The sequence below is a fragment of the Streptomyces sp. SKN60 genome (assembly GCF_026236535.1).
Classification (GTDB): domain Bacteria; phylum Actinomycetota; class Actinomycetes; order Streptomycetales; family Streptomycetaceae; genus Streptomyces.
This window is the reverse complement of the sequence record NZ_JAHTMW010000032.1, coordinates 1-57406: the sequence shown is the minus strand read 5'-3', so window position 1 is coordinate 57406 and position 57406 is coordinate 1. Positions and strand designations below refer to the sequence as shown.

51 protein-coding genes and 1 pseudogene (1 of these 52 cut by a window edge) are annotated in these 57406 nt (G+C 70.8%); 30 read left to right on the top strand and 22 right to left on the bottom strand.

The window, feature by feature from the left end:
* A protein-coding gene (locus KV205_RS33960; protein ID WP_265868817.1) for an OmpA family protein crosses the window boundary here: on the top strand, positions 1-225 show its 3' end. Its footprint begins 399 nt before the window's first position; 225 of the gene's 624 nt are visible here — the last part of the coding sequence; its start codon lies beyond the left edge, outside the window; the stop codon is at positions 223-225.
* A 786-nt stretch (positions 226-1011) separates the two neighbouring features.
* Here the strand turns inward: KV205_RS33960 and KV205_RS33955 are convergent.
* Positions 1012-1452 (bottom strand): VOC family protein, encoded by a 441-nt coding sequence (locus KV205_RS33955; RefSeq protein ID WP_265868815.1) that lies wholly within the window; start codon positions 1450-1452, stop codon positions 1012-1014.
* Between the two features lie 66 nt (positions 1453-1518).
* On the opposite strand from KV205_RS33955, the gene KV205_RS33950 reads away from it, so the two are divergent.
* A complete protein-coding gene (locus KV205_RS33950; RefSeq protein ID WP_265868813.1) occupies positions 1519-1746 on the top strand; it encodes a hypothetical protein in 228 nt (75 codons plus the stop codon).
* A 428-nt stretch (positions 1747-2174) separates the two neighbouring features.
* Here KV205_RS33950 and KV205_RS33945 read toward each other — a convergent pair whose 3' ends face one another.
* Positions 2175-3083 carry a hypothetical protein gene (locus KV205_RS33945; protein WP_265868812.1) on the bottom strand — a complete coding sequence of 303 codons (909 nt, stop codon included), beginning with the start codon at positions 3081-3083 and terminating at the stop codon, positions 2175-2177.
* Between the two features lie 202 nt (positions 3084-3285).
* On the opposite strand from KV205_RS33945, the gene KV205_RS33940 reads away from it, so the two are divergent.
* Positions 3286-3666, top strand: a complete 381-nt coding sequence (locus KV205_RS33940; protein ID WP_265868810.1) for a hypothetical protein — start codon at positions 3286-3288, stop codon at positions 3664-3666.
* An 11-nt stretch (positions 3667-3677) separates the two neighbouring features.
* Positions 3678-4814: a hypothetical protein gene (locus KV205_RS33935; protein WP_265868808.1), complete on the top strand. Its 1137-nt coding sequence runs from the start codon at positions 3678-3680 to the stop codon at positions 4812-4814.
* Here the strand turns inward: KV205_RS33935 and KV205_RS33930 are convergent.
* Entirely contained in the window at positions 4786-5178 is a 393-nt protein-coding gene (locus KV205_RS33930) for a DUF192 domain-containing protein (RefSeq protein WP_265868806.1), read from the bottom strand. The two genes, KV205_RS33935 and KV205_RS33930, sit on opposite strands and share 29 nt — an antisense overlap.
* 38 nt (positions 5179-5216) lie before the next feature.
* Here KV205_RS33930 and KV205_RS33925 point away from each other — a divergent pair, with 38 nt between their 5' ends.
* Complete coding sequence (locus KV205_RS33925; RefSeq protein ID WP_265868839.1) at positions 5217-5954, top strand: A24 family peptidase; 738 nt, start codon at positions 5217-5219, stop codon at positions 5952-5954.
* A gap of 31 nt (positions 5955-5985) precedes the next feature.
* A complete protein-coding gene (locus KV205_RS33920; protein WP_374214766.1) occupies positions 5986-7536 on the top strand; it encodes a DUF2079 domain-containing protein in 1551 nt (516 codons plus the stop codon).
* A gap of 280 nt (positions 7537-7816) precedes the next feature.
* Here the strand turns inward: KV205_RS33920 and mgrA are convergent, their stop codons facing one another.
* A complete protein-coding gene (gene mgrA, locus KV205_RS33915) occupies positions 7817-8854 on the bottom strand; it encodes an L-glyceraldehyde 3-phosphate reductase (RefSeq protein WP_265868804.1) in 1038 nt (345 codons plus the stop codon).
* Positions 8855-8965: 111 nt separating this feature from the next.
* Here mgrA and KV205_RS33910 point away from each other — a divergent pair, with 111 nt between their 5' ends.
* The 5 genes from KV205_RS33910 (at position 8966) to KV205_RS33890 (ending at position 14740) form a co-directional block, all read left to right on the top strand.
* On the top strand, positions 8966-9727 hold the full coding sequence (locus KV205_RS33910) for an isoprenyl transferase (protein ID WP_308404126.1): 762 nt from the start codon (positions 8966-8968) through the stop codon (positions 9725-9727).
* A 347-nt stretch (positions 9728-10074) separates the two neighbouring features.
* On the top strand, positions 10075-11397 hold the full coding sequence (locus KV205_RS33905) for a PhoH family protein (RefSeq protein WP_265868802.1): 1323 nt from the start codon (positions 10075-10077) through the stop codon (positions 11395-11397).
* 379 nt (positions 11398-11776) lie between these two features.
* The gene (locus tag KV205_RS33900; RefSeq protein WP_265868800.1) at positions 11777-12475 is read left to right on the top strand and encodes a transglycosylase SLT domain-containing protein; all 699 of its coding nucleotides are present in this window, start codon (positions 11777-11779) and stop codon (positions 12473-12475) included.
* A 124-nt stretch (positions 12476-12599) separates the two neighbouring features.
* Positions 12600-14027: an AI-2E family transporter gene (locus tag KV205_RS33895; RefSeq protein ID WP_265868798.1), complete on the top strand. Its 1428-nt coding sequence runs from the start codon at positions 12600-12602 to the stop codon at positions 14025-14027.
* Complete coding sequence (locus tag KV205_RS33890; protein ID WP_265868797.1) at positions 14024-14740, top strand: hypothetical protein; 717 nt, start codon at positions 14024-14026, stop codon at positions 14738-14740. The genes KV205_RS33895 and KV205_RS33890 overlap by 4 nt, the downstream gene beginning before the upstream one ends.
* 80 nt (positions 14741-14820) lie before the next feature.
* Here KV205_RS33890 and KV205_RS33885 read toward each other — a convergent pair whose 3' ends face one another.
* On the bottom strand, positions 14821-15354 hold the full coding sequence (locus KV205_RS33885; protein ID WP_265868796.1) for an alkyl hydroperoxide reductase: 534 nt from the start codon (positions 15352-15354) through the stop codon (positions 14821-14823).
* Positions 15355-15356: 2 nt separating this feature from the next.
* The gene (locus KV205_RS33880; RefSeq protein ID WP_265868794.1) at positions 15357-15911 is read right to left on the bottom strand and encodes a peroxiredoxin; all 555 of its coding nucleotides are present in this window, start codon (positions 15909-15911) and stop codon (positions 15357-15359) included.
* 134 nt (positions 15912-16045) lie between these two features.
* Here KV205_RS33880 and KV205_RS33875 point away from each other — a divergent pair, with 134 nt between their 5' ends.
* Complete coding sequence (locus tag KV205_RS33875) at positions 16046-16999, top strand: hydrogen peroxide-inducible genes activator (RefSeq protein WP_265868793.1); 954 nt, start codon at positions 16046-16048, stop codon at positions 16997-16999.
* On the opposite strand, the gene KV205_RS33870 is transcribed toward KV205_RS33875, so the two are convergent.
* The 4 genes from KV205_RS33870 to KV205_RS33855 all read right to left on the bottom strand — a co-directional run bounded on the left by KV205_RS33870 (position 16996) and on the right by KV205_RS33855 (position 22840).
* Complete coding sequence (locus KV205_RS33870) at positions 16996-19002, bottom strand: FAD-dependent oxidoreductase (protein ID WP_265868792.1); 2007 nt, start codon at positions 19000-19002, stop codon at positions 16996-16998. The two genes, KV205_RS33875 and KV205_RS33870, sit on opposite strands and share 4 nt — an antisense overlap.
* Positions 19003-19140: 138 nt before the next feature.
* Positions 19141-21630 (bottom strand): FtsX-like permease family protein, encoded by a 2490-nt coding sequence (locus KV205_RS33865; protein WP_265868790.1) that lies wholly within the window; start codon positions 21628-21630, stop codon positions 19141-19143.
* On the bottom strand, positions 21627-22319 hold the full coding sequence (locus tag KV205_RS33860) for an ABC transporter ATP-binding protein (RefSeq protein ID WP_265868788.1): 693 nt from the start codon (positions 22317-22319) through the stop codon (positions 21627-21629). Before KV205_RS33860 ends, KV205_RS33865 begins: the two co-directional genes overlap by 4 nt.
* Positions 22316-22840, bottom strand: a complete 525-nt coding sequence (locus KV205_RS33855) for a PadR family transcriptional regulator (protein ID WP_265868787.1) — start codon at positions 22838-22840, stop codon at positions 22316-22318. Before KV205_RS33855 ends, KV205_RS33860 begins: the two co-directional genes overlap by 4 nt.
* A 292-nt stretch (positions 22841-23132) precedes the next feature.
* On the opposite strand from KV205_RS33855, the gene KV205_RS33850 reads away from it, so the two are divergent.
* Positions 23133-25334 (top strand): transglycosylase domain-containing protein, encoded by a 2202-nt coding sequence (locus KV205_RS33850; protein ID WP_265868786.1) that lies wholly within the window; start codon positions 23133-23135, stop codon positions 25332-25334.
* Positions 25335-25425: 91 nt separating this feature from the next.
* On the opposite strand, the gene KV205_RS33845 is transcribed toward KV205_RS33850, so the two are convergent.
* The 3 genes from KV205_RS33845 to KV205_RS33835 all read right to left on the bottom strand — a co-directional run bounded on the left by KV205_RS33845 (position 25426) and on the right by KV205_RS33835 (position 29810).
* Positions 25426-27279, bottom strand: a complete 1854-nt coding sequence (locus KV205_RS33845; RefSeq protein ID WP_265868784.1) for a SpoIIE family protein phosphatase — start codon at positions 27277-27279, stop codon at positions 25426-25428.
* Between the two features lie 334 nt (positions 27280-27613).
* Positions 27614-28282, bottom strand: coding sequence for a DUF402 domain-containing protein (locus tag KV205_RS33840; protein WP_265868783.1), 669 nt, complete (start codon positions 28280-28282; stop codon positions 27614-27616).
* Between the two features lie 121 nt (positions 28283-28403).
* Positions 28404-29810, bottom strand: coding sequence for an aspartate ammonia-lyase (locus KV205_RS33835; RefSeq protein ID WP_265868782.1), 1407 nt, complete (start codon positions 29808-29810; stop codon positions 28404-28406).
* A 145-nt stretch (positions 29811-29955) separates the two neighbouring features.
* Here KV205_RS33835 and KV205_RS33830 point away from each other — a divergent pair, with 145 nt between their 5' ends.
* Positions 29956-31485 carry a ricin-type beta-trefoil lectin domain protein gene (locus KV205_RS33830; protein ID WP_265868780.1) on the top strand — a complete coding sequence of 510 codons (1530 nt, stop codon included), beginning with the start codon at positions 29956-29958 and terminating at the stop codon, positions 31483-31485.
* Positions 31486-31653: 168 nt separating this feature from the next.
* Positions 31654-32166: a hypothetical protein gene (locus tag KV205_RS33825; protein WP_265868778.1), complete on the top strand. Its 513-nt coding sequence runs from the start codon at positions 31654-31656 to the stop codon at positions 32164-32166.
* Between the two features lie 31 nt (positions 32167-32197).
* On the opposite strand, the gene KV205_RS33820 is transcribed toward KV205_RS33825, so the two are convergent.
* Positions 32198-32827, bottom strand: a complete 630-nt coding sequence (locus KV205_RS33820) for an HAD family acid phosphatase (RefSeq protein ID WP_265868776.1) — start codon at positions 32825-32827, stop codon at positions 32198-32200.
* Between the two features lie 189 nt (positions 32828-33016).
* The gene (locus KV205_RS33815) at positions 33017-34690 is read right to left on the bottom strand and encodes a fumarate hydratase (RefSeq protein WP_265868774.1); all 1674 of its coding nucleotides are present in this window, start codon (positions 34688-34690) and stop codon (positions 33017-33019) included.
* A 291-nt stretch (positions 34691-34981) separates the two neighbouring features.
* Between KV205_RS33815 and KV205_RS33810 the strand changes: the two genes are divergently transcribed.
* Positions 34982-35716, top strand: a complete 735-nt coding sequence (locus KV205_RS33810) for a DUF1707 domain-containing protein (RefSeq protein ID WP_265868772.1) — start codon at positions 34982-34984, stop codon at positions 35714-35716.
* A gap of 171 nt (positions 35717-35887) precedes the next feature.
* Positions 35888-36271 (top strand): WhiB family transcriptional regulator, encoded by a 384-nt coding sequence (locus KV205_RS33805; RefSeq protein ID WP_265868770.1) that lies wholly within the window; start codon positions 35888-35890, stop codon positions 36269-36271.
* A gap of 151 nt (positions 36272-36422) precedes the next feature.
* On the opposite strand, the gene glpX is transcribed toward KV205_RS33805, so the two are convergent.
* Complete coding sequence (gene glpX, locus KV205_RS33800; RefSeq protein ID WP_265868768.1) at positions 36423-37457, bottom strand: class II fructose-bisphosphatase; 1035 nt, start codon at positions 37455-37457, stop codon at positions 36423-36425.
* Between the two features lie 128 nt (positions 37458-37585).
* Between glpX and KV205_RS33795 the strand changes: the two genes are divergently transcribed.
* Positions 37586-38110, top strand: coding sequence for a DUF4245 domain-containing protein (locus tag KV205_RS33795; protein WP_265868766.1), 525 nt, complete (start codon positions 37586-37588; stop codon positions 38108-38110).
* Positions 38111-38203: 93 nt separating this feature from the next.
* On the opposite strand, the gene KV205_RS33790 is transcribed toward KV205_RS33795, so the two are convergent.
* The 4 genes from KV205_RS33790 to KV205_RS33775 all read right to left on the bottom strand — a co-directional run bounded on the left by KV205_RS33790 (position 38204) and on the right by KV205_RS33775 (position 42141).
* Complete coding sequence (locus KV205_RS33790) at positions 38204-38794, bottom strand: malonic semialdehyde reductase (RefSeq protein ID WP_265868765.1); 591 nt, start codon at positions 38792-38794, stop codon at positions 38204-38206.
* Between the two features lie 281 nt (positions 38795-39075).
* The gene (locus tag KV205_RS33785; protein ID WP_265868763.1) at positions 39076-39339 is read right to left on the bottom strand and encodes an exodeoxyribonuclease VII small subunit; all 264 of its coding nucleotides are present in this window, start codon (positions 39337-39339) and stop codon (positions 39076-39078) included.
* Between the two features lie 129 nt (positions 39340-39468).
* Positions 39469-40722, bottom strand: coding sequence for an exodeoxyribonuclease VII large subunit (xseA, locus tag KV205_RS33780; RefSeq protein WP_265868762.1), 1254 nt, complete (start codon positions 40720-40722; stop codon positions 39469-39471).
* A 60-nt stretch (positions 40723-40782) separates the two neighbouring features.
* Positions 40783-42141 carry an APC family permease gene (locus KV205_RS33775; RefSeq protein WP_265868761.1) on the bottom strand — a complete coding sequence of 453 codons (1359 nt, stop codon included), beginning with the start codon at positions 42139-42141 and terminating at the stop codon, positions 40783-40785.
* An 89-nt stretch (positions 42142-42230) separates the two neighbouring features.
* Here KV205_RS33775 and KV205_RS33770 point away from each other — a divergent pair, with 89 nt between their 5' ends.
* Both KV205_RS33770 and ppgK read left to right on the top strand, forming a co-directional pair.
* The gene (locus KV205_RS33770; RefSeq protein WP_265868760.1) at positions 42231-43238 is read left to right on the top strand and encodes a 4-hydroxy-3-methylbut-2-enyl diphosphate reductase; all 1008 of its coding nucleotides are present in this window, start codon (positions 42231-42233) and stop codon (positions 43236-43238) included.
* A gap of 30 nt (positions 43239-43268) precedes the next feature.
* Positions 43269-44009, top strand: a complete 741-nt coding sequence (gene ppgK / locus KV205_RS33765; protein WP_265868759.1) for a polyphosphate--glucose phosphotransferase — start codon at positions 43269-43271, stop codon at positions 44007-44009.
* A 32-nt stretch (positions 44010-44041) separates the two neighbouring features.
* On the opposite strand, the gene KV205_RS33760 is transcribed toward ppgK, so the two are convergent.
* A complete protein-coding gene (locus tag KV205_RS33760) occupies positions 44042-44668 on the bottom strand; it encodes a DUF6542 domain-containing protein (RefSeq protein ID WP_265868757.1) in 627 nt (208 codons plus the stop codon).
* A gap of 196 nt (positions 44669-44864) precedes the next feature.
* Between KV205_RS33760 and ychF the strand changes: the two genes are divergently transcribed.
* Together ychF and KV205_RS33750 are read left to right on the top strand one after the other, a co-directional pair.
* Positions 44865-45953, top strand: coding sequence for a redox-regulated ATPase YchF (ychF, locus tag KV205_RS33755; protein WP_265868755.1), 1089 nt, complete (start codon positions 44865-44867; stop codon positions 45951-45953).
* 259 nt (positions 45954-46212) lie between these two features.
* Positions 46213-46839: a helix-turn-helix transcriptional regulator gene (locus KV205_RS33750; protein WP_265868754.1), complete on the top strand. Its 627-nt coding sequence runs from the start codon at positions 46213-46215 to the stop codon at positions 46837-46839.
* A 53-nt stretch (positions 46840-46892) separates the two neighbouring features.
* Here KV205_RS33750 and KV205_RS33745 read toward each other — a convergent pair whose 3' ends face one another.
* Complete coding sequence (locus tag KV205_RS33745) at positions 46893-47717, bottom strand: UbiA family prenyltransferase (protein WP_265868753.1); 825 nt, start codon at positions 47715-47717, stop codon at positions 46893-46895.
* Positions 47718-48281: 564 nt separating this feature from the next.
* On the opposite strand from KV205_RS33745, the gene KV205_RS33740 reads away from it, so the two are divergent.
* The 8 genes and pseudogenes from KV205_RS33740 to ilvN form a co-directional block, all read left to right on the top strand.
* Complete coding sequence (locus KV205_RS33740; RefSeq protein WP_265868750.1) at positions 48282-49118, top strand: sugar phosphate isomerase/epimerase; 837 nt, start codon at positions 48282-48284, stop codon at positions 49116-49118.
* Positions 49102-49770 (top strand): cupin domain-containing protein, encoded by a 669-nt coding sequence (locus KV205_RS33735; protein WP_265868749.1) that lies wholly within the window; start codon positions 49102-49104, stop codon positions 49768-49770. Before KV205_RS33740 ends, KV205_RS33735 begins: the two co-directional genes overlap by 17 nt.
* 4 nt (positions 49771-49774) lie before the next feature.
* Positions 49775-50941 carry an FAD-dependent monooxygenase gene (locus tag KV205_RS33730; protein ID WP_265868748.1) on the top strand — a complete coding sequence of 389 codons (1167 nt, stop codon included), beginning with the start codon at positions 49775-49777 and terminating at the stop codon, positions 50939-50941.
* Positions 50920-52704: an FAD-dependent monooxygenase gene (locus KV205_RS33725; protein WP_308404125.1), complete on the top strand. Its 1785-nt coding sequence runs from the start codon at positions 50920-50922 to the stop codon at positions 52702-52704. The genes KV205_RS33730 and KV205_RS33725 overlap by 22 nt, the downstream gene beginning before the upstream one ends.
* Positions 52701-53768: a methyltransferase gene (locus tag KV205_RS33720; RefSeq protein ID WP_265868747.1), complete on the top strand. Its 1068-nt coding sequence runs from the start codon at positions 52701-52703 to the stop codon at positions 53766-53768. The genes KV205_RS33725 and KV205_RS33720 overlap by 4 nt, the downstream gene beginning before the upstream one ends.
* A 30-nt stretch (positions 53769-53798) precedes the next feature.
* Complete coding sequence (locus KV205_RS33715; RefSeq protein WP_265868746.1) at positions 53799-55028, top strand: MFS transporter; 1230 nt, start codon at positions 53799-53801, stop codon at positions 55026-55028.
* Positions 55029-55198: 170 nt separating this feature from the next.
* Entirely contained in the window at positions 55199-56989 is a 1791-nt protein-coding gene (locus KV205_RS33710) for an acetolactate synthase large subunit (protein ID WP_374214765.1), read from the top strand.
* Positions 56986-57216, top strand: a pseudogene (ilvN, locus tag KV205_RS33705) (acetolactate synthase small subunit); the annotation flags it as partial. The gene KV205_RS33710 and the pseudogene ilvN, both read left to right, overlap by 4 nt.
* Between the last annotated feature and the right edge of the window lie 190 nt (positions 57217-57406).

Below are 57406 nucleotides of genomic sequence, written 5' to 3'. Positions count from 1 at the left end.
TTCGGGTTCACCGACGACCTCGGGTCGTACGAGCACGGTCTGAAGCTGTCCAAGGAACGCGCCGACGCCGTACAGCTCGAACTCGCCAAGAACCTCGACCCCGGCACCACCTTCGACATCCGCGGCTACAGCGAGGACTACCCCATCGCCGACAACGCCACCGAGGAGGGCCGGAAGAAGAACCGCCGCGTCGAGGTCTCCTTCCCGCGCACCTCCGGCGGGTAGCGGCGCGAGGCGCGCGCCCGCCTCGCCTGGTCAGAGCAGGCGATCCGCCTTGCTGGCCTTGATGTCCAGGATCAGTTGCCGGAGGGCGTCACGGCTGTCGGTGAGGTAGTGGTCCTCCCTGGTGAGGTGCTGGTCCTGACGGCCCTTGGGGCGGGAGCCCTGCGCTTGCTTCTGGTGCGGCCGCCCTCTCTCCGAGTGTGGCCCCCTCCACCACCGCGTCAAGGGCGCCTACGGCGTCGCTGCGCGATGGGCTGCGCCCACCCTTGACCCGGTGCCTCCGGGGGCCTTTTCACACTCGGAGGGCGGCCGGGGGCCCGGCCACGCGGAAGGGTCCGGGTAGTGCCCGGGCGCCGTGGGCGGGTGGCGGGTGCGTGGGTGTTGGGGCCGGGTATCGCTCCGCGCCGGGGGCGTTCTGCTGCCCGGTGGGTGGGGGCTCGTTCCCGGTCGAGGCCGGTGGGACGGTGTCCGCCTTCGGGGCGTGGAATGGGGCGGCGGCCGTCGTTGGGCTGGGGCGCATGCCCCGCTGGTTACGGCCGGAGGGTGCAAACCCCGCTCGCGCGAGGCCCTGGACGCCGCCGGCCACCACTGGAGTCACAGGAGTCCCGCATGTCTCGTCCCGGGGTGGGGATTGCGGAGTTTGCACCGCTCCGCAGTGCTCGGCGCGTGCGATGGGCGGGCAAAGTCTGCTGGCGCGAGGCCCGGGCCGCTAGGGAACGCCTCTGGAATCACAGGAGTTCACACCCGCCCCATTTCGTCTGCGGATAGCGGACTTTGCACGCCCGACGGTCAGCTGAGTTCTTCGGCCAGGGCGAGGATGATTCCGCTCGGGCCCCGGAGGTAGCAGAGCAGGTAGCTGTCCTCGAAGCGCGTCACTTCCCCGACGAGTTCGGCGCCGTGCGGGCGGAGGCGGGCGAGGGTGGCGTGGATGTCGTCGACGGCGAACATGACGCGGTGCAGGCCCAGCGTGTTCGCCGGGGTGATCGCGGGCTCGGGCGTGATCGCCTTCGGGGAGTGGTACGTCGCCAGTTCGAGTCGGCCCGGGGCGCCGGGGACCCGCATCATCGCGATCTCGCTGCGCATGCCTTCGAGACCGACGACCTTCCCCGCCCAGCTTCCCTCGATCGGCATCCTCCCTTCCAGTTCCATGCCGAGCGCGGTGAAGAAGGCGACGGCGGCGTCGAGGTCGTCGACGACGATGCCGACGTTGTCCATGCGCTGAATCGTCATGCTCGCGAGGATAGGGGCCGGGTCCGACGCCACCGGCCAGGCACGGCCGGGCCTACGATCGGGCCCGTGAGCGACATCCCGACGCATTGGACCATCCGCCACTTCTCACAGGCCAACCCCGCCGGCCCCGGCTGCGACAGCGTGCCCGCCCTCCTGCGGCGGCTGGCCGATTCCATCGAGGCGCTCGGCCTTGCTGAGATCCAGGACGTGGTCATCACATCCGAGATGACCGAGCACGGCCCCTGGCGGTCGGGAACCGTCTACTTCCACCTCCCGGAGGGCGAGGACGAATGACCAGCGGGGCATGCAGCCCGGCCTGACGACGGCCGTCGGCCGCTGAGCCGGGATTGGGCGCCCCATTCCGCTTCCGCGCACCCCCACCGAGGGATCGGGGCCACCCGCCCTCGCCACGGTCCGAGCCCCCACCCACCGGCCCGCGAGGGGACATACATCGCGGAGCGATATCCGGGCTCACCCTCCACCGGCCCGCCATCCGCCTACGGCGCCCGGGCACTACCCGGGGCTTTCCGCGTGGCCCCGCCCCCGGCCGCCCTCCGAGTTGTTAAAGGCCCCCGGAGGCACCGGGTCAAGGGGGGCCGTAGGCCATCGCTTGCGACGCGACCGAAGGGAGCGCCCTTGACGCGGTGGTGGAGGGGGCCACTCTCGGAGAGAGGGCGGCCGCACCAGAAGCCCGCAAGGGCCCCCGCCCACGGGACCCTCCCTCACCGCTCCAGCGCCCTCCTGACTGTCGCGATTATCCGGTCCGGGTGGGTGAAGACCTCGCGGGCCGTGAAGCGGAGGACGCGGCGGACGGCCGGGCAGCTCTGGAGGTCGTTGAAGCGGTGGACGTCGCGTTCGTGGGCGGCGGGGGTGCCGTGGAAGGCGAAGCCCTCGATCTCGACGGCCAGTCCGGCGGCGCGGAAGAGGAAGTCCGGGCGCAGGGGGCGGCCCGTGTCCGTGTGGAGGGTCGGCTGGGTCTCGGGGTGCAGGCCTGCGTCGTGCATCCGGAGCCGGGCGACCGTCTCGGCGGGGGAGCCGGATCCCGCGACGGCGAGTGGGAGCCAGCGGCGGGCCGAGGGGGCGCCGGGGCGGCGGGGCGAGGCGAGTTCGGCGGTCAGGTCCGCCGTACCGACGAGGGGCTGGCGGCGCAGGCCGGCGACGAAGCGGGAGGACAGCGCCGAGTCCGCGACGACCACGGCCGCCTCGCGGGAGGCGGCGGCCCGTATGAGGTCGCCGACCGTGCGCGCCGCCGTCGTCACGCGCAGGCCGCGCCGGGTCGCGCAGTCCGCGTCGGTGAGCTGGGACGTGGCGTGCACCCGTATCCGGTCGTGGGCCCCCGAACTTCGGCGCGCGGTGAACTCCAGGAGATCCGCGTCCGCCCCGGGCCCCGTGAGGAGTTCGATGCGGTGCAGCGCGGCGGCCGTGCGGTGGCTGCACACCAGCTCGGGCCGCAGCAACTGGGCGGCCCGGGCCCGCAGCCGCCAGTCCACCTCCTTGTCCGGGACGGCCCACGCGCCCCTGCAGATCCGCTGCCAGCCGTCCACCCGCAGCCGCCGGGCGAGCCGGCCGCGCGGCCAGCCCGCCGTGAGCGCCCACACCGTGAGCAGCACCCCGCCCCTGGCGAGTCTCATCAACTCGTACATACGAGCAACGATCCACGGAAGAGCGACACTTCGCACCCCCTGTGGAAAACTCCGCGAAAGGGTCCGTCAGGAAACTGCAAAAGTACTGGTAAGTGGCGAGATCGGACATCCCGGAACGGGCATGCTGAGGACTGAGTGAGAGCTCGCAGGGCTTCTCAGTGCTTCTCAGTGCTTCCGAAACGGGCAGCCGATGACAACTCCCGCCCTCGCCCCGACCACCAGCGGCGTCCAGCTCGTCAGCGACCTCGTCGCCCACGTCCCCGGGTTCCGCGGCGTCTACGACGCTCACGTCTTCAGCCAGGGGCGCGTCCAGCCCCATGTCTTCTTCTGGGACGTCGTCCAGAACACCGTCCGCTCCTACCTGGGCGACGAGGGCCACCCCGTCGACTGGCGGCGCACCCTCGACTTCCTGGAGGAGCAGAGTCGGCGCGGCGAGGCCGGAGTGGACGACGTCATCGTCACGTCCTTCCTCGGGGACCTGCCGCACTCGTACGAGCCGGGGTACGGGATCGTGGGCGAGCTGGGGCCGGTCATGGCGGCCAGATTCCTGAGGCTCCGACCCGGCGGTTGATAATCGAGCGCATGTCCCGCGCCGCCCCACCGTTCCCATCCACCCCACCCACCCCACCCACCACACCCTCCCCACGGACCCTCGCCCTCGGCGGGTACGTCGCCACCCGCCTCCTCGGGCTCGCCGCGCTCGCGATCGTCGCCGCGGCCATGGGCAAGGACGGGATGCACCGGCTGACGGGCCGGTGGGACGCGGTCTGGTACACGCGGATCGCCGAGCACGGCTACGGCCACCAGGTCACCCTCCCCAACGGCGCCGTCCACGCCGACCTCGCGTTCTTCCCCCTCTTCCCCGCACTGGAACGAGGCCTCTCCACCGTCCTCCCGGTCGACGCCGCGACCGCCGGACTCCTCGTCTCCTGGACGGCTTCGCTCGCCGCCGCCTGGGGCATCTACGCGGTCGGCGCGCACGTCGCCGGCCCGCGCACCGGAGTCGTACTCGCCGTCCTGTGGGGGGTGTACCCGACGGCGTTCGTGCAGTCGATGGCGTACACGGAGACGCTGTTCACGGCCCTCGCCGCCTGGTCGATCCTCGCCCTGCTGCGCGACCGCTGGGTCCTCGCCGGCGCCCTGTGCGTGTTCGCGGGGCTGACCCGGCCGACGGCGGCCGCGCTGATCGCCGCGATCGGGATCACCGCCGTCGTCACCGTCGTACGGGAGCGGCGGCTGCGCGCCCGGGTCGCGGCGGGCACGCTGCTCGCGCCGCTCGGCTGGCTCGGGTACGTCGTGTATGTCGGGGTCCGGCAGGGCAGCGCCACCGCCTACTTCGACGTGCAGGCGGCCTGGGGCAACTCCATCGACGGCGGCGTCGCGCTCGCCCGCTTCATCGCCGGGCTGCCCTGGCCCGCGGCCCTCGGGCTGTGCCTCGCGCTCGCCCTGCTCGGCTGGCTGGTGGCGCTGTGCGTCCGGCAGCGGCAGCCGCTCCCCCTGCTCGTCTACACGGTCGCCGTCGTCGTCATCTCGCTGGTCGGCGCCGCGTACTTCGGGTCCCGCCCCCGCCTGATGATGCCCGCGTTCGGCCTGCTCCTGCCGCCCGCCGCGGCCCTGGCCCGGCTCCGGGGCCGTACCGCCGTGCCCGTCCTCGCCGGGCTCGCGCTCGCCTCCGCCGTGTACGGGGCGTTCACGCTCCTCGGCGCCGGTCCACCGTGACCACCGCACCCGGCCGAAGCCCCCACCCCGCCATCGTGCCGCCCTCCGCCTCCAGGACGTGCCGGCCGCGCAGCCGCGGCATCCCCAGCCGGCCCGGCCGCATGGTGACGACGTCGAGGACGGTGAACGAGCGGTCGAGGTAGGCGATGTCGAGGGTGAAGCGCATGCCGAAGGTGTGAATGCTGTTGGTCGGGGTGATGAGCAGGGCGCCGTCGATCCCGTCGCGGCCGAGCAGGCCCCGGCGCCGCGCTTTATAGGTAGCGGCGATCTCTACCGGCACCCGCCCGCCGTCCGGCGTGCCCAGCCAGCCCGTCCCGTCCCGCCAGGTCCTGCCGCCCCATGCCCTTTCCCAAGTCCTCCCCATGTGCCCGACCCTAGCCCTAGGGTCGGCCCGTGGACGCCCTGTCGATCGCCTTCGTCGCGGCCGCCGCCCTGTGGGGCGCCGCGGCCGGGCTGCTCGTGCCCCGCGCCGCGTACCGGCTGTCCGTCGCCCCCGACGAGCCCTGGCGCGCGTCCTGTCCGGCCGGGCACCCCTTCGCGGGGCCCGCGCGCGGCTGGCTCGGCGGCCCCGGGCGAGCCGGCTGCGCGACCACGCCCGCGCCGCTCGTGGCGCCGCTGCTCACCGCGCTCGCGTGCGCCGCGCTCGCCGCGGCCACCGGCGCGCCCCGCCCCGAACTGCTCGTCTGGCTCCTGGCCGCGCCCTTCGGCACGCTCCTCGCCGTCGTCGACGCCCGCGTCCACCGCCTCCCCGACCCGCTGACGCTGCCGCTCGCCGCCGCGCTGCCGCTGCTCCTCGCGCCCGCCGCGCTCCTCCCGTACGCGGCGGGGTCCTGGCTCCACGCCCTCCTCGGCGCGCTGGCGTTGGGCGGCGGCTACCTCGGCCTGTTCCTCCTCCATCCCGACGGCATGGGCTTCGGCGACGTGAAACTGGCGGTCCCGCTGGGCGCCGCGCTCGGCTGGTACGGGTGGGGCGTGCTGTTCGTCGGAGCGTTCGCGGGGTTCGCCCTCGGGGCGCTGTACGGACTCGGGCTCGTCGTCGCCCGCCGGGCCGGGCGCGGCTCGGCGATCCCCTTCGGCCCGTTCATGATCGTGGGCGCGTTCCTCGGGCTGCTGCTCGGCGCGTTCACCGCCCTGCCCTGAACGGCCCGCCCTAGCATCACCCCATATGCGGATGATGCGGACCATCGATACGGAATCGACCCCAAATGCGCGCCCGGCAGGGGCAGATACCGGCCCGCGGCGGGAGCGCGCCCCGGGCCTCCGGCTCCCCTGGACCTGGAGCGGGGCCTGGAGCGGGGCCTGGATCTGGGCCGCCGGCCTCTGTCTCCTCTACGCCACCGTCGCCGTGCGCCGCCACCAGCTCATGCGCACCACCGGCTACGACCTCGGCATCTTCGAGCAGGCCGTCCGCGCCTACGCCGAGTTCCGCGCCCCCGTCGTCCCGCTGCGCGGCGAGGACTTCAACCTCCTCGGCGACCACTTCCACCCGCTCCTCGCCGTCCTCGCCCCGCTCTACCGGCTCTTCCCGTCCCCGCTCACCCTGCTCGTCGCCCAGTCCGCGCTGCTCGCCCTCGCCGTCGTCCCGCTCTTCCGCTGGGCGGTGCGCGCGGTCGGCCCGCGCGGCGCGCACGCCGTCGCCGCCGGGTACGGGCTGAGCTGGGGCGTCGCGTCCGCCGCCGCGTTCGACTTCCACGAGGTCGCGCTCGCCGTACCCCTGCTCGCGTGCTCCCTCGAAGCCCTGGGCCGGCGCCGCTGGACGGCCGCCGTCGCCTGGGCCGCGCCGCTGCTCCTGATCAAGGAGGATCTGGGGCTCACCCTCGCCGCCATCGGCGCGTACATCGCCCTGAAGGGCCGTGAGGACAGACGTGTCCGCCGTTTCGGCCTCGCCACCGCCGCCGCCGGACTCATCGGCTCCGCCCTGGAGATCAAGGTGCTCCTGCCGGCCCTCGACGCCACCGGCGGCTACGCGCACGGCGGGCAACTCGCCGCCGCCCACGGCTCCCTGCTGTCCGCGCTCGCGCACGCCCCGCTCGACCTGCTGCGCCCCGACATCAAGGGCACCACCCTCATCCTGGTGTTCGCCCCGTCCGCGCTGCTCGCGCTGCGCTCCCCGCTCGCGCTGATCGCCCTGCCCACCCTCGCCTGGCGGATGGCGTCGGAGAACGTCTTCCACTGGGGCACGGCCTTCCACTACAGCGCGGTGCTCATGCCCGTCGTGTTCGCCGGACTCCTCGACGTCCTCGGCCGAGAGACGAATCGGCGCACCGTCCGCGCCGCGCTCGCCACCGTCCTCGCCGTCACCGCCGTGCTCGTCCCGTCCTTCCCGCTGGCCCAGCTCGCCCAGCGGGCCACCTGGCACAGCACACCCCACCTCCAGACCGCCCGGGAACTGCTCGCGAGGATCCCCGACGGCGCGACCGTCGCCGCCTCCAACCGGCTCGCCCCGCAGCTCACCTCCCGCTGCACCGTGGTCCTCTTCCCGACCTTCCCGGTCGGCGGGCGGCTCTACGAGTACCGGCGCGGCCCCCTGCCCGCGCCCACCGCCGAATGGATCGTCCACGACCCGGAGGCCCCCGAGGCCTGGCCGTACCGCCGCGGCCACTGGCCCTACCCCCTGGAACAGCAGCGCGAGGAGCTCGCCGCGGCCCAGCGCACCCACGGCTACGAGGTCGTCGCCCGCCGTGACGGGATCACCCTGCTCCACCGCCGAGGCACCGCCTGACCTGCGCCTGATCCGCGCCGCCGGGTCAACCGGGCGACTCTTTGACCGGGTCCCCCGTGGGAGGTACGGATTACGCCGCCACGCCCGGGCATAAACCCGCCACGCACCCCTGGAGCCCTTGTGCCGCTTGGCCTCCGGCGAAATCCCCATGCTTCGGTCGGCGCAGTCGGCACACAGCACGACTAATGAAGGGTTATGGTGGAAACCCCCCCTCGGGCCGGTCCGTATCCCCCCCACGGACCGGCCCGTTTTTCTTTCCCTCAGGTTTCCTCGGGCAGGCTCAGCCCCGCCCGGCCCAGATGTTCGTGCCGGCGGTGTCGACGGCGAACGAGTCGATCTCCTTCAGCTCCTCCGCCGACAGCGGCGCGCCCGCCAGGGCCGCCACGTTCTCCTCCAGCTGGCCGACGCTGGACGCGCCGATCAGCGCCGAGGTCATCCGCGGGTCCCGCAGCACCCAGTTCAGCGCCAGCTGGGCCAGCGACTGCCCGCGCCGCTCCGCGATGTCCGCGAGACCGCGCAGCCGCCGCAGCACCTCGTCCGACAGCAGGTTCGGGTCGAGCGACTTGCCCTGGGTGGCCCGCGAGCCCTCCGGGACGCCCTTCAGGTACTTGTTGGTCAGCAGACCCTGCGCCAGCGGCACGAAGGAGATGCAGCCCATGCCGGCCGCCTCCAGCGTGTCGAGGAGGCCGTCCTCCTCCGTCCACCGGTTGATCATCGAGTACGACGGCTGGTGGATCAGGGCCGGGACGCCCATCTCCTTCAGGAGCCGCGCCGCCTCGGCGGTCTGCTCGCTGGTGTACGAGGAGACGCCCACGTACAGCGCCTTGCCCTGCTGCACCGCGGACGCGAGCGCGCCCATGGTCTCCTCGAGCGGGGTGTCTGGATCGAAGCGGTGCGAGTAGAAGATGTCGACGTAGTCGAGGCCCATCCGCTTCAGGGACGCGTCGAGCGACGACATCAGGTACTTGCGGGAGCCCCACTCGCCGTACGGCCCGGGGTGCATCTCGTAGCCCGCCTTCGTCGAGACGATCAGCTCGTCCCGGTACCGGGCGAAGTCCTGCGCGAAGATCTTGCCGAAGTTCAGCTCGGCCGAGCCGGGCGGCGGCCCGTAATTGTTGGCCAGGTCGAAGTGGGTGACACCCAGGTCGAAGGCGCGGCGCAGGATCGCGCGCTGCGAGTCGAGGGTGCGGTCGTCGCCGAAGTTGTGCCACAGGCCGAGCGAGATCGCCGGGAGCTTGAGCCCGCTGCGGCCGGTACGGCGGTACTCCATGGAGTCGTAACGGTCCGCGGCGGCGCGGTACAGGGGGGAATCAGTCACGTATCTCTGCTTATCACGGACTTGTGACAGTCCCGGGCTGGGAGCCGGTTACCCGTCCGCAGTAATGTGGCGGTCTTCGGGGGCCGACACTGCATGGAGGGGTTAAGAACAGTGAACCTGCGCGACCTGGTGTACGGGCTCTACGCACGCCGGGTGGAAGGCCGTCTCGACCACGCCCAGGTGCCCAAGCACATCGGTGTCATCCTCGACGGCAACCGGCGCTGGGCCAAGGCCTCCGGCGGCACCCCCGAGCAGGGCCACAAGGCCGGTGCGGACAAGATCCAGGAGCTGCTCGGCTGGTGCGCCGAGACCGACGTCGAGGTCGTCACGCTCTGGATGCTCTCCACCGACAACCTGAACCGCCCCGAGGAGCAGCTCCTTCCGCTGCTCGGCATCATCGAGGACGCCGTGCGGGCGCTCGCCGCCGACGGCCGCTGGCGGGTCCACCACGTCGGCACCATGGACCTGCTGCCGGCGCGCACCCAGTCCGTACTGAAGGAGGCCGAGCAGGCCACCCTCGACAACACGGGCATACTCGTGAACGTCGCCGTGGGCTACGGCGGCCGCCAGGAGATCGCCGACGCGGTCCGCTCCCTCCTCCTGGACCACGCCGAGCGCGGCACCAGCTTCGAGGAGCTCGCCGAGGTCGTCGACATCGACCTGATCTCCGAGCACCTCTACACCCGAGGCCAGCCCGACCCGGACCTCGTCATCCGCACCAGCGGCGAACAGCGCCTGTCCGGCTTCATGCTGTGGCAGAGCGCGCACTCCGAGTACTACTTCTGCGAAGTGCACTGGCCGGCCTTCCGCAAGGTCGACTTCCTGCGCGCGCTGCGCGACTACGCGGCCCGGCACCGCCGCTTCGGCAACTGACACCTTCTGAGCGGCACCCGCGGCCCGTCCGCACCCGGACCCCCTCACGGACCCCCGGCCCCGCGCGTCACCCCCTGTTCATGAACACGCCGTCATATGCCATGGCATGACGGCACGTGTTGGAGGGCATATCCCCTGTGAAGTGAGCGGCACGGAGACCGCCACCCGGGAGGCCCTTTGCACCAGGACGACCGTGCGGGACACGCACGGACGAAGCGGAGGGCCGGTGCTCGGCCCGCGCATCGCGGCCTGAGCCCGGTCCCATTCCGCCGCGACATCGGCTTCCCCACCCGCGGAGCCGTCGCACCAGGGCCTCGCAGGGGCCCTCGAAGGGGGTCTGTCCTTCCGTGGTGACCAGCACTAAGCGCCGCTTGTCCGACAGGCGCACCTATGTTCTCGACACCAGCGTCCTGCTGGCCGACCCCAACGCGATGTCCCGGTTCGAGGAGCACGAGGTCGTGCTCCCGATCGTCGTCGTGACCGAGCTGGAGGCCAAGCGCCACCACCCCGAGCTCGGCTACTTCGCACGGCAGGCGCTGCGCCTGCTCGACGACTTCCGGGTGCGGTACGGCCGGCTGGACTCCCCGCTCCCGATCGGGGAGCTGGGCGGCACGCTGCGGGTCGAGCTCAACCACTCGGACCCCGGTGTCCTGCCCGCCGGTTACCGGCTGGGCGACAACGACTCGCGGATCCTCGCGGTCGCGCGCAACCTCCAGGCCGAGGGGTACGACGTCACGGTCGTCTCCAAGGACCTGCCGCTGCGGATCAAGGCGTCCTCGGTCGGTCTCCTCGCCGAGGAGTACCGGGCGGAACTCGCCATCACGGACTCCGGCTGGACCGGAATGTCCGAACTCGCCCTGTCCGCGGACCAGGTCGACCTGCTCTACGAGCAGGAGACGCTGTACGTGCCGGAGGCGGCCGAGCTGCCGGTGCACACCGGCCTCGTGCTGCAGTCCGAGCGTGGCCGGGCGCTGGGCCGGATCGGGGCCGACGGGTCGGTGCGCCTGGTGCGCGGCGACCGGGAGGTCTTCGGCATCCGCGGCCGCAGCGCCGAGCAGCGGATCGCGCTCGACCTGCTGCTCGACCAGGAGGTCGGCATCGTGTCGATGGGCGGCCGGGCCGGCACCGGCAAGTCGGCGCTCGCGCTCTGCGCGGGCCTTGAGGCGGTCCTGGAGCGCCGCCAGCACCAGAAGGTGATGGTCTTCCGTCCGCTGTACGCGGTGGGCGGGCAGGAGCTCGGTTATCTGCCGGGCACCGAGGCCGAGAAGATGAGCCCGTGGGCGCAGGCGGTGTTCGACACCCTCTCCTCCGTGGCGGGCCGTGAGGTCATCGAGGAGGTGCTGAGCCGCGGCATGCTGGAGGTGCTGCCGCTCACCCACATCCGGGGCCGTTCGCTGCATGACGCGTTCGTCATCGTCGACGAGGCCCAGTCCCTGGAGCGGAACGTGCTGTTGACCGTTCTGTCCCGGATCGGGGCGAATTCCCGGGTGGTGCTGACCCATGACGTCGCCCAGCGCGACAACCTGAGGGTCGGTCGGTACGACGGAGTCGTCGCCGTGGTCGAGAAGCTGAAGGGTCATCCGCTCTTCGCCCATGTCACGCTCACCCGCTCCGAGCGCTCGCAGATCGCCGCGCTCGTGACCGAAATGCTGGAGGACGGTCAGATCTGACCCGTTTCATCCCGTGCGTGCCCGTGCCGCACGGGAGTTGGCGCCGCCCGGCAAAGCGCGAGAGCTTAGCCGGGCGGCGCCGCGCTGTCCGCCGTATCGGCCAAATCCCGTGCGTCCACCCAGGTGTGAGCTTTCACACGCAACGTGGAATTGCCTTGCGGCGTTGCCGTCCGGCAAAGTCTTGCTTCCGTCAGGCCCCGCATACGGCACACGTGCACCCCCAGTGGTGCTGCACCACACAACTCAACACTCGTTCGCCGTATGCCGCCCACAGCACCACGGGCCCGTGTCTTCTGTGACCCAGCAGTACGGAGACCAGCGTCAGGGGCAAGATTTCGCCCACTCGGTCACCCTGTGGGCGATTGTGGAAGGAAACCGTGTGAGCCGGATCTCGGTCCGGGGATTCGCAGTGGCCTCGGCCACCGCGGTCACCACCGTCGGCGCCGTCGTGGGTGTTGCCTCGGGCAACGCCGCCCAGGCCTCGGACGACAACTTCGAGGCCACCGCGGCCGACGCCACGCTGCTCGCGGACATCCCCGCGGGCGAGCAGGCCCAGGTACAGGTCACCTCGCTCGCCGAGCAGGCCGACGTCCAGGCCGCCGCCGCCGACTCCCTCGCGCGCAAGTCCGCCGAGGAAGCCGCCCGCATCCAGGCCGCCAAGGACGCCGAGGCCAAGAAGAAGGCCGCCGACAAGGCCGAGCAGGAGCGCAAGGAGAAGGAAGAGGCCGAGCGCGCCAGCCGGTCCGCCGTCCGCGACGCCACCAGCTTCGCCGCGCAGAGCTCGTACAGCATCTCCGAGGTCAAGGCGATCGCCCGCCAGATGATCCCGGCGGACCAGTTCCAGTGCTTCAGCAACATCGTGGACCACGAGTCCGGCTGGAACTACCGCGCCACCAACGCCTCCTCGGGTGCCTACGGCCTCGTCCAGGCGCTGCCCGGCTCGAAGATGTCGTCCGCCGGCGCCGACTGGCAGACCAACCCGGCCACCCAGATCAAGTGGGGCCTCAGCTACATGGACGGCCGATACGGCAGCCCCTGCGGCGCCTGGTCGTTCTGGCAGGCCAACCGCTGGTACTAGGGCAGCCGCCGGATCCGCACCGGCCCCCGCTCAACCCCGTGCAGCCCCTCGCCGTCCTTTCGGTGAGGGGCTGCACGCGTGCGGGGGTGTAGGTTCGGGTGCCCGAAGGGGGAGAGGGAAGAGCATGTCGAGACTGCCAGGATGGCTGAACCGCGCCGGTGCGGGCCTCAGCCGCATGGGCGAGCGCCTGGACGAACGCCGGGCGCGCGCCGACCGGGACACCCTGGGAGCGCCGGACCCCGCCGCCCCGGCCGCGGAGCCGGCCCCCGAGCCGCTCGCCGAGCCGGTCCCGAGCCCTGAGCCGGTACCGGTGTCGGCCGCGGCCCCGGCCCCCGAACCCGCTGCTTCCGCCACCGGCTCCGTACCCGCCCCGCCGTCGTACGCCCCCGCCGTCGCCGCCCGCCCCGACCCCGTCGCCGCCATCCCCTGGGGCATGCGCGTCGCCGCCGAGGCGAGCTGGCGCCTCCTCGTCTTCGCCGGCACCGTCTGGGTCCTGATGAAGGTGATCAGCTCCGTCCAGCTGGTCGTCCTCGCCTTCGTCGCCGCCCTCCTCATCACCGCCCTCCTCCAGCCCACCGTCGCTCTGCTGCGCCGCAAGGGCCTGCCCCGCGGCCTCGCCACCGCCGTCACGGCCGTCTCCGGCTTCGTGATCATGGGCCTGGTCGGCTGGTTCGTGGTCTGGCAGGTGATGGACAACATCGACAGCCTGTCCGACCGCGTCAAGGACGGCATCGAGGAGCTCAAGCGCTGGCTCCTCGACAGCCCCTTCCACGTCACCGAGCAGCAGATCAACGAGATTGCCAAGAACCTCAGCGACACCATCGGATCCAACGCCGAACAGATCACCTCCGCCGGACTCCAGGGCGTCACCGTGGTCGTCGAGGCGATGACCGGCATCCTGCTCGCCATGTTCTCCACCCTCTTCCTCCTCTACGACGGGAAGAAGGTCTGGGACTGGACGCTGAAGCTGGTCCCGGCCCAGGCCCGGCCCGGAGTCGCCGGCGCCGGCCCGCGCGCCTGGCGCACCCTGACCGCCTACGTCCGCGGCACCGTCCTCGTCGCCCTCATCGACGCCGTCTTCATCGGTCTCGGACTGTGGTTCCTCGAAGTGCCGATGGCCGTGCCGCTCGCCGTCTTCATCTTTCTCTTCGCCTTCATCCCGCTCGTCGGAGCGGTCGTCTCCGGCGCCCTCGCCTGCGTCGTCGCCCTCGTCACCAACGGCGTGTTCACCGCCCTGATGGTGCTCGTCGTCGTCCTCGCCGTGCAGCAGATCGAAGGCCACGTGCTCCAGCCCTTCATTCTCGGCCGGGCCGTCCGCGTCCACCCGCTCGCCGTGGTCCTCGCGGTCGCCGCCGGCGGACTCACCGCCGGCATCGGCGGCGCCGTCGTCGCCGTCCCGCTGGTCGCCGTCGCCAACACGGTCGTCGGCTACCTCCGCGCGTACACGAGCGAGCAGACCCTGCGCGCCGCGCCCGAACCGCACGGCGCCACCGCCTACGAAGTCGCCCCGGTCGCCGCCCCCGGCGCCGTGGCCACGAGGAACGACACGTGATCTCCGAACCCGAACTCGTCGGCGGCCCGGCCTTCCCCGAGCCGGGCGCCGTCGCCCTCACGCCCCCGCCGCCGCCCCCGCCGGTCCGGGAGGAGTCGGCGTCCCGGACCCGCCGCCCGTGGCTGTGGGCGCTCGGCGGCGCGGTGGCCGCGTCGGCGGTGTGGGCCGGCGGGCTCGTCGCGTACGACCGCTACGCGGGGGAGGAGGGGCCGGACCTGCGCGGCTACCGGATCGGCGCCGACCCCTGCAGGGCGGGCACCTTCCACGGCCTGGCGGCCGCGATCGGGCCCAAGACCGAGACCTCCGACCCGACCCGGCTCGACGAGCCCGCCCTCTACCGTGCCAACTGCACCGTGGTCCTGCAGGCCAAGCCCGTCATGTACCAGATCGACGTGACCTACACGCTGCACCGGGTCACCGACCCCCGCCCCGAGTTCGAGGCCCTGATGCGCGACCCCTTCTACGACGGCGGCGGCCGGATCGGCGGCATCGGCGACACGGCCTTCGTCAAGGACGGCGCCGATGCGGGCGACGGCATGGTGATCAACGTGATCGACGGACCGGCCGATGTCCGCGTCAGCCTCTCCCCGGCCATGGAGTGGGACGAGAACGGCAACCCGCGCGCCGAGCCCCCGAAACTCGACCCGGCCGCCCTGCGTACGTATCTCGTCGAGGACACCAAGCAGATGATGACGGCGCTCAGGAAGAAGTGAGCGGCGGTACGCGAAAGGGCCCCGGGGTTCGTCCGAACCCCGGGGCCCTTCTTCGTACGTACCAGAGGTACCGCCCGGCCCTACTCGGCCAGGACCGCCTCGGCGTCGAGCGTCACGCCGACCGCCTGGACGACCGCGGCGATCTTCACGGCCTCCTGGATCGTCTCGCGGTCGACACCGGCCTTGCGCAGGACCTGCTCGTGCGAGTCCAGGCACTGGCCGCAGCCGTTGATCGCGGACACGGCCAGCGACCACAGCTCGAAGTCGACCTTCTCGACACCCGGGTTGCCGATGACGTTCATCCGCAGACCGGCGCGCATCGTCCCGTACTCCGGGTCCGACAGCAGGTGCCGGGTCCGGTAGAAGACGTTGTTCATCGCCATGATCGCGGCGGCCGACTTGGCGGCCTGGTACGCCTCGGGCTTCAGGTTCGCCTTGGCCTCCGGCTCCAGCTCGGCCAGCACCTTCGGCGACCGCGAGGCGATCGCGCAGGCCAGGACCGTGCCCCACAGCTGCTGCTGCGGCAGGTCGCTGTTGCCGATCACCGAACCGAGGTTCAGCTTCAGGTCCTTGGCGAAGTCCGGTATGGCGGCCTTCAGCTCATCGAGGGCCATGCTCACTCACCGGCCAGCAGCGCGACCGGGTCGAGGGTGTCCTCGCCCTTGCTCCAGTTGCACGGGCACAGCTCGTCGGTCTGCAGGGCGTCCAGGACCCGCAGGACCTCCTTCGGGTTCCGGCCGACGGAACCGGCGGTCACCATGACGAACTGGATCTCGTTGTTCGGGTCGATCACGAACACGGCACGCTGCGCGAAGCCGTCCGCACCCTCGACGCCGCAGTCGCGCATGAGCTCGTGCTTCGAGTCGGCGAGCATCGGGAAGGGCAGGTCACGCAGGTCGGCGTGGTCCTTGCGCCAGGCGTGGTGCACGAACTCGGAGTCGCCGGAGACACCGAGGATCTGCGCGTCACGGTCGGCGAACTCGTCGTTCAGCTTGCCGAACGCGGCGATCTCGGTCGGGCAGACGAAGGTGAAGTCCTTCGGCCAGAAGAACACCACACGCCACTTGCCCTCGTACGCCTTGTGGTCGATCTGCGCGAACTCCTTGCCGCTCTCCAGCGACACGCAGGCGGTCAGGTCGTAGGTGGGGAACTTGTCACCGACAGTGAGCACGCGCTCTCCTTGCAGTGTGGAAGGGATCCCTTTTGGGGGCTTCCATGAGGGGTTGGACGTCTCACATCCTGGCACGGGGTGCATTGATCAGTGAAATAGCTAGAGTGGGTCGTGTTGATCGAAGGTGGTTATCAGTGACTCCAGGCCGGCGGGCGAAGCAGCCCAGCCTTTCCCAGCTCAGAGCGTTCGCGGCGGTCGCCGAGCAGTTGCACTTCCGGGATGCCGCGGCGGCGATCGGGATGAGCCAGCCGGCGCTTTCGGGCGCGGTTTCGGCTCTCGAAGAGGCACTCGGTGTCCAGCTCCTCGAGCGTACGACGCGGAAGGTGCTGCTCTCGCCGGCGGGGGAGCGGCTCGCGGTGCGGGCACAGGCCGTGCTCGACGCGGTGGGGGAGCTGATGGAGGAGGCGGAGGCGGCGCAGGCGCCGTTCACCGGGGTGCTGCGGCTCGGGGTGATTCCGACGGTGGCGCCGTATCTGCTGCCGACGGTGCTGCGGCTGGTGCACGGGCGGTATCCGGAGCTGGATCTGCAGGTGCACGAGGAGCAGACGTCCTCGCTGCTCGACGGGCTGGCGGCCGGGCGGCTCGATCTGCTGCTGCTCGCGGTGCCGCTGGGGGTGCCGGGGGTGACGGAACTGCCGCTGTTCGACGAGGACTTCGTGCTCGTGACGCCCGAGGGGCATCCGCTGGCCGGGCGGGTGGACATTCCGCGGGAGGCGCTGAAGGAGCTGAAGCTGCTGCTCCTGGACGAGGGGCACTGTCTGCGGGACCAGGCGCTCGACATCTGCCGGGAGGCGGGGCGGACCGAGGGGGCGCCGGTGACGACGACCGCGGCGGGGCTGTCGACGCTGGTGCAGCTGGTGGCCGGCGGGCTCGGCGTGACGCTGCTGCCGCGCACCGCGGTGAAGGTGGAGACGGCGCGGAACGCGGCGCTGTTCACGGGGGTGTTCGCCGATCCGGCGCCGTCGCGGCGGATCGCGCTCGCGATGCGGACGGGTGCGGCCCGCCAGTCCGAGTTCGCGGAGCTGGCGGGCTCGCTGCGGGAGGCGATGCGCCGCCTCCCGGTCAGGATGGTCGTCCCCGGCGGTTAGCCGGTGTGGACCTGCAGGGCGACGCGTACGGCGGACTCCAGGGCGCCCTCGATCCAGGCGGGCTTGATCGAGGTGTGGTCGCCGGCGAAGTGCAGCGGGCCCTCCGAGCCGGGGATGTCCGGGAAGAGTTCGGTGTGCTGGCCGGGCAGGAGCACGGACGCCTCCCCGTACGCGTAGTGGTCGCGCATCCACGACTGGGTCTTGCCCTTGCCGGTGAAGAAGACCTCGCAGCGGCGCCCGAAGACCGCCTGCACCCCGGCGAGCGCCCGCAGACAGCGCTCCTCGTCAGCGTAGGCGTCCCACTTGAGGGCGTCGTCGGCCCAGCTGTACGAGGCGAGGACGACGCCGCCGTCGCTGCCCTCCATGGGGTGGGCGTGCTCGAAGTACGTGAAGCGGTTGGGCCCGTCGGTGACGGAGCCGCCGCCGCGGACATGCGCGGCCTCCGGGTCGCGTCGGCGCGTCGGCCGGAAGGCGGAGAAGCAGTGCTTCAGCTCGTGCGGCAGACGCACACCGAGGGCCTTCACGGACGGGTGGGCGCCGAGGTGCCGGGCGTCGTGGACCTTGCCGTCGCGGTACTTCGCGTACAGGCCCGGCTCGATCGCGTCGAGCGCCTCCTGCCACTGCTCCTCGGTCAACTCCCACCAGCGGCGGGAGAATTCGAGCAGCACCTTGGTGGCGGCGTCGTAGTGCAGCTCGGTGATCGCCCGGCGCTTGCCGTAGGACAGCGGCGGGTCGAAGGCGATGTGCCGAAGGCCGGAGAACGGCACGGTGACGACCGCCTCGTCGCCCTCGAAGACCTCGGTGACCCCGCCCTTGCCGGTCTGGCAGTCCTCGGACACGGTGTGCACCCGGACGCCGCCGCCGGGGTGCCGCTCGATGCGCACGGCCCGCCGGTCGAGCCGCACCTTGCCCTTGACCGGTGCGTACAGCGCGTCGACGAACGTCGCCGTGCCGCCCTTGATCTCCCAGAACGTCGTCTTCGGGTCGATGAGCGCGGCGGACAGGAAGCTGTGGATGAAGGACAGATGCATGCGTGAGGTGAGGTTCTGGACGGTGCCGACCAGGTCGAGGGTGCGGGTGTCCAGGCCGGCGGCCTCGGTGAGATAGCGGTACATCGACCAGTGACCGTAGCGCCGCAGCACCTCCGCCCAGCCCTCGACGAGCGCGCTGCCCTCCTTGCCGCGCACGAGCAGGTGCACCGGTTCCAGGGCGTCGGCGAGGATCGCGGCGGCGGTCTTGTGCCGGTACGCGGCGGGGACGCCGAAGGTGTCGTTGACCCGGGCGGGGTTCTTCTCGTAGTCGGCGCGCCGCTCGTGGATGCCGTTGACGTGGATCCAGGTGCGGTTGGCGCGCTTCGTCGGGTTCTCGACCTCGACGTCGACGAGCAGGAACTCCTGTCGGGGCAGGTCGAACTTCTCCAGGAGGGCCATCAGCAGCGGATGGCTGCCGGGCAGCCGCATGGCGCCGGCCTCGGCGTACTGGATCGGGTCGGCGAAGGGCTGGGCGCCGTTCTCGTGGCCGCCCTTGCGGAAGGTCTTGATCCGGCCGCCGACCCGGTTGCCGTTGGCCTCGATCACCACCACCTGGTGGCCGGCGCGGTTGAGGAGGTCGGCGGCGAGCAGTCCGGCCGGTCCGGCGCCGATGACGAGGATCCGCTTGGTGGGGCGGCCGGGGCGGGTCGGCAGGCCGTTGCGGAGGACGTCCAGATAGCCGGGGACGAGCGGCCGGTCGTGTGCGTCGTGGACGGTGATCGCCCGGGCGACGGTGGTGTACGCGGCGGGGTCGGTGCCCGGCGGGGCCGCGGCCGGCGCGGTGCCGGGCGCGAGCGCGGTGGCTCCGGTCGCGGCTTCGGCGGTGGTGGCGGTGGTGCCGGTGGTGGCGAGTCCGGCGGCGAGCGCCGTCGCGCCGGTCGCACGGACCACGGCGCGCCGCGAGGGCGGCACGCCGTGGGACCGAGTGTCGGGAGTGGTCAGATCCTGTGTGCTGCGGTCATGAGTAGTCATCGCCGATCACCCTGGGTGACGACGGCACCTCGCCACCAGCCGGTTCACACGGTAGGGAGATCAAACCACTCGTACGGTGATCATCAGACCCGACGGTGCTGACACGCCCCCTCCGCGGCGCGCCGGCCCGTACGTGGCTCATTCCGTACGCAGCCCGTCCGCCCGCATCAGCCGCCACAGCAGCGGCAGGCTGAGCAGCGTCACGAGCAGGATCAGCGCACCGCCGACCCCGGCGACCGGCAGGAACACCCACCAGTCCTCGACCTGCTTGCCGATCATCCGCAGCAGCACCACGCCGAGGGCGAGTCCGCCGGCCACCGACAGGGCGAGGCCGAGGACGATCGGCACGGCGGTCTGCCACAGCACGGACCAGCCGAGCGTGGAGCGGCGGGTGCCGAACGCGACCAGCGAGGAGAGCAGCCGCTTGCGCTCGCGCAGCTGCTCCAGGGTGGTCACCAGGAGGGACACCGAGACGAGCAGCATGGTGAGGGTGGCGCCGACCAGGATGCCGGTGCGGACGCTGGAGTACTGGGCGTCGCGCTCCATGTTCTGCAGGGTCTGCACCCGGGTGAGCGGGCTGAGCGCGGCGACCGTGTTCCGTACGTGCTCCTCGGCGTCCGGCACCGCCGGGTCGATCCGGATCATGGCACCGGCCACGGGCTCGTCGAGCCGGGCGGCGTCGAGGGCCTTCGGGGTGGCGAGCACGCCGAACTGGTACCGGCCCATGGGGTCGCGGCGGGAGTCGACGGTCCGCGCGGTGTCCGGGATCCGCCAGGTCGGCATGGGCTCGCCGTGGGTCCGCGGGTCGCGCAGGGCGACGGTCGCGCCGGCCTTCGCGGTCTGGGTGACCCAGGAGTCCTCGGGGCCCTCCTTGCCGTGGGTGAGGGCGATGAACACGTCGCCGTCGGTGCAGGACGGCAGGGTGGCCAGTTCCCGCAGGGAGGCGCAGTCGCCGACGAAGGCGGAGGTGATGGCGCCGAACTCCTGGCCCTCCGCGGGCGGTCCGGACCGCCACACGTTCGACTCGATGGTGCCCATGACGCCGCTGACGCCCGTGGTCTTCGCCAGTGCGTCGATCGCCCGCCGGGCGTCGCCGGCGGACCGGGCGTCGACCTGGGTCTGCAGCCGCGCGCGGGCGGTGTCCATGTTGGTGGGCCGCATGAAGTCGCTCTGCATGGCCTGGAACAGCATCTGCAGGGCGATCGCACCGGCCGCGGCGACGACGATGCCACTGGCGGTACGGGCGGCGGTGCCGCTGCTCAGCTGGAGCCGGCGGGTGGCGAGCTGCCAGGCCACCGGGCCGCCCCGGAGCCGCTTGACCAGGGCCTCCACCAGCCAGGGAAGCAGCGTGGTGAGGCCGATCAGGGCGAGCGTGGCGCCGATCGCGATGCCCGGGGTCTCGATGCTGGTCCCGGTGATCTCCACGTCGTCCACGCTCGGTACGAGGACGGCCGCGCCGGCAAGCAGGAGGACCAGCCGCCAGGCGACCCGGCGGGGCCGGGGGGTGGCCGTGCGGACCACGCCGAGGGGCTCGATGGCGACGCCGCGCAGCGCGAACAGGCTGACGACGACGGCCGCGAGGGGCACGATCCCGACGATCACCGCGGCGAGCCAGGGCACCGGGGACACATCGGCCGGGAAGGCGTTGACGTCCCAGATCTGCACGGTGCCGGCGAGCTGCCGGGCCACGGCGAAGAAGCCGGCGCCGGCGGCGAGGCCGAGCAGCGCCCCGGCGAGCGATTCGCCGGCCGCGATCCGCCGGGTCATGGCGGTGTCGGCGCCGACGAGGCGCAGCGCGGCGAGCCGCCGGTCGCGCTGTTCGCCGCCGAAGCGGACGGCGGTCGCGATGAAGACCAGGACCGGCAGGAGCAGGACGACACAGGCGATGACGACGAGCAGCAGGAGGAACGCGTTCAACGGTTCCTCGGGCACGGACCAGCCGTAGGTGCGGCCGCGGCCGTCGTAGTTCTCGGTGGTGAGGGTGTCCGTCCCGGCGAGGTAGCGCAGCTCGGCCGGGCCGATCAGTCCCGCCTCGCCGACGGTGCCGACCGCCTTGTAGGGCAGCCGCTTCTTGAGCAGGGCGCCTTCGGGGGAGTCGAGGAGCTCGCGCAGCGCGGGGGAGACCAGCATCTCGCCGGGCGCGGGCAGCCGCGCGGCGCCGGGCGGCACGGCCGCCTTCGGTCCCTCGGGCCGCAGCAACAGACCGGTGACGGTCTCGCCGTGGTAGAGGGTCTCGGCCTGGACGTAGAGAAAGGTGTCCGGGCCGGGCTCGGCGACCTCGTGGCTGGCGTCGGGCTGCCGCGCCGACTCCCGCACCTCGCGCTGGAACAGCATGTTCGGCAGGGACGCGGCGACCAGGAGCAGGGCGACGCCCAGGCCGATGCCGGTCGCGGTGAGGGCGGTGCGCAGCCGGCCGCCGCGCCCGCCGGTGACGGCGAACCGGGCGCCGAGCGCGAGGTCGCGCAGCCAGGCGCGGGGGCCGGGGCCGGTTCCGGGGCCGGTTCCGGTGCCGGTGGTGTCGGTCGTACGGGCGGCGCCCCTCCCCGTACCAGGGGCGCCGCTCGTACCCGTACCGCCCGCACCCGTACCGCTGTCGCTCGTACCGCTGAACTCCGTACGGCCGCTCATGCCGCCCACTCCGCGTCGCGCACCGCGCCGTCGCGGACCACGATCTCGCGGTCGGAGTAGGCGGCGACCCGGGCCTCGTGGGTGACCAGGACGACGGCGGCGCCGGTGTCCCGGGAGGCGTCGGTGAGCAGCGACATGACCCGCTCGCCGTTGAGCGAGTCGAGGGCGCCGGTCGGCTCGTCGGCGAAGATCACCCGCGGGGCGGTGACGAGCGCGCGGGCCACGGCGACCCGCTGGCCCTGGCCGCCGGATATCTCCCCGGGGCGCTTTCCGGCCACGTCCTCGACCTCCAGGCGGGTCAGCCAGTCGTGGGCCCGCTGCTCGGCGGCCCGGCGCCGCTCGCCGTTCAGGCGCAGCGGCAGGGCGACGTTCTCGACGCAGGTCAGCTCGGGCACCAGCTGCCCGAACTGGAAGACGAAGCCGAAGTCGGAGCGGCGCAGGGCGCTGCGTCCGGCGTCGCTCATCGCGGTGAGCTCGCGCCCGTCGTAGTGGATGGTCCCGGCGTCCGGGCGGACGATGCCGGCCAGACAGTGCAGCAGGGTCGACTTGCCGGAACCGGAGGGGCCCATCACGGCGACGACCTCACCGGCACGCAGCGAGAAGTCGGCGCCGGTGAGCGCCGGGGTCGGCCCGTAGGCCTTGTCGAGGCCGCTCGCGGCGAGCAGCGGCCCGCTGGTCGTGGGGCTCATCGGCGGATCTCCTCGGCGAGCCGGTCCAGGCGGGCGGCGGTCAGTTCCAGCCAGCGCAGATCGGCCTCCAGGTGGAACAGGGCGTGGTCGCAGATCAGCTGGTCGGCGAGGTCGCCGTCCTTCTTGCGCCGGGTCAGCTCGCGCATCAGCCGCAGGTGCTCGGCACGCTGGGTGTCCAGGATCTCGGCGGCGCCGCGCCCGGTGAGCAGGGCGAGCACGACCTTGGTGTAGAGGGTGGACTGGAGGTACGGCTCGGGCTTCTCGGGGCTGGCGAGCCACCGTTCGACATCGGTGATGCCGGCCTCGGTGATCGCGTACCGCTTGCGCTCCGGGCCGCCGCCGGCCTCGATGCCGTCGACCTCGACGAGGCCGTTCTTCAGGAGGCGGGACATGGTCGAGTAGACCTGCCCGTAGTGCAGCGGCCGGTCGTGGCCGAAGCGCTCGTCGAAGGCCCGCTTGAGGTCGTAACCGTGGCGCGGGCCGGACTCCAGGAGTCCGAGGAGGGTGTGACCGATGGACATGCCCGTCACTGTACATGGGGTGTATACGCACGATGTATAGAGCCCCGGGCGGGGTCAACGGCCGTCCCGTACCCGGGCTTTACCCCTCGAACGCACAGACTGTGACCACCGGCACACAACCATCTCCGCCTGTGGAGCGTCGGTTCCGTCGGGGGTGGGTGCTGATTCTCACGCCCGGAAAAGCCGGATCGATCGCCCTTTGTCGTAATGGGCGGTGTTAGCTTTCCAAGCTGATTCGACGACGGACGACGGACGACCGACGACGAGCGGGACGAGCGGAGCGAACGAGGACATGGGCCGAACAGGCAAGGGTCAGGCGGGGGAGCGCGGGCGCATACGCCGCCTCTTCACCTGGAAGAAGCTCCTGGGCACGTTCTTCGTGGGCTGCCTGCTCGCCATGGGCGCCTTCTACGTGCTGTACCTGATGGTCCCGGTCCCCACGGCCAACGCGGACGCGACCCTCCAGAGCAACGTCTACAAGTACGCCAACGGCAAGGTGCTCGCCCGCACCGGCAAGATCAACCGCGAGATCGTGGGCCTGGAGAAGGTCCCGCTGGACGTCCAGCGCTCCTTCGTCGCCGCCGAGAACAAGACCTTCTACAAGGACAACGGCGTCGACATCAAGGGCACCGTCCGCGCCGCCTGGAACACCCTCACCGGCAAAGGCAAGCAGGGCGGCTCGACCATCACCCAGCAGTACGTCAAGAACTACTACCTGAGCCAGGACCAGACGGCGAGCCGCAAGCTCAAGGAAATCGTCATCGCGCTCAAGGTCGACCAGAACATGAGCAAGAGCGAGATCCTGGCCGGCTACATCAACACCAGCTACTACGGCCGCAACGCCTACGGCATCCAGGCCGCCGCCCAGGCCTATTACGGCGTCGACGCGACCAAGCTCAACGTCGCCCAGGGCGCCTACCTCGCCTCCGTGCTCCAGGCCCCCAGCCAGTACGACTGGACCTTCGCCGGGCCCGAGGGCCGCAAGCTCGTCGAGGACCGCTGGAACTACGTCCTCGACAACATGGTCGACGAGGGCTGGCTGAACGCCGGCGAGCGCGCCGGGATGAAGTTCCCGGCCCCGCAGAAGCCCAAGGCGCCCAAGGGCATGAGCGGCCAGAGCGGCTACATCGTCGAGGCGGCGAACGCGGAGCTGATGCGCCAGGGCGTCAGCGAGGAGGACCTGAAGGCCGGCGGCTGGACGATCACCCTCAACATCGACGAGAAGAAGCAGAAGGCCCTCGTCAAGGCGGTCGACAAGCAGCTGGAGGCCAAGCTCGACCGCAAGGGCGACAAGAAGGACGCCACCGTCCAGGCCGGCGCCACCTCCGTCGACCCGAAGACCGGCGCGGTCGTCGCCATGTACGGCGGCATCGGCGCCACCGAGCACTGGACGAACAACGCCACCCGGCGCGACTACCAGCCCGCCTCCACGTACAAGCCGATCGTGCTCGCCTCGGCCCTCGACAACCACGCCGTGACCCAGGACGGGCGGAAGATCGGCCTCGGCACGATCTACGACGGCACGAGCAAGCGCAAGGTCGTCGGCAGCGCCGTCGACTTCGCCCCGGAGAACGAGGACGACCAGAACTACGGCCCGGTCACCGTCCAGAAGGCCACCAACAGCTCGATCAACTCGGTCTACGCCCAGATGATCGTGGACGTCGGGCCCACCAAGGCCAAGCAGACCGGCATCTCCCTCGGCCTGAAGGACGGCGCGGACTTCGGCGCGACTCCGTCGATGTCCCTCGGCGTCATGGGCGCCTCCACCATGGACATGGCCGGCGCCTACGCGACCCTCGACAACCACGGCGTCAAGGTCACCCCGACCCTGGTGAAGTCCGCCGAGCACAAGGACCGCAAGGCCGACCCGGTGAAGTCCATCGGCGACCAGGTCATCAGCCGCGAGGCCGCCGACACCACCACCAAGGCCATGCAGGGCGTCGTCCGGTCAGGCTCCGGCACCCGCGCCGCCGGCGACTACGAGGCGGCCGGCAAGACCGGCACGTCCGAGAACAACCGCTCGGCCTGGTTCGTCGGCTACACCCCCGAACTCGTCACCGCCGTCGGCCTGTTCGGCGAGGACCCCAAGGGCAACCAGGTCACCCTGACCAACACCATCAACGAGGGCCGCGCCAACGGCGGCAAGACCCCGGCCGAGATCTGGGGCGCCTACACCACCACCGCCCTCGGCGGCGGCTCCAGCGCCTCCTTCGACCTGGAGACCGACGGCACCTCGGGCGGCGACACCGGCCTGCCGACGCCGACCGAGAGCGCGAGCGACTCCCCGTCGCCGACCCCGACGGCCACCGGGGGCGCCAGCACCCCGCCGGAGCCGCCGACCCCGACCGGCACCACGCCGACGCAGCCGCCCACGTCGACCGCGACGACCCCGCCGGAGCCGCCGACCCCGACCGGCACCAAGACGATCGAGCCGACGATCCAGCCGCCGCCGGACGGTACGGGCATCGTCGACAGCCGGCCCGGAGACCAGTGACGCAGGCGTAGTCGATACGGAGGAGGCCGGACCCCTGGAGCGGGGTCCGGCCTCCTTCTTGTATGCGTACTCGTACGGTACGGCTCCGGGCTCAGCGCGTGGCCAGCTCGAACCACACCACCTTGCCGCCCGACAACCGCGTCGCACCCCAGCGCCGGGCCAGCCGGTTCACCAGGAACAGGCCGCGGCCGCCCTCGTCGGTGTCCCGCGCCCGGCGCTGCCGGGGGAGCTGGGGCGAGTCGTCGCCGACCTCGCAGCGCAGCACGTCGGTGCGCAGCAGCCGCAGCGTCACCGGCCGCTCCGCGTACCGCACGGCGTTCGTCACCACCTCGCTGATCAGCAACTCCACCGAGTCGGTGAGGTCCTCCAGGTCCCAGCGGGCGAGCGCCCGGCGGGCCAGCCGGCGGGCCCGGCCCGGGGCCGCGTCCTCCGGTTCGAGGAACCAGTACGCCACGTCGCTCGGCGCGATCCCGTCGAAGCGGGCCGCGAGCAGCGCGATGTCGTCGTCCCGGTCGCCGGGCCCGAGCATGTCGAGCACGTCGTCGCACAGCGCCTCCAGCGGAGGCGAGTGGTCCGGGCCGGTGAGCTGGGCCGTCGCCGCGAGGCGCTCGCGGAGCTGCTCGATCCCGGTCCACACGTCGCGCAGCCGGGACTCCACCAGGCCGTCGGTGTAGAGCAGCAGCGTGGCTCCGGCGGGCGCGTCCAGCTCGACCGCCTCGAAGTCCACCCCGCCGACCCCGATCGGCGCGCCGGGCGGCACCCGCAGCACCTCTGCGCGGCCGCCCAGGTGGAGGAGTATCGGCGGCGGATGGCCCGCGTTGGCGATGGTGATCCGGTGCGAGACCGGGTCGTACACCGCGTACATGCAGGTGGCCATGCGGTTCTCGCCGAGCCGCTGGGCCTGCTCGTCCAGGTGGTGCAGGACCTCCTGCGGCGGCAGGTCGAGCCCGGCGAGGGTCTGCGCGGTGGTGCGCAGCTGGCCCATGATCGCCGCCGAGGTCATGGAGTGGCCCATGACGTCGCCGACGACGAGCGCGACCCGGCTGCCGGGCAGCGGGATCGCGTCGTACCAGTCGCCGCCGACCCGGGCCGTCTCGGCCGCGGGCAGATAGCGGGAGGCGAGCCGCACGCCGGTGGGCTGCGGCAGCGAGTCGGGCAGCATGGTGCGCTGCAGCTCGTCCGCGATGTAGGCCTCGCGCCCGTAGAGCACGGCCTTGTCGATGCCGAGCGCCGTGTGGGTGGCCAGCTGGGCCGCCACGAGCAGGTCGTTCGGCTCGAAGCCGGCCCGCTCGGGGCGCCGCAGGAAGACCGCCGCGCCGATCACCCGGCGCCGCCCCCGCAGCGGCGCGAGTATGGCCCGGTGCCCCGGCGGCAGCGGGTGTTCCGGCCCGAGCAGCTCCGGCAGCGCCGCGCGGGCGGCCGGGGAGTCGCCGGGCACCGGCCGGACCCCGCGCAGCACCTCGGCGAGCGCGCTGCCCGAGCGGACCTCGCACAGCTCGGCGGCGGGCGTCGGGTCGGGGTCGGGGATGAGGACCAGCTCCTCGCCCTCCAGGTCCGTTAACCGCAGCCGGTCGGTGCGGCGCAGCCGCAGCACGAACGGCTCGGCCGGGCGCTCGTCGCCCACCGGCAGCGGGTCGCGCAGATAGACCAGGATCGCGTCGGAGAAGGTCGGGACGGTCGCCCGGCACAGGCCGAGGACGATCTCGTCGAGGTCGAGGCCGCGTGCGATCCGCCGGGTCGCGGCGCCCACGAACCGCAGCCGGTCGCCCTCGCGGCGCGTGGCGGCGCCGTCGGGTCCGGCCGGACCGCCGCCCGGCGCGGGTGCGGGCACGGCGACGGCGGCCGCGGCCGCGCTCGTCGCCGCCTCCTGGCGGGGGCGAGTGCGTTCCTGCGGCCGGTCGGCCATGGCCTTGCGGCCTTCGTGGGAGGTGGGATGCTCCGTCACGCCTGGGATTCCGTCCGTCCGGGCCGGTGGTGCGTTGCACGCGCTCTTCTCGCCGATGCCGCCACTTCGGCGGGGCTAAACCACCGGCACGCGCTCGATCTGGAGGATCTGGAGGAGGATCTGAAGAAGGGGGGCGGGGCGTCCGCGCACGGGTCCGGCACTGCTCTCCCCCCTCATGAGGCAATCTGGAAGACGTCTGGGTGACGTGTGGTCAGGTCCTGTGTCGTGCCGGGTCGGTGACGTGCGATCGGATCGATCGGGTGCGGTCGAGTACGCGGTCGAGTACGTGCGGAGGACGATCCTACGTTTGCACCCGGGGGGCGCATCAAGGGTCTCATGGTGCCGTGTGCGCCGGGGTGCGATCCCAGTCGGCCGGCAGTTCGGGTACGGGCCAGGCCGGGTCCGGCCGCCAGTCCTCCCAGCCGGCCGAGAACGGCGGCCCCCAGGCGTGGATCAGTTCGACGGCCGACCTGCCCGCCTCCTCGACCCGGGCGGCCTGCGCGGCGTCCATCAGGCCGGCCCGCTGGGCCTGGGCGAACTCGTCCTCGTCCCGCCACAGCCAGCTGCGGTCGGGGTAGACGGAGATGTCGAGGAAGTGGTCCTCGGAGTCGACGCCGCCGGACCAGCGGGTCCGGGGCGCCTCCAGGTTGACGTACCAGCTGCGGAACCGCCAGCCGCGGTCCCAGAACAGCCACACCGACCACGGGTCGGCCGGCCTGGCCAGTTTCAGCACCCCGGCGCCGTGCCAGTGCGCCCGCGCGGTGGTGCGGGGCGCGGTGTAGCGGGTGGCCAGCGGCTCCTCGTGGACGGGGGTGCGGCCGTCGGCGAGCACCGGCTTCACGCACTCGGTGCCGGGCGCCATCCAGACCGCGAGCAGCTCCGGGGTGTCCTGGACCACGGTCACCGGGCGGCAGATGTGCACGTCGCCGGTGCCGTTGTCGAGGTAGCGCCAGAGGATCTGATCCCCCGGCGCCCAGTGCGGAGAGCGGCCGGATCCTGTCATGCGCAGATCTTAGGGGCGGCTCCCCGGCACCGCTGCGGGGAAGGTCATGGATGAGTCAGGGACGGGTCAGGGATCGGCCAGGGACGAGCCAGGAGCGGGTCAGGGGCGGGGCAGGGGCGGGTCAGGGGCGGGTCATGCGCAGGACGTCCAGCGCCTCGTCCAGCTGTTCGGCGGTCAGGTCGCCCCGCTCCACGTACCCCGACTCCAGGACCACCTCCCTGATCGTCCTGCGCTCGGCCAGCGACTTCTTGGCCACCTTCGCCGCCTCCTCGTAGCCGATGTACTTGTTCAGCGGGGTGACGACGGACGGGGAGGACTCGGCGTACTCGCGGGCCCGCTCGGCGTTGGCGGTGATGCCGTCGACCGTGCGGTCGGCAAGCAGCCGGGCCGCGTTGGCCAGAAGGCGTACGGATTCCAGCAGGTTCTTGGCCATCACCGGCAGCATCACGTTGAGCTCGAAGTTGCCGGCCGCGCCGGCCACCGCCACCGTCGTGTCGTTGCCGGTCACCTGCGCGGCGACCATGAGGACCGCCTCCGGGACCACCGGGTTCACCTTGCCCGGCATGATCGAGGAGCCCGGCTGGAGGTCGGGCAGGTTGATCTCGGCGAGGCCGGTGCGCGGGCCGCTGGACATCCAGCGCAGATCGTTGGCGATCTTGGTGAGGGAGACCGCGATGGTCCTGAGCTGCCCGGACGTCTCGACCAGACCGTCGCGGGCGCCCTGCGCCTCGAAGTGGTCGCGGGCCTCGGTGAGCGGCAGCCCGGTGGCGCGGGCGACCTCGGCGATCACGGCGGCGGAGAAGCCGGGCGGGGTGTTGATGCCGGTGCCCACCGCGGTGCCGCCGAGGGGCAGTTCGGCGAGCCTGGGCAGCGCGGCGCGCAGCCGCTCGATCCCGTACCTGACCTGCGCCGCGTAACCGCCGAACTCCTGGCCGAGGGTGACCGGGGTGGCGTCCATCAGATGGGTGCGGCCGGACTTGACGACGCTCGCGAATTCGGCTGATTTCCGCTCCAGGGAAGCGGCAAGACGGTCGAGCGACGGGATCAGGTCCAGGGTCACCGCGGCGGTCGCCGCGATGTGGATGGAGGACGGGAAGACGTCGTTGGAGGACTGGGACGCGTTCACGTGGTCGTTGGGGTGCACGTCCCGGCCGAGCCGCTCGGTGGCCAGGGTGGCGAGCACCTCGTTGGTGTTCATGTTGGAGGACGTGCCGGAGCCGGTCTGGAAGACGTCCACCGGGAACTGCTCGTCCCAGCGCCCCTCGGCGACCTCCTCCGCCGCCTCCCGGATCGCCCGCGCCACCTCCGGGTCGAGCACCCCGAGCTCCGCGTTGACCGTGGCGGCCGCGGCCTTGATCCGGGCGAGCGCCGCGATGTGGGCGCGCTCCAGGCGCTGGCCGCTGACCGGGAAGTTCTCCACCGCCCGCTGGGTCTGGGCGCGCCACTTGGCATGGGCGGGCACCCGCACCTCGCCCATGGAGTCGTGCTCGACCCGGTAGCCGCCGGTGCCGGTCTCTTCATCGCTCATGGTTCGTCAACCTCCTGCACGGTGCTCATCGGGGGGCGACCCCCCGAACCCCCCGAAAAACATGAGCACTTGTCTTGTTCGATGTATTCCCAAGTCGCTTACCGGCCAGTAAAAACCGTGGGTAACCCCACTTCCAGGAGGCGCAATGACGCGCACCAGGTACAGACTCCGCTGGCCGGTCGCGGCCCTCGCCGCTGCCGCGGCCGCCCTCGGCAGCATGACGGCCGCCACCCCCGCCGGCGCGGCCGACACGAGCGACACGGCAGCCATCTCCTCCGTACCGCTCTCTCCCGAGCTGGAGGCGATCCGCGCCGCCGAGGCCACCAGGATCTACGGCAGCCCCGAGGAACGCCCGCTCGCCGAGCGCAGGACCGGACTCATCTCGCTCGGCGACAGTGAGATCTCCGGCGAGGGGGTCGGCAACTACGACCCGGCGACCAACACCTCGTCCAACCAGTGCCACCGCTCGCCCGACACCGCCATCCACCGCACCGGGATCGCCGCCGACCTCACCTTCAACGTGGCCTGCTCCGGCGCCTACACCGGGAACATCCGGATCGGCGGCTCGAAGCAGTACGCCGACGAGCTGGTCCAGAGCGACAGCCTGGCCATCAAGGCCCGCAACACCCGGATCAAGATGATCGTCCTGGTCGCCGGCGCCAACGACGACCTCCAGTTCGGCCCCGTCATGACCGACTGCGTCACCCGATGGGTGCTCAGCCAGGGCGCCTGCGAGCCGAAGTACGCCCCCGGCTGGCAGGCCCGGGTCGACGGGCTGCGCCCCAAGGTCGAGGCCACCATCGGCGACCTGCGCACCGTGATGCGCGGGGCGGGGTACACGGACGACGCGTACAAGCTCGTGGTCATGGGCTACCCGAGCCCGATCGGCCCCGACATCTACGACAACCCGAACTTCCCCGGCAAGCTCCCCGGCGGCTGCGCCGGCTACGACTCCGACGCCAAGTGGGGCCGCAACGCCGCGGTGCCCGCCTTCGAGCAGGGCATGCGCGCCGCGGCCCGCGACACCGGCGCGGTCTACCTGGACAACTCGCGGCTCTTCCACGGCCACGAGGTCTGCATGGAGGACCCGTGGGCCCGCGGGCTCTACCTCGACCTCGCCGACCACTTCCCCTGGGACGAGAACACCGCCCGCCAGTCCTTCCACCCCAACTACCGCGGCCACGCCGCCTTCGCGTCCTGCCTCACCCAGATCTACGCCTCGAACCTGCGCGAGGCGAGCTGCTCCGACGTCGACTCCAGCGGCACGCCCACCCTCTTCCCGGTCGCCTGGGACGACGCGTACAAGCCGCTGATGAACGCCGCCACCGGCAACTGTCTGGACGTCAACGCCTCGGAGTCCGCCAACGAGACCGCCGTCCTCGGCTGGGACTGCCACGGCGGCCGCAACCAGGGCTGGTGGTACGACTCCGCCCGGCGCACCCTGCACACCGAACTCACCCAGGACCGCTGCCTGGACGTCCCCGGCGCGGTCTACGAGTCCGGCAAGGCGCTCATCATCTGGAACTGCAGCGGCGCCGCCAACCAGAAGTTCGTCCGCGACGGCGCCACCCTGCGGCCGGCCGCGGCGACCGGCCTGTGCCTGACCCAGGGCGCGGCCAGGGAGGCGATCCGGCTGCGGGCCTGCGACGGCTCGGCGAACCAGCGCTTCGCGTAGCCGAGCGAGCGCACGCCAGGTGACCCCAGAGACGTCCCGGGAACGCGTCCCGGGACGTCTTCCGGGACCCGTGAGCGGGGAGCGGGCTCGTCGGGCGGGCGGCGGGCGAGCGTCGGACAATGACCAGTGGGCCCCTGGGGGAGATCCCTCACCCGCTGGAGGCAGGACATGCGCAGCTTCAAGAGGATCGGCGCGTTCGGCGCCGGTGCGGTCGCGGCCGTGGCCCTCGTCACCGCCGCCCCGCTGCCGGCCTCGGCCTCGGCGCCGGCCGACAACGGCGACGGCTTCGAGTTCACGCTGTACGCCAAGGAGATACCCGCACCCGGCGCCGACGAGAGCGGCCCGCCGCCCAAGGTCGGCGACACCTTCATGTTCGCCGACGACCTGTTCAAGACCAAGGGCGGTGACAAGGTCGGCCGGGACGGTGTCATCTGCGGAGTGGTGCGCACGTCCGGGGACCAGGCCGACACGAACTGTGTCGGCACCTTCGTCCTGAACGGCGGCCCGGGCGGCCAGCTCACCGCCCAGGCGCTCACGACGTTCGACATCTCGGCCGAGGGGCCGTCCGCCTTCGACCTCGCCGTCACGGGTGGCACCGGCGACTTCAAGACGGTGAGCGGCTACATCCGCGTGACCCCGGACGGGGACTACGATCGGATGGACTTCCACCTCACCCGCTAGGGGCGCGGGGCCTCGGGCCTCAGGGCCCGGGTCAGGACAGCTTGCCGCCGTAGTCCGGCAGCTTGAAGGTGCGCTCGGCGTGGCCGCCGACCAGGTCGGTGGTGTTGTTGCCGATGTTCGCGATGATCGTGTAGCCCTTGGCCTCGATCTCCGCGCGCTTGGCCGTCTTGTAGGCGCTGACCTCGGAGAACAGGTCCGGCAGCGAGCGCACGTAAAGACCGTCGACCGGGTAGCCGGCCTGCTTCAGGTTCCAGTCCGTCAGGGAGTAGATGATCCCCGGCCGGGCGGTCACGAAGAAGACGGAGACGCCGCGGGCGTGCGCGTCGGCCACCAGGTCGTGGATCTCCGGGATGGCCGGGGTCGGCAGCTCCCAGAAGGGGTGGAAGTCCGTCTCCAGGGAGCTGTTGTCGATGTCGAGGACGATGGCCTGCCGCTCGCCGTCGGCGTCCTCGGTGCGCTCCTCGATGTACGGCTTCGCCTGTGCGACCACGGCCGCCACGTCCTTGCGCCAGGTCGTGTAGTCGATGTCCTGGATCGCGGCGGTGGAGGTGTGGTGGGTGTCCGGGTCGGCGGCGGACGCGCTGGGCGCGGCGCCGAGCACCAGGACGGCGCTCAGGGCGAGGGTGGTGGCGGCAGTTGCCTTGGCCTTGGCGGAGGGCATGGGGGGCTCCCGAGTGGTCGACCGGCTCAGTGGTTGACATGCTCGCGACCCATACTGACCAGTAGGTGGCCGAATGGCTACCAGTCGGTAGCGACTTTCGTAGCGGGACATGACACGGGATACGACGGCGCCCCCGGTCCGTACGTACGGACCGGGGGCGCCGCGGAACGCTCTCCGTGTTACCCGGGGTTACGACAGCTGGGAGCCCTGCCGCACCGGGATGTGGGTGAACGTCGGCTCCGGGGCCGGGTTCTGGAAGAAGTCGTTGCCCTTGTCGTCCACCACGATGAACGCCGGGAAGTCCTCGACCTCGATCTTCCAGACCGCCTCCATGCCGAGCTCCTCGTACTCGACGACCTCGACCTTCTTGATGCAGTCCTGCGCGAGACGCGCCGCCGGGCCGCCGATCGAGCCCAGGTAGAAGCCGCCGTGCGTGCCGCACGCGTCCGTGACCTGGTTGCTGCGGTTGCCCTTGGCCAGCATGACCTTGGAGCCGCCCGCCGCCTGGAACTGTTCGACGTAACTGTCCATGCGGCCGGCCGTCGTCGGGCCGAAGGAACCGGAGGCGTAGCCCTCGGGGGTCTTCGCCGGGCCCGCGTAGTACACCGGGTGGTCCTTCAGGTACTGCGGCATCTCCTCGCCCGCGTCCAGGCGCTCCTTGATCTTGGCGTGCGCGATGTCGCGCGCCACGACCAGCGGGCCGGTCAGCGACAGCCGGGTCTTCACCGGGTACTTGGTGAGCTCGGCCAGGATCGTGTCCATCGGCTGGTTCAGGTCGATCTTGACGACGTCCCCGTCCGCGGAGAGGTGCTCGTCCGTCGTGTCCGGCAGGAAGCGCGCCGGGTCCGTCTCCAGCTGCTCCAGGAAGACGCCCTCGGCGGTGATCTTCGCGACCGCCTGGCGGTCCGCCGAGCAGGACACGGCGATCGCGACGGGCAGCGAGGCGCCGTGGCGGGGGAGGCGGACCACGCGCACGTCGTGGCAGAAGTACTTGCCGCCGAACTGCGCGCCGATGCCGATCTTCTGCGTCAGCTCGAAGACCTTCTCCTCCAGCTCCTTGTCACGGAAGCCGTGGCCGGTGGCGGCGTCGCCCTCGGTGGGCAGCTCGTCCAGGTAGTGCGCGGAGGCGTACTTCGCGGTCTTCAGCGCGAACTCGGCGCTGGTGCCGCCGACCACGATCGCCAGGTGGTACGGCGGGCAGGCCGCCGTGCCGAGCGAACGGATCTTCTCCTCCAGGAACTTCATCATGGAGGCCTCGTTCAGGACGGCCTTCGTCTCCTGGTAGAGGTACGACTTGTTGGCGGAGCCGCCGCCCTTCGCCATGAAGAGGAACTTGTACGCGCCGCCGTCCGTCGCGTACAGCTCGATCTGCGCGGGCAGGTTCGAACCGGTGTTCTTCTCCTCCCACATGGTCACCGGGGCCATCTGCGAGTAGCGCAGGTTGAGCTTGGTGTACGCGTCGTAGATGCCCTTCGACAGGGCCTCCTCGTCGCGCCCCTGGGTCAGCACGTTCTGGCCGCGCTTGCCCATGACGATCGCGGTGCCGGTGTCCTGGCACATGGGCAGGACGCCCGCGGCGGCGATGTTCGCGTTCTTGAGGAGGTCGAGCGCGACGAACTTGTCGTTGCTCGACGCCTCCGGGTCGTCGATGATCCGCCGCAGCTGCGCCAGGTGGGCCGGGCGCAGATAGTGCTGGATGTCGTGGATCGCCTCGGCGGCCAGCTTGCGCAGCGCCTCCGGCTCGACCTTGAGGAACGTACGGCCGTCGGCCTCGAAGGTGGAGACACCTTCGGAGGTCACCAGGCGGTAGGGCGTGGTGTCCTCTCCCAGCGGGAGCAGATCGGAGTACGCAAACTCTGGCATGGGGGCAGCCATTCCTCACTCGGCGACAGCAGCGCGCCGCCTCCGTTGGCGGGCGCGCCCTCCAGCGTAAGACGCGGGCGCGGCCCCGATCCTGTGAGGTAAGGCTCACTAGGCGCCTGGACCGCGCCGGAATGGCGCATTCGCGGCCCCGCGGGCGGGGGCGCACGCGGGCGTGTGTCGCCCCGCCGCCGGCCCAACCGGACGCCCCCGGTGGCCGGTTCGGGGGAGTTGTCCACAGGACACGGGAGCTCCCCCTAGTCGCGATCTATCGCGTTTCGCTAGGCTGGCGTCGTGGACCTCGAAAAGCAGCCCCAGCAGCCGGTCGCCCCCGCGGAGCCCGCCCCGGCCCCCGCCCCGGCGCCCGCCCCCGCGGCCCGGCCCGACTACGCGGATCCGCAGGGCTCGCTGCGCGCCTCCGATGCCGACCGGGACCGGATCGCGGACATCCTCAGGGACGCGCTGGCGGAGGGCCGGCTCGACGCCGAGGAGCACTCGGAGCGGATCGACGCCGTCTACCGGGCCAAGACGGTCGGCGAGCTGGAGCCGATCGTGCGGGACCTGCCCGCGGCCCGCACCGGCCAGGCCTCGGCGTCGGCCACCCTGTGGGGCCCCGAGGAGCCCGAAGGCCCCGCGGACACCATGGTCGCGGTCTTCTCCGCCTCCACCCGCAAGGGCCGCTGGCGGGTCGGCCGCCGCACCAACGCCTTCTCGCTGTTCGGCAGCATCGAGATCGACCTGACCGAGGCGATCTTCGCCCAGCGCCTCACCACCATCAACGCCACCTCGATCTTCGGCAACGTCGAGATCCGCGTCCCGGAGAACGTGACGATGCGCGGCAGCGGCACCGGCATCTTCGGCAACTTCGAGGTGGTGACCCTGGAGGGCGCCGACCCGCAGGCCCCGGTCGTGATGGTCAACGGCTACTCGGTCTTCGGCAACGTCGAGGCCCGTCCCAAGCGCGGCAAGTGGGTCACCGACCTGCAGAACCTCGTTCAGGACAAGTTGCGCAAGCACCTCGGCCACTGACCGCCCGCGTTCCGCTCCTCCCGGCCGGCCCGGCGGTGACCGGATTTCGCCGTCCGGTGTCCGCGCTGCGGAACACCACGGCACGCAGTGCATAGGCGCGCGCACAGCGGGTAGGGCTCGTGCATCGTCGCTCGCTCGCTCGCCCGCGGAAGCCGTCGTCAGGAGTAGACCGTGCTGCACACGCCGCATCAGCCCCTCCGGGTCGCCGCCGCCGTGCCGCCCCAGCGGATCCCCGCTCGGGAGGACGAGGCCGGTCCCTGGCACACGGAGGCGGTGTGCCGGAGGGACGAGGCCGGACTGTTCTTCGCCCCCTCCAAGGAGCCGACCGCCGCCCGGCTCTCCCGCGAGGAGGCCGCCAAGCGGGTCTGCGCCCGCTGCCCCGTGATGGTCGACTGCCGCGAGCACGCGCTGCTGCAGCCCGAGCCGTACGGCGTGTGGGGCGGGCTCACCGCCGCCGAGCGCCGTGTCGTGCTCGCCCGGCGCCGCCGCCGCGAGGTCGAGCTGCGCAAGGCCGCCGCAGCGGAGCGGGCCGAGCGGATCGCCCAGGCCGGCTGACGGGTCCGGCCGACAGGACTCCGGCTGACAGGACTCCGGCCGACAGGCCGGCAGGACCGCTTTCCGCGTCCGTACGGGTACGAGAAGGGGCGCCCCCACCGCACATGGGGGCGCCCCTCTTCGTACCGCCGCCGGATCCGGCGGCGCCGGGTTACTTGGCCCGGTCGAAGTCGATCTTGCTGTAGGCGCGCAGCTTGGCGAGCCGGTGCGTCGAGTCGATCTGGCGGATCGTGCCGGACTTCGAGCGCATCACCAGCGACTGGGTGGTCGCGGTCTCCGAGCGGTAGCGCACGCCGCGCAGCAGCTCGCCGTCGGTGATGCCGGTGGCGACGAAGAAGACGTTGTCGCCGGAGACCAGGTCGTTGGTGGAGAGCACCCGGTCCAGGTCGTGCCCGGCGTCCAGGGCCTTCTGCCGCTCGGCGTCGTCCTTCGGCCACAGCTTGCCCTGGATCACACCGCCCAGGCACTTTATGGCGCAGGCCGAGATGATGCCCTCGGGCGTGCCGCCGATGCCCATGAGCAGGTCGACGCCGGTGCCCTCGCGGGCGGCCATGATCGAGCCGGCCACGTCGCCGTCGGAGATGAACTTGATCCGGGCGCCGGTCTCGCGGATCTCCTTGACGATGCCCTCGTGGCGCGGGCGGTCGAGGATGACGACGGTGACGTCCTCGGCGTTCATGCCCTTGGCCTTGGCGACCCGGCGGATGTTCACCGAGACGGGCGCGTTGATGTCGACGAAGTCGGCGGCCTCGGGGCCGGTGACCAGCTTGTCCATGTAGAAGACCGCGGACGGGTCGAACATGGAGCCGCGGTCGGCGGCGGCGAGGACGGCGATGGCGTTCGGCATGCCCTTGGCGTTCAGGGTGGTGCCGTCGATCGGGTCGACCGCGATGTCGACCTCGGCGCCGGTGCCGTCGCCCACGCGCTCTCCGTTGAAGAGCATCGGGGCCTCGTCCTTCTCGCCCTCGCCGATGACGACCACGCCGTTCATCGAGACGGTGGAGATCAGGGTCCGCATGGCGTTCACGGCCGCCCCGTCGGCGCCGATCTTGTCGCCGCGGCCGACCCAGCGGCCCGCGGCCATCGCGGCCGCCTCGGTCACACGGACCAGTTCCAGGGCGAGGTTGCGGTCGGGAGCCTCGGGCGAAACCTCGAGCTCGGGCGGCAACAAGTGGTGCTCGGTCATCGGAGCGCACCTTTCTGTACGGCGACGGCCGGAAATAAGGAGGGTGCTTAGGACTCTATCGTCAGGTCGACAAATTGAGCAGAGGGGCCCACGTATGAGCACGAACCCTTGATGCGACCATAAGGGGCGTGGCAGGTATGCGAGGCAGGCAGACGGTACGCGGGATGTTCCAGTCCCTCGCGGTGATCATGGTCGCCGCGGGCGTGATGTATCTCTTCATCCCGCACGACGAGAAGGCCGACACGGTCGAGGCGAAGGACTACCGGGTCGAGCTCCTGACGGCCCAGCGGGCGGCGCCGTATCCGGTGCTGGCCCCCCAGGGCCTCGGTGACGACTGGAAGGCGACGGTCGTCTCGTACAAGCGCGAGGAGCACGACGCCTGGCGGCTCGGCTTCCTCGACCCGGACACCCAGTACGTGGCGGTCCAGCAGTCCACCGAGGACCCGAAGAAGTACGTGCCCAAGGTGACCATGGAGGCCAAGAACACCGGGAAGACCCGGTCGGTGGGCGGCCGCGAGTGGCAGCTCTGGGAGGGCCCGAAGTACGACGCCCTGGTGCGCTCCGAGGGTGGCGCGACGACGGTCGTGACGGGCACGGCGTCGTTCGACCGGCTGGCGCAGATGGCGGGCGCGCTGCAGTCGCCGAAGGTCTGACGGGCCTTCCGACACGGATACACGGATACACGGATACGAGGAAGGGCCCCGGTGCGCTGCACCGGGGCCCTTCTCGTGTCTGTGTCTCAGGGATCAGACGGTGGTGATGACCTCGTCGAAGGCCAGGCGCGGGGAGCGCGGGAACCAGGCGTCCTCGCCCGGCTTGCCGATGTTGATCACCATCAGCGGGGTGTGGTCGTCGTCCAGGAACTCCTTCTGGACGCCGGCGAAGTCGAGACCGGTCATCGGGCCGGCGGCCAGGCCGGCGGCGCGGACGCCCACGATGAAGTACGCGGCCTGGAGGGCGGCGTTCAGCAGCGCGGAGCCCTCACGGACCGGGCGCTCCGCGAAGAACATGTCCTTGGCCTGCGGGAAGTGCGGGAGCAGGGCCGGCAGCTCCTCGTGGAACTCGTTGTCGGCGGCCAGGATCGCGACGAGCGGGGCGGAAGCGGTCTTGGCCTGGTTGCCCTCGGCCATGTGCTTGACCAGACGCTCACGGGCCTCGGGGGAGCGGACCAGCGTGATGCGCAGCGGGCTCTGGTTGAAGGCGGTGGGGCCGAACTTGACCAGGTCGTAGATCGCCTGGACCTGCTCGTCGGTCACCGGCTCGTCGGTGAACGTGTTGGCAGTGCGGGCCTCGCGGAAGAGGAGGTCCTGGGCGGCGGGGTCAAGAGCGAGAGACATGCTGCATACCTTCCGGACTGCAAGGGGTTCGCCCGTCGGGATTCGAGCGATGTCTCGACAGTACGTCCGGAGTAGGTGAAGTTTCAACTATCTGAACCGGATAGTGATCCGCTTCACAGATCCGAGTGTACGTGCCCGGCGGGACGCCTGCGGACCCGCCTTCACGTCCGGCCCGTGATGCTCTGCCTGACCGACCTGTCACGCCCGGCCCGGCCGGCCCGTGACGCCTGGCCCGACAGGTCTGTCAGGCCTTGCCCGTCACACCCCGCCCGACCGGGCCGTCACTCCCCGTCGGACGCGGCCTCGCCGCCACCCTCGCCCTCGGCGCGCTCGGCCGCCAGCGAGGCGTCGAGACGGGCCCGGGCCCCTTCGAGCCAGTGCCGGCACACCTTCGCCAGCTCCTCGCCGCGCTCCCAGAGCGCGAGCGACTCCTCCAGGGTCGTGCCGCCCGCCTCCAGGCGCCGGACGACCTCGATGAGCTCGTCACGCGCCTGCTCGTAGCCGAGTGCGGTCGCAGTCTCTTCGGCGCCGTTGCGCGCTGCCATGGGTTCCACCTTCGTCTGTCAGGTCGTCTTGTTCGTTCGATGCTTTTCGGCCGGATACGGGCCGGATACGGGCCGGAGAAGCCCGCCGGCGAGTGCGCCGCCGAAGCGTGCGCGGCAGGCCTCAGCGGGTCAACCGCCGAGTCCACCGTCCACAAGTTCGTCGTCCACGCGTTCACCCTCCACGCGCCGGACGGTGAACTCGCCCGCGGCCACCCGGGCCCGCAGCTCCTCGTCCGCCGCGACCTCCGCCGGGTCCCGCACCACCGAGCCGTCGGCGCGCTGGAGCACCGCGTAACCCCGCTCCATCGTGGCCGCCGGGGACAGCGCGCGGACCCGGGCCCGGGTGTGCGAGAGCTCCGAGTCGGCCCGGTCGAGCAGGTGCCCGAAGGTACGGCGGCTGCGGGCGAGCAGCGCGTCGAGCTCGTCCTCGCGGACCTCGACCATCCGCTGCGGGTGCTCCATGACCGGCCGGGCGAGCGCGTGCGCGAGCCCCCGCTCCTCCCGCTCCAGAAGCCCCCGCACGGCGCGCAGCGCCCGGTCCCGCATCCCGCGCACCCGGTCCAGCTCCTCGCCCACGTCCGGCACCACCTTCTTGGCGGCGTCGGTGGGCGTGGACGCCCGCAGGTCCGCGACCAGGTCGAGCAGCGGCGAGTCCGGCTCGTGGCCGATCGCCGACACCACCGGCGTACGGCACTCCGCCACCGCCCGGATCAGCTGCTCGTCCGAGAACGGCAGCAGGTCCTCGACGCTGCCGCCGCCCCGGGCCACGACGATCACGTCGACCCCCGCGTGTGCGTCGAGCTCCCGCACCGCCTGGATCACCTGCGGCACGGCCTTCACGCCCTGCACCGGCACGTTCCGCACCTCGAACCGGACGGCGGGCCAGCGGCGCCGCGCGTTCTCGAGCACGTCCCGCTCGGCCGCCGACGCCCGGCCGCAGACCAGACCGATCAGCTGCGGCAGAAACGGCACCGGCTTCTTCCGGTCGAGCGCGAACAGCCCCTCCGCGGCCAGCGTCCGCTTCAGCATCTCCAGGCGCGCGAGCAGCTCACCGATCCCGACCGGCCGTATCTCCGCAGCCCGCAACGACAACTGCCCCCGCGGCGCGTACCACTCCGGCTTCGCGTGCACGACCACCCGGGCGCCCTCGGACACGACGTCCGCGACGGCGTCGAAGACCTGGCGATAGCAGGTGACGTTGATCGAGATGTCGTACGACGGATCCCGCAGCGTCAAGAACACCACGCCGGCCCCCGGCCGCCGCGACAACTGCGTGATCTGCCCCTCGACCCAGATCGCCCCCAACCGATCGATCCAGCCCCCGATCAGCCGGGACACCTCACCGACGGGGATCGGCGCTTCCGCTGACGTGTTCAGACCCATGCACCGAGCGTAACGGGAGGGTCGGACACCGTAAGTCCGCCGTGCGGGGCCCACCCCACCTCACGGCAGCGGCCGCCGCGCCCCCTGCACCGCGAGCACCACCAGCCCGATGCCGAACCAGATCACGCCCACCACCTGCGCCGAGGGCGAGGCCTCCACGATCACCGCGATCAGGATGGCCGCGCCGAGGACGGGCGCCACCAGGTGCGGCAGCCAGCGGGGCGGGCCGGCCATGCGGCGGACGGCGAACCAGCTCACCACGCTCGCGTGCAGCAGCACGAAGGCGGTGAGCGCGCCGATGTCGACGACCGAGACCAGATGGTCGAGGCCGTCGTCGCGCCGGGCCGCCCACACCGCCGCGATCATCGTGACCGCTGCCGAGACGAGCAGCGCCACCCGCGGCACGCCCGAGTCGGTACGGGCCAGGAGGTGCGGCAGGCGCCGGTCCCGGCCCATCGCGAAGAGCAGTCGGCCGCCCGCCGCCTGCCCGGCGAGCGCCGCGAAGGCCGCGCCGATCGCCTTCGACACCGCCACCAGGTCGTGCAGCCAGCCGCCCACGGACGTGTCCACCGCGTCGTAGAACGCCGAACCCTGCCTCGCCGGCTCGACCGCCAGCTCCGCCGACGAGACCGGTTCGAGCAGCGCCACCAGCCAGGTCTGCGCCACGAACAGCGCACCCGCCAACACCAGACAGAACAGCACCGCCCGCGCCACCTTCGACGGCCCGCCGGTCACCTCCTCCGCGAAGGAGGCGATCGCGTCGAAGCCGAGGTACGACAGCACGGCCACCGACACCGCACCGACGACCGCCGCCACCGAGAAGCTGCCGTCACCGGTGAGCGGCGACCACCAGTCCCGCTGCGGCCCGTTCCGTACGAGCACGACGACCGCCGAGACCACGAACACAAGCAGCACCACGATCTCCATCGCGAGCACCGCGAAGCCGACCCGGGCCGCGGCCCGTACCCCCCACAGGTTCAGCAGGGTCGTCACCACCACCGCGATCCCGGTCCACACCCAGCGGTGCACCTCGGGGACCAGCGCCTCCATCGCGATGCCGGCGAAGAGATACGCCACCGCCGGGATGAGGAGGTAGTCGAGCAGCGCCATCCACCCGGCCACGAAACCGGGGCCCTCGCCCAGCGCCGTACGGGCGTACGTGAAGACCGACCCGGCCCGCGGCGCGACCCGCACCATCTGCGCGTAACTGAAGGCCGTGAAGCCCATGGCGACCGTGGCCACCACGTACACGAGTGCGACCGCGCCGTGCGACTTGGCGTCGAGCGTGCCGAACACGCCGACCGGTGCCATCGGGGCGATGAACAGGAGCCCGTAGACCACCAGGTCGCGAAATCCAAGATTCCGCCGAAGCCCCTCGTGGTCGGGTGCTTCGTCTCGCACCTGGGATTCCTCAGCCATGGCGCAAGTCTCGGCCACGCCGCAAGGCGAACCGCTGATCAAAACGCCGACCGGAACGCCGATCAGCCACCCACCCGCGCGGCCTTACGATGGGGACCATGACTGCGACGCCCGCCGCCAACCGCCCGAAGCGTGTCCTGCTCGCCGCTCCCCGCGGCTACTGCGCGGGCGTGGACCGTGCCGTGATCGCCGTGGAGAAGGCCCTCGAACAGTACGGCGCCCCGATCTACGTCCGGCACGAGATCGTCCACAACAAGTACGTCGTGCAGACCCTGGAGCGGAAGGGCGCCATCTTCGTCGACCAGGCGACCGAGGTGCCGCCGGGCAACATCGTGATGTTCTCCGCCCACGGCGTCGCCCCGACCGTGCACGAGGAGGCCCGCGAGGGCCGCCTGAAGACCATCGACGCCACCTGCCCGCTGGTCACCAAGGTCCACAAGGAGGCCGTGCGCTTTGCCAAGGAGGACTTCGACATCCTCCTCATCGGCCACGAGGGCCACGAGGAGGTCATCGGCACCTCCGGCGAGGCCCCCGACCACATCCAGCTGGTCGACGGCCCCGAGGACGTCGCCAAGGTCGAGGTCCGCGACCCGTCCCGGGTCGTCTGGCTCTCCCAGACCACGCTCTCGGTCGACGAGACCATGGAGACGGTGGACGCGCTCAAGGAGAAGTTCCCCGAGCTGATCTCCCCGCCCTCCGACGACATCTGCTACGCCACGCAGAACCGCCAGACCGCCATCAAGGAGCTCGCCGGCCAGTCCGAGCTGGTCATCGTGGTCGGCTCCAAGAACTCCTCCAACTCGCAGCGCATGGTCGACGTCGCCAAGCAGGCCGGCGCCCCCGCCGCGTACCTGGTCGACTTCGCCAGTGAGATCGACGAGGCCTGGCTGGAGGGCGTCACCAGCGTCGGCCTCTCCTCGGGCGCCTCGGTGCCGGACGTCCTCGTCCAGGAGGTCCTGGAGTGGCTGTCCCAGCGCGGCTACGTGGACGTCGAGCTGGTCAAGACCGCCGACGAGTCGCTGACCTTCTCCCTCCCCAAGGAGCTCCGCGACCAGGACCTGCGCGCCAAGGCCGCGGCCCTCGTCGAAAACGAGTGACGGAGCGCTCCGGCCCGTAACGTTGGGTCCATGAACGTCTTCGGAGTGGACATCGGCGGATCGGGCATCAAGGGCGCGCCCGTGGACCTCGACCGCGGCGACCTCGCCCAGGAGCGCCACAAGGTGCTCACCCCGCAGCCCGCGACGCCCGACGACGTCGCGGGCCGCGTCGTCGAGGTCGTCGAGCACTTCGGGTGGTCGGGCCCGGTCGGCGTCACCTTCCCGGGGGTGGTCACCGGCTCCACCATCCGTACCGCCGCCAACGTCGACAAGCGCTGGATCGGCGTCGACGCGGGCAAACTGCTCGCCGACCGCCTCGGCGGGCTCCCGGTGACCGTCCTCAACGACGCCGACGCCGCCGGCATCGCCGAGATGACCTTCGGCGCGGGCCGCGGCCGCAAGGGCACCGTCATCCTGCTGACCCTCGGCACCGGAATCGGCTCGGCCGTCTTCGTCGACGGCACCCTGGTCCCCAACACCGAGCTGGGCCACCTGGAGCTGAAGGGCCACGACGCCGAGAAGCGCGCCTCGTCGAAGGCCCGCGAGGACGAGGATCTGAGCTGGGAGCACTGGGCGACCCGGCGGCTGCAGAAGTACCTGGCGCACGTGGAGATGCTGTTCTCGCCGGAGCTCTTCATCATCGGCGGCGGCGTGAGCCGCAAGGCGGACAGGTTCCTGCCGCTGATCGAGGACATCCGCGCCGAGATCGTCCCGGCGGAGCTGCAGAACAACGCGGGCATCGTGGGCGCGGCGATGGCGGCGAAGGGATAGGGGACCTCTCCCTGCTCCTGCCTCTGCCTCTGCTAGCCGCGCTCGGGGGCCGGGCGGCGGACCGGGCGTACGGGCTTGCCGCCGCCGGCTGCCGCGGCGGCGCGCTGACGGCGCCCCATGTCCCGCACCTTGCGTACGCTCGCGATGACACCGGCGACGAGAGTGCCGCCGTACAGCCAGCCCGCGTGCACGGCGAGCGCCGTGACCAGGGCCATCGCCTGCCCGCCGACCCCGCCCGTACCGCCGGAGATCGGCACCACGCCCACGGCGAACGCGATCGGCACGCTGATCGGCGCGGTGACCAGGTCGGCGGTACGGACCCACAGCGCAGTCAGCGCGCTGACCGGCAGGAACAGCAGCCCGTAGGCGAGCGGGGAACCGTCGAGGATCAGCCAGTCCAGAAAGCCGATCACCAGCATCACGGCGGACGCGAAGAGCCCGGCGCCGAGCCCGGTGAGCCGCGGATTGGGCAGCCGGCGCAGCGCCACCACGACGGGCGGCGCGGGCCGCTCCACCCGAGGCCGGCCGGGCCGGGGCCGGGCGGCCACGCGGTACACCGCGGCACCCTCGACCAGCGCGCCGGGCGGCGTCACGGGGCCCTGCGGCCGGCCCGCTGCGGGTCGTCGGGGCTGCGGCTTACGTGTCTTGTGCTGCTCCACCCCACCAACGTAGGTCGGAACGGCCCGGGAACCCCGTACGGGACACGCCCTTTGGGTGACCTTGGCGCGAAGAGGGCCGTCCTGGCCGGGTCGGCCCGCCCGGGGTCACGGTCCGGTGCGAGCGGCGGGACCCGGACGCGCGCCCCGTAAACTGGGGGATCGCCCCACCTCCACTCCTCATAGGGAAGTCGCCACCGTGTCGCTCACGATCGGAATCGTCGGCCTGCCGAATGTCGGCAAGTCGACCCTGTTCAACGCCCTGACCAAGAACGACGTGCTGGCGGCCAACTACCCGTTCGCCACGATCGAGCCCAACGTCGGCGTCGTCGGCGTCCCTGACCCGCGCCTGCAGCAGCTCGCCGACATCTTCGGCTCGCAGCGGCTGCTCCCGGCGACGGTCGACTTCGTCGACATCGCCGGCATCGTGCGCGGCGCGAGCGAGGGCGAGGGCCTGGGCAACAAGTTCCTCGCGAACATCCGCGAGTCGGACGCGATCTGCCAGGTCATCCGTGCCTTCAAGGACGAGAACGTCGTGCACGTCGACGGCAAGGTCTCGCCGAAGGACGACATCGAGACGATCAACACCGAGCTGATCCTCGCCGACCTGCAGACCATCGAGAAGGTCCTCCCGCGTCTGGCCAAGGAGTCGCGGATCAAGAAGGACATCGGGCCCAAGGTCGCGGCCGTCGAGGCGGCCAAGGAGATCCTGGAGCGCGGCGACACCCTCTTCTCGCAGGGCATCGTCCAGGGCTCGGAGAAGGCGGAGCTCCTCCACGACCTGCACCTCCTCACCAGCAAGCCCTTCCTCTACGTCTTCAACGTCGACGAGGACGAGCTGACGGACGAGTCCTTCAAGGACGAGCAGCGCGCCCTGGTGGCCCCCGCCGAGGCGATCTTCCTCAACGCCAAGCTGGAGGCGGACCTCGCCGAGCTCGACGAGGCGGACGCCCTGGAGCTCCTGGAGTCCGTCGGCGCCGAGGAGCCCGGCCTGGCCATCCTCGCCCGCGTCGGCTTCGCCACCCTCGGCCTCCAGACCTACCTGACGGCCGGCCCCAAGGAGTCCCGCGCCTGGACCATCCCCCAGGGCGCGACGGCCCCCGAGGCCGCCGGTGTCATCCACACCGACTTCCAGAAGGGCTTCATCAAGGCCGAGGTCATCTCCTTCGCCGACCTCCTGGAGGCCGGCTCGGTCGCCGAGGCCCGCGCCAAGGGCAAGGCCCGCATGGAGGGCAAGGAGTACGTCATGCAGGACGGCGACGTGGTGGAGTTCCGCTTCAACGTGTAGCACATGTGCAGGTCAGGGAGGGTCCGACTCCGTGGGGTCGGGCCCTCGGGGCGCCGAGGCATTGGGTGGGGGTGTTCGGTATCGTGTTCGGAACGATCATCGTCACACTGGGCTACGGCCTCGAACCGCTCGTTCGAGAGGGCTGTAGCAGGGAGGGCCTTTGCGTTACCCGGCTGCGGCGCAGTTTCTGCGTAACGCGATACCAGACGTCATCCACGCCTATCAGCTGGCGTTGAGGACGGTCCGCAGTCCCCTGGCCATGCGCAAGGAAGCCTGGCCGAAGTGCCGCGACCAGGCGCAGGCGATCGTGGAGGACTGTGTCGCGCGACTGACCGGGGACGGGCCGCTCGAGTCGGCCGAAGCCTGGCGGTACTCGCATCTCGTGGGCACCGACCGGGCCAACCAGGGGATCGCGGTCGCCGAGTCGGTGCGTGCGGTGGAGATCCTGTGGAACGCCATGCAGCCGACCATCAACGCCGCCGTTCAGCACGAGGCGCCCGCGCGACGGGCCCCCGCGCTGTTGCTGATCAGCACCGCGTTCCGCTCCAGCGCCGGAAGCCGGCTCTACGCGGGCGCCGTCGGCTACGGCGGGGCCACCGCCCGGACCACCGCCCGGACCACCGACCCCCTGCCGAACGATGACGACACCGCAGCCGCCGAGGGCGTCTCCGAGGCGGCGCCGATGCACGCCGGGGTGGGCGTGGCGTTGTCCCGGCGCGAGAAGGAGGTGCTCGAGGGGGTGGCGAAGGCGATGACCAACAGCCAGATAGCCCGCCAGCTCGGCATCACCACGGCGACCGTGAAGCGGCATCTCAACAACATCTACGGCAAGTTGGGCGCCGTGTCCCGCATCGACGCCGTCAACAAGGCCTTCGGGCGCTACTGACCCACGGACCTGTGCAGGGACCTGTGCACGGACCGCTGCACGGGCGGCCACGGTCACGCGGGTCCGTGCAGCAGGAGCGCGAGCAGCATCGTGATGTTCGCCGCGAACTGGGTGCACATGAACACGCGGTACGCACTGCGGCGGGTCTTCCTGTCCCCGTCGGCGGCCCTGGCCGTACGGACGATCTGCGCCACCAGGCAGACGGCGCCGATCGCCACGGGGACCGCTCCGGCCAGCGTCAGCGGAGCCCAGACCAGCGCCGCCAGTACCCCGCCCGCTCCGACGAGGAGAGCGCCCGCCACCGCGACCGCGCGGGCCCGGGCGGCACCGTGGCGCACGGCCACGGTACGACGCCCGCCGACGGCGTCTCCCTCGACGTCACCGAGGTCCTTGACGACCGCTCCCACCAGGGCCATCCAGGCGCTCATCACTGTGGCGAATACCAGCCCGGAAGGGCCGAGTTCGCCCCCCACGGCCACGGCACCCGCAGCGAACGAGGTCCAGCCGAGTCCGAACACCACCACCGCGCAGGTGCTGCTCCAGCGTTTCGCGGGAAACGGCGGCGCCGAATAGAGCCAGCCAAGCAGCAGGAACAGCGCCACCCACAGGGTGAGTCCGGGGACGTACAGGGACAGCAGAAGGGACCCCGCGGCCACGACCGCGGTGAGCGACGCGGCCGTCCGCTCCGGCAGATCGCCCCGGGCGATCGGACGGGCGGACCCGTTGGCGCGGTCCTCCTTGACGTCCAGCACGCCGTTGACGAGGTAGGCGCCCACCACCGCCAGCCACCAGACGAGGACCCCGGCGGCCAGGTGCGGTCCGTCCGCCAGATCCTGGGAGACGAAGGCGGCGCCCACCGCGAACCGTGTGAGGAACACGAGCTGAACCACAGGCCGTGCCTCGACCAGGCTCAGACGCGCGTAGCGGAGGACGCGGCAGAGCGAAGCACGTGGCCGCGAAGCACGAGGCCGCGATTCGGGGAGGAGAGCTCTGCCGGAGGTCATTGTCACGGCGTTCAGCCTACGAGGATCGTGTCGTCCCAGGCCGTGACTGCATCCAAGGGTGTACGGCAGCACCTCGCCCCTCGCACGCGGCCTCGCACGCGTCCTCGTCCTGATCGCGGTCGCGGTCGCGGGCCCGGGCCCGGGCCCGGTGCATCCTTGGGTGCAGTTCCGCCTGCCCGCCGCTCCTGGTTGACATCGTATGGGTCGACCGAGGAAGCAGCAGGAGAGAGTCATCAGTGGCCGGCATCAAAAATGCTCGGCGTGTGACTGCCTGTCTGCCAGAGGCCGCCTGAAACCGCTCGCCGGAACACCGCCGGCGGATTCAGGCCGGTTTGGAACCGGTTTCGATGTAGCTGCCTGCCGACTGCGAACGCAGCTATCGATCTGCACTGTGACGTGCCGTTCCACCATCGGGAGGTAAGCGAAGTGGATTACCACATGGGTACGGTCACCCTGGGTGGCTCGCTGCCAGAGAAAATGGAGGCAATCGCTGACGCCGGCTTCTCTGGTATCGAATTGATGGAATGGGACCTGCAGGCATCTTCGGTGCCCGTCGCCCGAACCATGGCGGAAGACCTCGGCCTGGAGATCATCAACTATCAGCCGCTCAGGGATTTCGAAGGCGGCCCCAGGGACCAGCTGGCGCCCAAGCTGGACCGGATCGAGCGAATCTTCGACTCCATGGAGCAGTTGCGGACCAGCACACTGATCCTGTGCAGCAACGTCAGCGACGTTTCGGATCTCGACGACGAGGAGGTCGCCGAAGACCTGGCGCTCCTGGGCGAAAGGGCCGCGGCCAGAGGGTTTTCGATCGGTTACGAGGCGCTGTCCTGGGGGCTGCGGGTCAATACGTTCCGTCAGGCCTGGAGAATGATCGAGCTCTCCGGCGCCGCAAACATAGGTCTGGTGCTCGACAGCTTCCACACCCTGGCCCTGAACGACCATTTCGAGGATCTTTCCGACGTGCCGCCGGAGCGCATCGCGCTGATCCAGGTCTCGGATGCTCCCCGCATGGGTCTGGATGTGAAGTCCTGGAGCCGGCATCACCGCTGCTTGCCGGGCGAGGGCGATTTCGATGTGGCCGCGTTCCTGGCGCCTGTGCTGGCCAACGGTTATGACGGCCCGATCTCGCTCGAAATATTCAATGATCATTACAAGATGCGGCCCCCCGCGCCGCTGGCGCGACAAGGCATGACCGCCCTGCGCGAGGTCACGACGGCGGCGATGGTGCCGGCTCCCCGAGAAGGAAGGCAGTTCCATGAGCACCGAATATGAAGTATTCGACTTCCCGGAGATCGAGCCCGGCCCCGAGAAGCCGCTGGTGCTCGGCCCGGCGGGCGAGGTCTTCAACTTCGTGCAGACCGGCGAGAGCAACGGCGGCAAGTTCCTGTTCTCCAAGCTGACCGTGCCGCCGCACGTCGGCCCGCCGCCGCACATCCATCACCGTACCGATGAATGGTTCTACGCGCCGAACGGCGGATTCAGCATCTTCATGGGGCCCAACGAATTCCCCGACCTGGACATCACGCCGGGCGATGGCGCCGACAAGGAAACCGTCGTCATGCTGCCGATGCGCCCGAAAGAACTTCTCTACGTTCCCCGAAACTACACGCATGGTTTCGTCAATACGACACACACCAACCAGGAGATGTGGTTGGTCTGGTCGCCGGACACACCGGAGAGCTCCATCCTCCCGTACTTCATGAACGCGGGAAAGGTCGTGACCAGCAAGCAGGACATCACGGAGCCGGACTTCCTGTCCCGCATTCGTCTCGTCTCCATGGCTCGCGACTACGGCATCAATCAGAGCGCGGACTTCTGGGACTTCGTCAAGGACGTCGTGGAAGACCGGCCCGAATGGCTGCCGAGCGACAGTCGCGCGAGGCTGCTGAACCTGTTCCACGACGAGATCGAGGCGCAGGCGTAGTCCCATGGGCATCGACGACAAGACCTCGATCGCCATCGTCGGCGGTGGATTGGGCGGAGCCGCGACGGCCGCGCTGCTGCAGCAGGCCGGCCATTCCGTGGCGGTGTTCGAGCAGGCACGCACGTTCGAGCCCGCCGGCGCCGGGATCCACCTGACGCCCAACGTGACGCGCATCCTGGGCCATGTCGGGATCGGTGACGCGCTCGTCAGGTCCGGACACCTCCCGGAATCGTTCACCAGCCGGAACCTGACATCGAATTCCGTCCGGTGCGCACTGCCGCTCGGTGACCAGGTGAAGGAGAGGTACGGAGCTCCCTATCTCACCGTCGGCCGCGGCGTTCTCCATCGAGAGCTGCTCGGTGCCCTGCGGCCGGACAGCGTGCAGTACGACAAGCGACTGGTCTCGCTCGACGACCGCGGCACGCAGGTGCGGATGCACTTCGCCGACGGAAGCACCGCCGAAGCCTCCTGCGTGATCGGTGCCGACGGTCTGGGGTCTCGGGTCCGTGAAGTGATGCACGGCCCCGAACGCCCCGGTTTCTCCGGCCAGATCGCGTACCGGGCGACCGTGCCCGCGCACACCCGAGTCCCTGTCGACAGACGGTGCATCACCAAGTGGTGGGCCGACGACAGGTTCGTCATCGGCTACCCGACCGACTCCCGGAGCGGCGACTACTACTTCGTCGCCGGCGCGTCGGCCGAGGCGTGGACGCATCCGCGGTCCTGGGTCGACGGCGACCAGGACGAGATGCTGGACGCCTTCACCGGCTCCTGCGACGAAGTCCTCAGCCTGCTCCACGCGGCTCGGTCCCTGACCAAATGGCCGCTCTTCGAGCGTCCGCCGATGCAGCAATGGGGACGAGGGCGCATCGCGCTCCTCGGCGACGCCTGTCACCCCATGAGGCCGCACATGGCGCAAGGGGCGGCCATGGCCATCGAGGACGGCGTGCTGCTGCTGCGCTGCCTGGAGGCCGAGGACGAGATCGAGGCCGCGTTCTGGCGCTACGCCGAGAGCCGCAAGCAACGCACCGCTCGGATCCAGGCCGTGTCCGCCGCGAACTCGTGGCTCAAGGACGCCGAAGACCCGGCCTGGGTCTTCGGCCATGACGCGATGACCGTTGATCTACATGAACCCAGGAGACATTCCACGTGTACGACACTGACGTCCTGATCGTCGGGAGCGGTCCGGCGGGGTCCTCCGCGGGACTGATGCTGAGCACGTACGGCATCGAGAACCTCGTGATCACGAAACACCGCTGGCTCGCCGACACTCCGCGTGCGCACTACAAGAACCAACGCACCATGGAGGTCTTCCGCGACCTGGACGTGGCGGACGAGATCCTCGCCAAGGCTTCACCCAAAGAAGTCATGGGCAATGTCGTCTTCTGCACCAGCCTGGTGGGCGAGGAACTGGGGCGACTGCCCTACGGCGCCAACAGGGCACAACGGCAGAGCGATTACGCGCTGGCCAGCCCGGCCGAACACTGCGACCTGCCGCAGACCCTCCTCGAACCCATCCTGCTGTCCAATGCCGCCGCACGTGGCAGCCATGTCCGGTTCGACACGGAGTTCCTGCGCCTCGACCAGGACGAGCACGGTGTCACCGCGCAGGTCCTGGACCGGCTGAAGCGCGAGCGCTACGAGATCCGGGCCAAGTACCTGATCGGGGCGGATGGCGGCAACAGCCTCGTGGCGGAGCAGATCGGCCTGCCCATGGAAGGCCACATGGGGCTCGCCGGCAGCATCAGCATCATCCTGCACGCGGATCTCTCCCACCTCGTGGCGCACCGCCCCGGCTATCTCTGGTGGATCATGCAGCCGGGCGCCAACGTCGGAGGCATCGGCATGGGCCTCCTCCGTATGGTCAGGCCGTGGAACGAGTGGCAGATCGTGTGGGGCTACGACATGAGCGCCGGCGAGCCCGACGTCTCCGAGATCGACGCGGTCGGCATCGCCCGTCAACTGATCGGCGACGACTCGGTGGACATCACCATCCGCTCGGTCTCGACGTGGACGGTGAACCAGAAGTACGCCACCGAGTACTCCCGGGGACGGGTGTACTGCATGGGCGACGCCGTGCACCGTCATCCGCCGTCGAACGGCCTGGGCTCGAACACGTCGATCCAGGACGCCTACAACCTGGCGTGGAAGATGGCGATGGTCCTGAAGGGGCAGGCGTCGGACCGACTCCTGAACACCTATGACCAGGAACGCGCGCCGATAGGCAAGCAGATAGTCGAACGCGCGAACAAGAGCATTGAGCAGTTCGGAGGCATCTTCTCCGCACTCGGACTGGACGCGAACCTGGATGCGGAGCAGATGCGCGTCAACATGTCCGTCCTGAAGGAGGCTTCCGCGGCGGGCGCCGAGAAGCGGAAGATGCTGCGCGAGGCCATCGAGCTCAAGTCGTACGAGTTCGCCACGCAAGGTGTCGAACTCAATCAGCGCTACGTGTCACATGCCGTCTGCCCGGACGGTACCGCGCAGCCCGCCTGGCAGCGCGACCCCGAGCTGTACTACCAGCCGTCCAGCCGGCCCGGCGCCCGCCTGCCGCACGCCTGGCTCGACCGGCAGGGCACGCAGGTCTCGAGCCTGGACGTGGTGGGCAAGGGGAAGTTCACCTTGCTGACGGGGCTGAACGGGCAGATCTGGCTCCAGGCCGCCCAGCGTCTTTCGGAAGAGCTCGGCATCGAGATCGCCGCGCACGTCATCGGCCCCGGACACGCCCTGCAGGACCTCTACGGCGATTGGGCAGAAGTGACGGAAATGCCGGAAGACGGCTGTCTGCTGGTGCGTCCGGACGCGTTCGTCGCCTGGCGCAAGGAGGACTCTTCCGCGGCCGTGGACTCGCTGCGCGCAGCCTTGCGCCGGATTCTCGGGAACGCGACGGCCCGTCCACACGCGGTGATGAACGAGGAGAAGAAGGTCGCATGACCATCCAGACGTCCTTCCAGGCGGAGCCCGCCAAGCGCGAAGGCACCGAGACCGGGGCAGCGGCTGCCGGTGACATCCGCAGGATGCAGGAACTGATCCGCGGCATGGCGGTTACCCAGATGATCGCCGCGGCCTGCGAAGTCGGACTGCCCGATGCGGTGGACGACGACGCGACGTCGCTGGAGACTCTGTCCGAACAGCTGAAGGTGCACGCCGGCGTCCTGACACGGCTTGCCCGAGCACTGGCCACCTACGGCATCTTCGACGTCGACACGGACGGCGGAATCCGCCACAACGAAGCCTCCCGCCTGCTGAGGACCACCACGGCCGGCCCCTCGCTCCACTGGGCCGCGCGATTCTGGGGGATGCCGGGCATCTGGCGGTCCTGGGGAGCGCTGAGCCATTGCACCCGTACCGGCGAGGAAGCGTTCTCGCACGTCAACGGGCAGGACTTCTTCGCCTACATGAACGGAAGCCCTGAAGAGGAAGCGCTCTACCAGCGCTATATGGCGAGCGGATACCCGGGACGCTACGCGGCGATCGCCGACGTCCTCACGGTGGCCCCCGGCGAACGCGTGATCGACGTCGGAGGGGGAACCGGAAGCCTGGCGCGGACGATCCTCGAACGAAATCCGGACGCGCACGCCGTCGTGTACGACCAGGCCAGCGTCATTTCCGCCCTCCCTGAGGCACCGGGGGACGCCCGACTGAGCACGCGCGCGGGCAGCTTCTTCGACGAGGTACCCACGGGAGGAGACATCTACATCCTGTCGTGGATTCTCCACGACTGGCCGGACGAGAAGGCGGAGTCCATTCTCCGCAACTGCCGCAAGGCGATGAGCGCCGGCGCCCGACTCGTCGTCGTGGATCGCGTCCTGCAGGAGTCTCCGCAGGACTGCGATCCGCTCGACCTGGTGCTCGATCTGCAGATGCTGGTCCTGCACGGAGGGCGTGAGCGCACACTGGACGACTTCACGCGACTCCTGAAGGCGGCAGGCTTCTCCGCTCCTCAGATCCTGTCCGCGCGTCCGGAATTCGCGGTCGTCCAAGCATGTGCCGTGTGAACGTCGATTCCCCATCCTGTCGAGAGAGCAATGACCACTGAGAGTGCAACAAGCCGGGCGGCGCAGCTCGGCATGTCACGCGGCCTGACCTTCCTGATGGCCGTGGCCTGCGGCGCGGTCGCAGCCAACATCTACTACGCGCAGCCCCTGGTGGCGTTGATCGGCCCCGACGTGGGCCTGAGCGCGAGCGCCTCCAGCCTCGTGGTGACCCTGACCCAGATCGGCTACGGCGTCGGCCTCGTCGTACTGGTTCCGCTGGGCGACATCTTCGAGAACCGTCGTCTCATCATGGTCACCCTGGCGGCCTGCATGGCTGCGCTGCTGAGCGCGTCGGTCGCATCGAACGCCGGCCTGTTTCTCGCCACTTCGCTGATCATCGGCCTGAGTTCGGTCGTGGTGCAGATGCTGGTGCCCTTCGCGGCTCACCTCGCCCCGGAAGAAAGCCGTGGACAGGTCGTCGGCAACGTCATGAGCGGCCTGCTGATGGGAATCCTGCTCGCCCGTCCCGTGGCCAGCATGACGACCGACCTGCTCGGCTGGCGTGCGATCTTCGCCATCTCCGCCGGCCTGATGCTGGTGCTCGCCGTCACCCTGCGTTCGGTCCTTCCGGAACGGAAGCCGAGCACCTCCGTCCCCTACCTGACGTTGCTGGGGTCGATGGGGCAGCTGCTCGTCCGCACGCCGATCCTGCGGCGCCGGGCGTTCTACCACGCCATGCTGTTCGGGGCGTTCAGCCTGTTCTGGACCGCTGTGCCACTGATCCTGGCGAGCCCGGCGTGCGGTCTGAGCCAAGGCGGAATCGCCCTGTTCTCCCTGGCGGCGGTGCTCGGGGCCTTTGTCGCACCGGTTGCGGGCCGTATCGCCGACCGCGGTCTGACGAAACCCGCGACGGGCATCGCGATCCTGACCGTCGTGGCCTGTTTTCTTCTGGTGTTTGCCAGTGGCGGACACGTCGTCGCGGCCCTGTTCGTCGCGGCGCTCCTGCTCGACGTGGGGATTTCGTGCAACCTGGTGCTGGGGCAGCGCGCGATCTTCTCGCTGGGGCCGGAGGTCCGCAGTCGACTCAACGGCCTCTACATGGCGATCTTCTTCATCGGAGGCGCGATCGGGTCCGCCGTTGCCAGTTCGGTGTACGCGTCGTACGGGTGGGCGGGCATCGCCTGGTGCGGCATCGCCTTCCCGCTGCTGGCCGGCCTCTACTATCTGACCGAATTCATGCCCCGGGGATTGGCGTCCGCACACAGCGGGAAGATAAGCTGAGACCTCGCATTCCCGTGATTTACCGCGGGAACTTGCTTGAGCCGTCACGAACGGATTCGCTCTGCTCCGACGAGAGTTCTGATCCCTCGGAGCCGCCGAGCGCGTAGTCGTCACCCGACACCGCTCTTTGCGCGCCATCTCTCAGTACTTCCGGACTTACCGCCCGACTGCTGAATTCTGCGCGCTGCCCTTCGAATCAGTATTCGAGTCAAGCCAACAGGAACGAGCAGATGACCGAACAGATGACAGGTGCTCAAGCTCTGGTCAGGGCTTTGGAGCACGTCGGAGTCGACACCGTGTTCGGATATCCGGGCGGCCATATCCTCCCCGCCTACGATCCGCTCTACGACTCGACCAAGGTCCGCCACGTACTGGTCCGGCACGAGCAGGGCGCCGGACACGCAGCGGAGGGCTATGCCCAGGCCACCGGCAAGGTCGGCGTCTGCATGGCCACCTCCGGCCCCGGCGCCACCAACCTGGTCACCCCGATCGCCGACGCGTACATGGACTCCGTCCCCATGGTCGCCATCACCGGCCAGGTGTCGAGCAGCATGATCGGCACGGACGCCTTCCAGGAAGCCGACATCTGCGGCATCACCCTTCCGATCACCAAGCACAACTTCCTGGTGACCGACGCCGACGACATCGCGCGCACCATCGCGGAAGCCTTCCACATCGCCTCCAGCGGCCGCCCCGGTCCGGTACTGGTCGACATCACCAAGGACGCGTTGCAGGCCGACACCGAATTCCACTGGGAGCCGACGACGCACCTGCCGGGCTACCGGCCGGTCACCCGGCCGCACGCCAAACAGATCCAGGAAGCGGCCAAGCTGATCTCCGAGGCCGAGTGCCCGGTGCTGTACGTCGGCGGCGGCGTGCACAAGGCCGGCGCCTCGGCGGAACTGCTCCGCCTGGCGGAGCTGAGCGGCATTCCGGTCGTCACCACCCTGATGGCCAGGGGCACCTTCCCCGACAGCCACCCGCTCCACATGGGGATGCCCGGCATGCACGGCAGCGTCTCGGCGGTGGGCGCACTGCAGAAGGCAGACCTGCTCATCGCCCTGGGCGTGCGGTTCGACGACCGGGTCACCGGGCAGCTGTCCTCGTTCGCACCACGGGCCAAGGTCATCCACGCGGACATCGACCCGGCGGAGATCTCCAAGAACCGGGTGGCGGACGTCCCGATCGTGGGTGACTGCAAGGAGGTCATCGGCGCCCTCGTCCAGGCGATCGACCGCCCCGGGGACTACACCGAGTGGCGTGCGCTCCTCGACCGGCTGAAGGAGACCTACCCGCTGGGGTACGAGGACTTCGCGGACGGCTCACTGGCTCCGCAATACGTCCTGGAGAGGCTCAGCTCCATCGTCGGGCCGGACGCCCTCTACGTGGCCGGCGTCGGCCAGCACCAGATGTGGGCGTCCCACTTCATCGGCTTCGAGCGGCCCGGCGCCTTCATCACCTCCGGCGGCCTGGGCACGATGGGCTTCGCCGTGCCCGCCGCGATGGGCGCCAAGATGGGGCGGCCGGACACGGTGGTCTGGGCCATCGACGGAGACGGCTGCTTCCAGATGACCAACCAGGAGCTGGCCACCTGCACGCTCGAAGGCGCGCCGATCAAGGTCGCGGTCATCAACAACGGCAACCTCGGCATGATCCGCCAGTGGCAGTCGCTCTTCTACGACCAGCGGTACTCCAACTCCGATCTGCGGACGGCCCAGCGCGTCCCCGACTTCGTGAAGCTGGGGGAGGCCTACGGCTGCGTCAGTCTGCGGTGCACCCGGCCCGAGGACGTGGACGCCACGATCGCCAAGGCGATGGAGATCAACGACGTGCCGGTGGTCATCGACTTCGTGGTCCACGAGGACGCCATGGTCTGGCCCATGGTCCCCGCCGGGACCAGCAATGACGACATCAAGATCGCCCGGGACATGACTCCGAGGTGGGAGAGCGACGACTCATGAGCACACACACCCTGTCGGTCCTCGTCGAGGACAAGCCCAGCGCGCTCACCCGGGTCACCGCCCTCTTCAGCCGGCGCGGCTTCAACATCGACTCCCTCGCCGTCGTCCCGGCCGAGGCGGGCGGCTTCTCCCAGGTCACCCTCGTGGTCGACGCGGACGACACACCGCTGGAGCAGGTGACCAAGCAACTCGACAAGCTGATCAACGTACTGAGCGTCACGGAGGTCGGCCGGGACTGAGCCGCGGCATCCGTCCCGCCCGGCCGGGCGCAGGTCAGAAGGGGTCGGCTCCTCCGGGGCCGGCCCCTTCGTCATCGTGAAGTTGACATGGGGTTTCCCCGTCCGTAGTGTTCTCCGAGTTGTCCGACGTGAGCACCGACCCCGGTCGGCCCCGGACAGCCATTCCGCAAGAACCATC

What these genes read in the sequence shown, in the direction of transcription:
- KV205_RS33955 (WP_265868815.1), bottom strand. Translation starts at nt 1,452, where the DNA reads ATGACGATTCAGCGCATGGACAACGTCGGCATCGTCGTCGACGACCTC.
- KV205_RS33945 (WP_265868812.1), bottom strand. Translation starts at nt 3,083, where the DNA reads ATGAGACTCGCCAGGGGCGGGGTGCTGCTCACGGTGTGGGCGCTCACG.
- KV205_RS33940 (WP_265868810.1), top strand. Translation starts at nt 3,286, where the DNA reads ATGACAACTCCCGCCCTCGCCCCGACCACCAGCGGCGTCCAGCTCGTC.
- KV205_RS33935 (WP_265868808.1), top strand. Translation starts at nt 3,678, where the DNA reads ATGTCCCGCGCCGCCCCACCGTTCCCATCCACCCCACCCACCCCACCC.
- KV205_RS33930 (WP_265868806.1), bottom strand. Translation starts at nt 5,178, where the DNA reads ATGGGGAGGACTTGGGAAAGGGCATGGGGCGGCAGGACCTGGCGGGAC.
- KV205_RS33920 (WP_374214766.1), top strand. Translation starts at nt 5,986, where the DNA reads ATGATGCGGACCATCGATACGGAATCGACCCCAAATGCGCGCCCGGCA.
- KV205_RS33895 (WP_265868798.1), top strand. Translation starts at nt 12,600, where the DNA reads ATGTCGAGACTGCCAGGATGGCTGAACCGCGCCGGTGCGGGCCTCAGC.
- KV205_RS33885 (WP_265868796.1), bottom strand. Translation starts at nt 15,354, where the DNA reads ATGGCCCTCGATGAGCTGAAGGCCGCCATACCGGACTTCGCCAAGGAC.
- KV205_RS33870 (WP_265868792.1), bottom strand. Translation starts at nt 19,002, where the DNA reads ATGACTACTCATGACCGCAGCACACAGGATCTGACCACTCCCGACACT.
- KV205_RS33865 (WP_265868790.1), bottom strand. Translation starts at nt 21,630, where the DNA reads ATGAGCGGCCGTACGGAGTTCAGCGGTACGAGCGACAGCGGTACGGGT.
- KV205_RS33860 (WP_265868788.1), bottom strand. Translation starts at nt 22,319, where the DNA reads ATGAGCCCCACGACCAGCGGGCCGCTGCTCGCCGCGAGCGGCCTCGAC.
- KV205_RS33855 (WP_265868787.1), bottom strand. Translation starts at nt 22,840, where the DNA reads ATGTCCATCGGTCACACCCTCCTCGGACTCCTGGAGTCCGGCCCGCGC.
- KV205_RS33850 (WP_265868786.1), top strand. Translation starts at nt 23,133, where the DNA reads ATGGGCCGAACAGGCAAGGGTCAGGCGGGGGAGCGCGGGCGCATACGC.
- KV205_RS33840 (WP_265868783.1), bottom strand. Translation starts at nt 28,282, where the DNA reads ATGACAGGATCCGGCCGCTCTCCGCACTGGGCGCCGGGGGATCAGATC.
- KV205_RS33835 (WP_265868782.1), bottom strand. Translation starts at nt 29,810, where the DNA reads ATGAGCGATGAAGAGACCGGCACCGGCGGCTACCGGGTCGAGCACGAC.
- KV205_RS33830 (WP_265868780.1), top strand. Translation starts at nt 29,956, where the DNA reads ATGACGCGCACCAGGTACAGACTCCGCTGGCCGGTCGCGGCCCTCGCC.
- KV205_RS33825 (WP_265868778.1), top strand. Translation starts at nt 31,654, where the DNA reads ATGCGCAGCTTCAAGAGGATCGGCGCGTTCGGCGCCGGTGCGGTCGCG.
- KV205_RS33820 (WP_265868776.1), bottom strand. Translation starts at nt 32,827, where the DNA reads ATGCCCTCCGCCAAGGCCAAGGCAACTGCCGCCACCACCCTCGCCCTG.
- KV205_RS33815 (WP_265868774.1), bottom strand. Translation starts at nt 34,690, where the DNA reads ATGCCAGAGTTTGCGTACTCCGATCTGCTCCCGCTGGGAGAGGACACC.
- glpX (WP_265868768.1), bottom strand. Translation starts at nt 37,457, where the DNA reads ATGACCGAGCACCACTTGTTGCCGCCCGAGCTCGAGGTTTCGCCCGAG.
- KV205_RS33790 (WP_265868765.1), bottom strand. Translation starts at nt 38,794, where the DNA reads ATGTCTCTCGCTCTTGACCCCGCCGCCCAGGACCTCCTCTTCCGCGAG.
- KV205_RS33785 (WP_265868763.1), bottom strand. Translation starts at nt 39,339, where the DNA reads ATGGCAGCGCGCAACGGCGCCGAAGAGACTGCGACCGCACTCGGCTAC.
- xseA (WP_265868762.1), bottom strand. Translation starts at nt 40,722, where the DNA reads ATGGGTCTGAACACGTCAGCGGAAGCGCCGATCCCCGTCGGTGAGGTG.
- KV205_RS33775 (WP_265868761.1), bottom strand. Translation starts at nt 42,141, where the DNA reads ATGGCTGAGGAATCCCAGGTGCGAGACGAAGCACCCGACCACGAGGGG.
- KV205_RS33770 (WP_265868760.1), top strand. Translation starts at nt 42,231, where the DNA reads ATGGGGACCATGACTGCGACGCCCGCCGCCAACCGCCCGAAGCGTGTC.
- ppgK (WP_265868759.1), top strand. Translation starts at nt 43,269, where the DNA reads ATGAACGTCTTCGGAGTGGACATCGGCGGATCGGGCATCAAGGGCGCG.
- KV205_RS33750 (WP_265868754.1), top strand. Translation starts at nt 46,213, where the DNA reads ATGCGCAAGGAAGCCTGGCCGAAGTGCCGCGACCAGGCGCAGGCGATC.
- KV205_RS33740 (WP_265868750.1), top strand. Translation starts at nt 48,282, where the DNA reads ATGGGTACGGTCACCCTGGGTGGCTCGCTGCCAGAGAAAATGGAGGCA.
- KV205_RS33735 (WP_265868749.1), top strand. Translation starts at nt 49,102, where the DNA reads ATGAGCACCGAATATGAAGTATTCGACTTCCCGGAGATCGAGCCCGGC.
- KV205_RS33730 (WP_265868748.1), top strand. Translation starts at nt 49,775, where the DNA reads ATGGGCATCGACGACAAGACCTCGATCGCCATCGTCGGCGGTGGATTG.
- KV205_RS33720 (WP_265868747.1), top strand. Translation starts at nt 52,701, where the DNA reads ATGACCATCCAGACGTCCTTCCAGGCGGAGCCCGCCAAGCGCGAAGGC.
- KV205_RS33715 (WP_265868746.1), top strand. Translation starts at nt 53,799, where the DNA reads ATGACCACTGAGAGTGCAACAAGCCGGGCGGCGCAGCTCGGCATGTCA.